Genomic DNA, 57,671 nt, shown 5'->3' with positions numbered 1-57,671 from the left:
CTGCTGGCTGTTCCATCTTGTGATTCATGAAGAAGAATCGGGGGGTATCCGTTCATTTCCGGCACATCCTTGTGTTGTTGGGTTGAAGGTTGATGCTGCCAGCACACGGTGACCCAATGGTCAGGCGTGGTCAATTAAGCCGATTCCTCTTGTTTCGTAAGAAAAGATACCGCTCTGTAGGACGCCGGCTTTTATCAACGGAATTAATTAGCAATCGCGTGGCTTTTTTACGTCGCGCAGCGGTCAAGATGTTTCAACCGATTCAATTCTTGGAGTGACGTTATGAGTGAACGCCGGGCACTGTTGATTTTGCATGGCAAACAGGCACTCAACGAGGATGTCCGGGCTGCCGTCGAAGCCAGGCGTGAGCTGGGGTGGGAACTCGCCGTTCGACTGACCTGGGAAGCGGGGGACGCCCAGCGCTTGGTAGAGGAGGCGTTGGCCGCCGGCTACACGAAGATCATTGCCGGCGGCGGCGACGGCACCTTGCGCGATATTGCCGAAGCGCTGGCTCAACAACCGCATAAGGCCAGTCTGGCCCTGCTGCCGCTGGGGACAGCCAACGATTTCTCCCGCGCCGCTGGCATTTCGCTGGAACCTGCCGAAGCCCTTGAGCTGCTGGATGTTGAACCTTCAGAAATCGATCTTGGAGAGGTGGGCGGGCAGATTTTTCTGAATATGGCCACTGGAGGATTCGGCAGTCAGGTCACTGCCAATACGTCGGAAGACTTGAAAAAAGTCTTGGGTGGCGCCGCTTACCTGTTTACCGGCCTGACCCGTTTCAGCGAATTGCATGCGGCATATGGCGAGCTGCAGGGCCCCGATTTCCATTGGCAAGGCGACCTGCTGGCGCTGGGGATCGGTAATGGTCGGCAGGCCGGAGGTGGCCATGTGTTGTGCCCCGAGGCACGGGTCGACGACGGTTTGCTGGACATCAGCATCTTGCCGGCACCTCAGGAACTGGTCGGGACGCTGAAGAATCTGTTGAGCGAGGGATTTGGTCTCGACAACATGTTCGTGCGGGCGAGGTTGCCGTGGGTCGAGATCAAGGTTGCCGAAGGGCTGAGCATCAATCTCGACGGCGAGCCGCTGGAAGGCGACAGTCTGCGGTTTGTGGCCAAACCTGCCGCGTTGCAGGTGCACCTGCCGAAAGACTCGCCCTTATTGACGCAGCAAACGCCGATCAGTCATCAAGGCTGATGATCTGCTCACGAACGGCGAACAGCACCAGACCCGCGACGTCGTAGATTTGCAGGCGTTTCATGATCTGCGCGCGGTGGGTTTCAACGGTCTTGACGCTCAAGCCCAGGCCGTTGGCGATTTCCCGGGTGGATTTGCCTCGCACGATCAACCTGAGGATTTCCAGCTGGCGTGCGGTCAGATTGTGCGAGTCTGCGATGTCCGGCTGATGTTTCTGGTTGCGCGTCAACGCCTGGTTGATCACGGTGTGGGCGATGGCCGGGCTCAGGTAGCGTTCGTTGTGGCGCAGGGCATCCAGCGCGTGCTCAAGCTCAGTCGCCGTGGTGTCCTTCAGCAGGTAGCCATGGGCGCCGGACTCCAGCGCCTGCATGATCAGCGCGGGGTCGGTGTGCATCGACAGAATCAAGACCTTGCTCTGCGGACGCACGCGCTTGAGGCGCTGCAGAGCCTCCAGTCCACCGGTCTCTCTCATCGAGATATCCAGTAATACGATATCAGGACTGAGTTGCTCGACCATTTCGAGCAGCTGCGAACCATCGTTGGCTTCGCCGATTACCGCGTAACCGGGAATATCCAGTACCAGAGCGCGAACGCCGGCCCTGATCAGCGAGTGGTCATCCACCAGAAGTAAGTTACAAGTCAACGCATAACCTTATTCGTACTGGCCCGTTCGAGCGCTCGAGGCGCCCAAGGGAAAAGTGCTTCGATTCGAGTGCCTTTGCCCGGCTCGCTAGTGATACTCAATGTGCCACCCAGTTGTTCGATGCGCTCGGCCATTCCGGCCATGCCGCGTTGACCTTCTCTGGCCGGGTCGGCCGCCGGAGCGAAACCGAGGCCGTCATCGCTGATCAGCAGAGTCAGACCTTGCGGCAGACGCTGTACCCGAATCAACAGGTTTTTCGCCTCTGCATGCCGCAAGATGTTGGTCACGGCCTCCTGAGCGATGCGAAACGCCGCGACGGCCATTTCCTCGGGGATGCCGTTGAGCCGTTGCTGGCAATCGAGACTCCAGTTGACCGGCGTGTTGGCCAGTGTCTTGAGCAAGTGCGCACGCAGGCTCGCTTCGAGGCCCAGGCTGGTCAATTGACGTGGATTGAGAATCGCCGAGACGTCACGCACCTTGGTCAGGGTTTCATCCAGTGTGTCGCAAAGCACTGCGCATTGCTCCTGCAAATCTTCCGGCAGGCGACGCTTGAGCCAGTCGCTCTGCAGTTTGGCGGCGGTCAGCAATTGGCCGATATCATCATGCAATTCGCGGCTAAGCCGGTGACGTTCGTTTTCCTGGACTTGCAACAGTCGATCGGCCAGTTCTTGCGGCTGGAATTTGATCGATTTGCGCGACAACCTGTATTGCACCCAGACGCAAGCGGTGGCGGCGAAGTCGAGTACCAGCAAACCCAGCGGGATCCGGACCGACAAGACATAGGCCAGCAGACTGCCAAGGGTCGCCAGGACACACAGCACAAGTGTGAAGCGCCGAGCGTTTTCCCGCGAGGGTGGCCATGTAGTAAGTGACTTGAGACTGGCGTGCATAACGGATGGAGCCAATGGATGTTCGCTGCGGGCAGACCGGCCGATGACTGGCGGATCTCTGTGTGGAAATACTGTCAATTATGTTATTGATTCAAACCGCATTCGTTAAGCAATCATTGACTGGCAATAACATCGGTACTGAAGCATTGCAGTCACTTTGCCATTAACTGGCGGGCAACTAACCGGCGGCATAATACCACTTAACATACCGTTGGTCGCGGTTGCTATATGTGTCTGTACGATCAGGAAATAGCGGATCGTGGACGCAAGTTCCATATTGGAAAAGGTTGGGGTTGTTGTATTTTGGACGACGTCGATGTGCCTGGAAGTGTCGCTGGGGGCAAACAGGGAAACCCTGAGGTTGGCACATGGAATTTAACCGTTGGTCGCGCTGATTATTTCACCCGGATTGTCGCTGGCAGGTATGAACTATTCAATTACGACAATATCGCGACCCATTTCCTCAAGCCTGGCGCGCCGTAAGAGACGATGAGAGCAAACGTTTGCTGATCATCTTTGGCTCAAACGTGTCTTGACCCATTTGTGCCGCGAAGGCTTCGAGCAAGGCTGCCTGCTCGCTTTCGTCCAGGCTCAGTTGCCCGGTTTTATGATCGACCAGCTCAAGCTGCCATGCCATCAGGGTGAAACAGTCGCGCAAGGCATCGAGGGCCTGTTCGTGCAGATCGACGCAATGCTGCGGCAAGTTCAGCAGGCTGTAGATATGCAGGGAAAACTCGGAAATCGCTTCCAGTGCCAGCGCGTCGGCTCTGCCTGCCAGCTTGAGCAGGGTGCCAAGCATGCAGTCGATGGCATCCTTGTCATTGCTGATCAGTTGCAGATGGTTCAGGCACTCTTCGGACTTGGCGAGCAGCGTTTCAGCCTCGACCAGAAATTCGGGGAAGCGTTGCGCCCAGTCTTTACGGTCGATTGGCATGTTTATCTCCACCACGTCGTGTTGGTTGACGGATGGCCGTGTGTGGCGCCGATCGTGAATCGTCGGCAGATCGCGCCCGGTCGTGCAGGTGCACAGACTGAGGGGTTCCAAGGGGTGGGTTGCCACCGGGTTGCGATCGCACACAATAGCCTGACTCCGTTCATGCAATGAGAATGGCGTCACAGTAATGGCTATTGGAAATGGCGAATATCAGGTTGGGCCTGATTGATCCTAGGGGAATCCCTTAGGCGCGGGAACCTAACGTGCAAACCGAGGTCGCGCCGCAATGAATCTAGCAGATGAAATCACGAATGCCAGTAAACCATGATGTCAGTGTGACATCAATGACCATTTATGGCATTTTTACTGGGTGGTTTACAGCAATCAAGATTAGCTGAATGCAGCCGATAAACCTTAATAGTGAATTCATCAGAACAAGCCCAGGAGTCATTGATGGCCGGCATTCTCGACACGGTAGACCAACGCACGCAACTGGTGGGTGAGAATCGCCTGGAAATCCTCATGTTTCGCCTGGCTGGACGCCAGCTGTTCGCGATCAACGTGTTCAAGGTTCAGGAAGTGCTGCAGCTGCCGAAGCTGACCCTCATGCCGCAGCGCCACCCCTTTGTTTGCGGCGTGGTCAATCTGCGCGGGCAGACATTGCCGGTGATCGACCTGTCCCAGGCAATCGGGATGCGCCCACTGGTGCCGGGCCCGAACAGCACCATCATCGTCACCGAATACAACCGTTCGGTGCAGGCTTTCCTCGTCGGCGGTGTCGACCGCATCGTCAACATGAACTGGGAAGCCATTCTGCCGCCGCCGACCAGTGCTGGCCGTCAGCATTATCTGACCGCGATCAGCAAGGTCGACGATCAACTGGTAGAGATCATCGACGTTGAGAAAGTTCTCGCCGAAATCGTCCCGTACAACGCCAAGGTCTCGCGCGAGAAGCTCGACGATCCGGTACTGGAGCGCGCCCGTGGCCGCGAAGTGTTGCTGGTGGACGATTCCAACGTGGCGCTTTCGCAATTGCGCGACACCCTCGGCCAGCTCGGGGTGAAAATGCACATCGCCAGCGATGGCTTGAAAGCCTTGAACATGCTCAAGGCCTGGGCCGATACCGGCGTGCACATGACTGACAAACTGCTGATGATCTTCACCGATGCGGAAATGCCGGAAATGGACGGCTATCGTCTGACCACGGAAATCCGTAATGACCCGCGTTTGCGTGGGTTGTACGTCGTGCTGCACACCTCGCTGTCCGGCAGTTTCAACGACTCGATGGTGAAGAAGGTCGGCTGCGACAACTTCCTGTCCAAGTTCCAGCCGGACAAACTGGTCGACGTGGTGCGCCAGCGTCTGATGCTCGACGCCGTGCCGGCCTGAAATACGCAAATTTTGCTTCCTGTGGGAGCGAGCCTGCTCGCGAAGACGCCGGCACATTCACCATCAATGCTGTCTGAGCCTGCGCGTTCGCGAGCAGGCTCGCTCCCACAACAGATATGTTCAAACCCACTACGGCTTTGATTCAGCATTGAAGCTCGTATAGGGTGGCGTTTTTCCATCAGGGAGCTGGCCATGCTGCGTCTGAGCGCGCTTTATCGTTACCCGTTGAAATCCGGCAAGGGCGAAATGCTGCAAAGCATCGAGCTGGACAAGCTGGGGCTGGCGGGCGACCGACGCTGGATGCTGGTGGACGAGGCCAGCGGCCGCTTTCTGACCCAGCGTGCCGAAGCGAAAATGAGTCAGTTGTCGGCATTGTGGAATGCCAGCGGCGGTCTGACCCTGAGCGCTCCAGATCAGGGCTCCATCGAAGTCCCATTGCCTGCGGTCGACGCCGAGCTGCGCGGGGTGACGATCTGGCGTGACACCCTGCGTGTACCGGACGCCGGTGATCAAGCCGCGCGTTTTGTCAGCGACTTCCTCGGCAAACCGACACGTCTGGTGCAAATGCCACTGGAGCGAGCGCGCACCACGCAAGCGGGATTCGGCAGGGACGATGATCAAGTGGCGTTCGCCGACGGTTATCCGTTGCTGCTGATCGGCGAAGCCTCGCGGCTGGCGCTCTCGGAAACGGTAGGACGAGAGCTGGAGATGCTGCGCTTCCGCCCGAATCTGGTCATCGAGGGCAGCGCGCCTTACGCCGAGGACAACTGGAAACGTATTCGCATCGGCGACATCGAATTGCGCGTGGTCAAGCCGTGCGCGCGCTGCATCATGACCACCGTCGACCCGCAAACCGGTGAGCGCAGCGCCGATCGCGAGCCGTTCGCGACGCTGCAGAAACACCGCAGCACTGCCGACGGCGCGATGTTCGGACAGAACCTGGTCAACGACAGCAACGGCCGCCTGGAAGTCGGCATGCCGGTTGAAATTCTCGAATAGGCTGTCGCTGAAATGAAAAATGCCCGTGTCTTCTCAACACGGGCATTTTTTTGCGCTGTGAAACCGGCGGGATCAGCCGCGGTATTCGCACAGGTAAGCGGTATCGACGGCGACTTTCAGCTGGAACTTGCTGTTGGCCGGGACGTTGAACTGGCTGCCGGCGGCGAAGGTTTCCCAGTCGCTGCTGTCTGGCAGTTTTACGCTCAGCGCGCCTGATACCACGTGCATGATCTCGCGCTGGCTGGTGCCGAATTCGTATTCGCCCGGGGCCATGACGCCGATGGTCGCCGGACCCTCAGCGGTGCCAAAGGCGATCGACTTGACGGTGCCGTCGAAGTACTCGTTGACTTTAAACATGGGCGGATTCCTCGAAAAGGGCTTAAAAGGGGGGCGGCCAGTATGCACAAGGCTTTTCGCGCCGTCACGCGCCTATAGCGGCAGAACCAGTGGCAACAACCGAGCGGTGTTGCGGGCATCTTCCAGGGCTCGATGTTGCTGTCCGGAAAACTGCATGCCGGCCAGTTGCAGCGCGCCGTTGAGCCCCAGCGGTCGCTCCAGGCGTCGGGCCTTGGCGAAGCGTTGTTTGAGGTTCATGTGCGGGACTTTGCTCAGGCCACTGTCGATGTTCAGGCGCTGCCATTCCTGCAGCAGCTGCTGGCGATCGTAACCGCCCCAACTGGCCCAGCCTTCAAGACGGGCCTGATGCTGCGCCAGCCAGCGCTCGAAGGCCGGCCAGACTTCGCTCAGCGGTTGTGCCGAATCGATGTTGGCCTGGGTGATGTGCGTCAGCTCCCGACAGAACGGCGTCAGCAATGGACGGCGGGTCGGTTTGACGAAGCGCTGGAAGTGATCCTGCTCGCGCCCGGCACGGTCGACCAGGGTCGCACCGATCTCGATAATTTCCATTTCCGTGACCGGCCAGCCACCCTCGTCTGTGGTGGCTTCCAGATCTATGACCAGCCAATGGGGCATCGCAGGGTTCCTGATTTCCGCGTTCTGATTTATCAGAGCGTAGTCAAACCCCGCGCTTGTGCCCGGGCGACTACTCGACCTGCAACAGAACCTGACGATTTTTTACCTGATCGCCGACCTTCACTTGCACCCGTTTGAGCACGCCATCGATGCCGGCTTTCAGCGGGTGCTCCATTTTCATCGCCTCTAGCACCACCAGCAATTGTCCCTTGCTGACCGTACTGCCCTCGCTGACCAGCACGTCGACAATGGCACCGTCCATCGGTGCTTTCAGGGTGCCGGAGGCGACGCTGGTCTGACTGTCGATCAGCGCATGAGTTCGATCCTCCAGGCGCAGGCTGCCCGGATGGGTGAACAGCCACAGCTGCCCGTCGTGCAGTCGATAGGCATGGCGCTGGCGCAGGCCGTCGATTTCCAGGCTCACCGACTGCGCGGTGTGCTCGATGATTTTCAACTCCAGCGTGCGCTCGCCCAGCTGCACGACACATTCGCCGGATTTGCGCGCGAGCACCGATAGCGCCCAGTCCTGCTCGTCACTGCCCAGTCGATAGTGCAACGGCACGCTGGCGTTGTTGCGCCAGCCGTTCAGCGGCGGGCGATGGGGCAGGGCGCTGGCCTGATAGAACAACACCACGGCAATCGCCAGTTGCTCCGCCGTCGGCACATGGGCGTTGAGACTGGCGTGGCTGGAAAAGTGCTGCTGGATGAAAGCGGTGCTGAAATCGCCACTGATGAACTGCGGATGTTGCAGCAGGCTTTCGAGCAAACGTTGATTGCTCTGCACCCCGAGCAGCACGGTGTCCTGCACCGCACGCAACAGCTTGCGCCGCGCCTCTTCACGCGTGGCGCCGTGGGCGATCAGTTTGCCCAGCATTGGATCGTAGAACGGGCTGACTGACTGACCTTCAAGCAGACCGTGATCGATGCGCGCGCCGTGGTCCGATGCTGGATGCCACGCCGCAATTCGGCCGGTTTGCGGGAGAAAGTCTGCGGCAGGATCTTCAGCGTAGAGGCGCACTTCCATGGCGTGACCGTCGAGGCGGATCTGCTCCTGCGTCAGCGGTAGCGGCTGGCCTTCGGCGACCAGCAATTGCCACGCGACCAGATCAAGTCCAGTGATCATTTCTGTCACCGGGTGTTCGACCTGCAGGCGCGTGTTCATCTCCAGAAAGTAGAACTGCCCGCGCGCGTCGAGCAGAAACTCTACGGTGCCAGCGCCGACGTAATCCACCGCGCGCCCGGCCTTGAGCGCCGCCTCGCCCATGGCCTGGCGTAGCTCGGCGGTCATCACCGGGCAGGGTGCTTCTTCGATGACTTTCTGATGGCGGCGCTGGATCGAGCAATCGCGTTCGCCGAGGTACACCAGATGGCCGTGCTGGTCGCCGAACAGCTGCACTTCCACATGGCGGGGTTCGATCAATGCCTGTTCGAGGATCAGTTCGTCACTGCCGAAACCGTTCAGCGCTTCGGAACGGGCCGTGCGCAGTTGCGCCGCCAGTTCGCTGGCCTCGTGCACCAGGCGCATGCCGCGTCCGCCACCACCGGCGCTGGCCTTGATCATCAGCGGATAACCGATGCGCTCTGCTTCGGCCACCAGGGTCGCGTCGTCCTGCGCTGCGCCCTGGTAGCCGGCGATGCATGGAACGCCGGCATCAAGCATGGCGATCTTCGACAGGCGTTTGCTGCCCATCAACTCGATCGCTTCGGCGCTGGGGCCGATGAAGATCAGCCCGGCTTCGGCGCAGGCGCGGGCGAAATCGGCGTTTTCCGAGAGGAAGCCGTAGCCGGGGTGAATGGCATCGGCACCGCTGCGTCGAGCGGCGTCGATGATCGCTGCAATGTTGAGGTAGGACTGCTGCACTGGTGCCGCGCCGATGTGCACGGCCTGATCAGCCATTTGCACGTGCAGCGCATCGGCGTCGGCGTCGCTGAACACGGCGACGGTGCGATAGCCCAAGGCCTGGGCCGTGCGCTGGATGCGGCAGGCGATTTCACCGCGGTTGGCGATCAGGATTTTGTGGAGGGTGGGCATGGTGGGGTTCCTGAAATGATGGCGGTGAATGTGGTGGCCTCATCGCGAGCAGGCTCACTCCCACATTTGGAATGCATTTCGACCCGGGATTTGTGGATGGCGGGCATGGTGGGTTTCCTGAGGTTTTTGCGGTGGGTTGGATGGACTCTTCGCGAGCAGGCTCGCTCCCACATTTGCAATGCAATTCCGACCTGTGGGAGCGAGCCTGCTCGCGAAGCTTTTAGTTGACCCACCGCGGTTTGCGCTTTTGCACAAAAGCCATAGTCCCCTCGATGCCTTCGTCTCCGGTCACTGCCGCGCTGAACCACTGCGCCGCGTCATCGAGCAATTCAATCGACGGCTGCCCGGCACTCGCCAACAGCAATTTCTTGGTCATCGCATTCGCTTGCGGCGCGCAGCGCAGCACCTGTTGCAACACCTCATCCAGCCGCTCGGCCAGCGCCTGGGCATCCTGTTCGACAAAATGCACCAGCCCCAGACGTTGCGCCTCAGCGCCATCGAAACGCGCCGCCGTCAGCGCGAGTCGGCGGGTTTCGGTCAAGCCGATCCGTTGCACCACGAACGGCGCGATTTGCGCCGGGATCAGGCCGAGGCTGGTTTCCGGCAAACCGAACTGCGCCTGGTGATCGGCCAGGGCGATATCGCTGACACAGGCCAGACCGAATCCGCCGCCGAGCACGGCGCCTTGCAGCACAGTGATCAGCACTTGCGGCGCCTGCTGGGCTTGTTCCAGCAACGCGCCAAACGCCCGGTTCAAATCGCGATAAGCCTCCGCGCCTTGGGCCCGGGCATTGGCCATGTCCTTGATGTCGCCACCGGCGCAGAAATGCCCACCGGCGCCGCTGAGCACCAGCGCGCGCACCGCGCGGTCATCGCGTATCGCCGCCAGCACCGCGCGCAGTTCGGCGACCATTTGCAGGCTCATCGCGTTGCGGCTGTCCGGGCGGTTGAGAGTGATGTGCAGCACGTCGCCATGCAGTTCCAGCACCAGCGTCTGGCAATCCGGCAGGCCGCTCATTTCTTTTTCCCCGGCAGGATGCCCATCAGTTTGCAGATGATGCCCAGCATGATTTCGTCGGCGCCGCCGCCAATCGACACCAGACGCACATCGCGATAGGCGCGCGCCACCGGGTTGTCCCACATGAAACCCATGCCGCCCCAATATTGCAGGCAGCTGTCACTGACTTCGCGGCCGAGGCGCCCGGCCTTGAGTTTGGCCATGGAGGCCAGGCGGGTGACGTCCTGGCCTTTGATGTACTGCTCGGTGGCCTGATAGACCAAGGCGCGCAGGCATTCGATTTCGGTCTGCAGTTCGGCGAGGCGGAAGTGGATGACCTGGTTGTCGATCAGCGCGTTGCCGAAGGTCTTGCGCTCCTTGCAGTACTCGATGGTGCTGTCGATGCAATATTCCAGGCCCTTGATCATGTTCGCCGCGCCGAACAGGCGTTCTTCCTGGAACTGCAGCATCTGCATCATGAACCCCGCGCCTTCATGGCCGATGCGGTTGCGCTGCGGCACGCGCACGTTATCGAAGAACACCTGGGCGGTTTCCGAGCTGCGCATGCCGAGTTTGTCCAGGTGCGAGCTGAGGCTGATTCCCGGGGTGTTCATCGGCACCATGATCAGCGACTTGTTGATGTGCGGCTTGTCGTCCGAGGTGTTGGCCAGCAGGCAGATGAAATCGGCGCTCGGCGAGTTGGTGATCCACATTTTGCTGCCGTTGATCACGTAGTCATCGCCGTCCTTGCGCGCCGTGGTTTTCAGCCCGGCGACATCGGAGCCGGCGCCGACTTCGGAAACGCCGATGCAACCGACCTGTTCGCCCGTGATGGCCGGGCGCAGGAACTCTTCGCGCAGTTCATCGGAGCCGAAGCGGGCGAGGGCGGGTGTGCACATATCGGTCTGCACGCCGATCGACATCGGAATCCCGCCGCAATGAATGGTGCCGAACTCTTCGGCGGCGACAATCGAATAGCTGTAATCGAGGCCCATGCCGCCGAATTTTTCCGGCTTGGAAATCCCCAACAGGCCCAGCTCGCCAGCCTTGCGGAAAATATCGTGGATGGGAAAGCGCCCGGCCTTTTCCCATTCTTCGACGTGCGGATTGATTTCATGCGCGACGAATTGGCGGACGGTGCGGCGCAGGGCTTCGTGTTCCGGGGTGAAGATCATTGTTGTTGTTCTCCGTAGGATCCGTGGCGGTCAGAAGCGGCTGACGCCGAAGCTGTTGGGTTGCAACGTACGCCTGTCGGCTTCGTGGCAGATATCCAGCAAGTAGCCAAGCAGGGTGCGGGTGTCGCGTGGGTCGATCAGGCCGTCGTCCCACAGGTTGGCACTGCCATAGAGCGCGGTGGATTGGCTGTCGAGTTTCTGCGCGGTCATCTGCTCAAGCATGTCGAGCATTTTCGGATCGGGCTCGATGCCGTCCTTGAGCTGTTTCGCTTCGGTAACGATGCGCAAGACCTTGCCGGCCTGCGCGCCGCCCATCACCGCTGTGCGACTGTTGGGCCAGGCGAAAATGAAGCGCGGATCGAGCCCGCGTCCGCACATGGCGTAGTTGCCGGCGCCGTAGGAACCGCCGACGACGATGGTCAGTTTCGCCACCCGTGCGTTGGCCACCGCTTGGATCAGTTTCGAGCCGTGCTTGATCACGCCTTGCTGTTCCGATTCGGTGCCGACCATGAAACCCGTGGTGTTGTGGAAAAACAGCAGCGGCGTCTGGCTCTGATCGCACAGCTGGATGAACTGCGCAGCCTTGCTCGCACCTTTCGGGGTGATCGGGCCGTTGTTGCCGATGAAACCGCAGGCGCGGCCCTGGATTTTCAATTGGCCGCAAATGGTTTGCTGATCGAACTCGCCCTTGAACTCGAGAAAGTCCGACTCATCGGCGATCCGCGCGATGATTTCGCGTACGTCGTAGGGCTTTTTTGCATCGTCCGGGATCAACCCCAGCAGTTCGTCGATGGGGTAGAGCGGTTCGTTGTATGGCGGCTCCGGCAGCCAGGGCAGCTGTTCATTCCATGGCAGCATGCGCATTATTTCGCGGACCTGACGGATGCCGTCGGCATCGTTCTCGGCCAGATATTCAGCGGTGCCGGCGACCTGCGCGTGCATTTCGGCGCCACCGAGTTCTTCATCGGTGGCGACTTCGCCGGTGGCGGCTTTGAGCAATGGTGGGCCGGCGAGAAACAGCTTGGCCTTGCCGCGCACCACCACCACGTAATCCGACAACCCCGGTTGATAGGCGCCGCCCGCCGTGGCCGAGCCGTGCACCACGGTGATCTGCGGCAAACCCATTGCCGACATGCGCGCCTGATTGGCGAAGCTGCGCGCGCCTTCGACAAAAATCTCCGCCGCGTAATTGAGATTGGCACCGCCGCTTTCGGCGAGGGTGATCATCGGCAGTTTGTTTTCCCGGGCGATCTGTTGCAGGCGCAGGGATTTTTTCAGGCCGCTCGGCGAGATCGTGCCGCCCTTGATCGCGCTGTTGTTGGCGACCACCATCGCGCGAATGCCGCAGACGTAACCGATGCCGGCAATCAGCCCACCACCGGCCGAACTGCCGTCCTTGTCGTCATGCAACTTGTAGCCGGCGAGGCTGGCCAGTTCGAGGAACGGCGCGCCGGGGTCGAGCAACAGGTTCAGGCGCTCGCGGGGCAACAGTTGCCCGCGTTTGCTGAATTTGTCTTTGGCTTCGGCGGCCTTGTTCAACAGGTTCTGTTCAAGCTGCTGCACCTGCTCGATGGCGGCGTGCATGGCGGCGCGGTTGCGCGCGAACGCTTCGCTGTGCGGATCGAGTTGCGACTGAATCTGCGCCATGGCTTATTCCTTGTCCTTGAGCACGTCAGGTAAATAGGCGCGGTGGAAACCATTGAACGATTCGCTGTGGCTGGCCTTGTGCAGCGGCCATGCACGACTGCCGAGGCTGGCGGCGCCGTCGATTTTCACTGTGGTGCCGCTGATGAACGCCGCCGCCGGGCTGAGCAGAAACACGATCGCCGCACTGACTTCCGATTCGGTGCCGATGCGCTTGAGCGGCACGTGCTCGCGCAGGGTCGGGATCACCGCTTTGAACGCGCCTTCGTAAGTGTCCATGCCGCTGGAGGCGATCCAGCCCGGTGCCACGGCGTTGACCCGCACCCCGGCATAACCCCACTCGAACGCGGCGGTCTTGGTGAAGTTGTCCATGCCCGAGCGCGCCGCGCCGGAGTGGCCCATGCCGGGCATGCCGCCCCACATGTCGGCGAGCATGTTGACGATGCTGCCGCCGTGTTTGCTCATCGACTGGTTGAACACTTCGCGCGCCATCAGAAAACCGCCGACCAGATTGGTCCGCAGCACGGTTTCAAAGCCCTTCTGATTGATCGAGGCCAATGGCGACGGGTATTGGCCGCCGGCGTTGTTGACCAGACCGTGGATCGGCCCGTGTTCGGCGATCAGCTCTTTGACCAGTTGTTTGACCGCTTCTTCATCGCGGATATCGCAGGCCTTCCAGTGCGCGCGGCCGCCGTCCTCGGCGATTTCGGCGGCGACCTTTACGAGCTTTTCCGGCTTGCGCCCGACCAGCAGCACATTGGCGCCGAGCGCCGCCAGTTCATGGGCGGTGCAGCGTCCGATGCCGCTGCCGCCGCCGGTGACAATCAGGTTCTGGCCGCTGAACAGATCGGCGCGAAAAATCGACGCGTAAGCCATGCACACCATCCTCTAGTCGAGCTGTTCGGCGATGCTCTGCGGCACCGGGATCTGGATTTCCAATAATTGCTGGGCCAAGGCTTTGCCCTGCGGGTCGATGCGCAGACTGGCGACACCGCCACCGCCGAGGGCGTTTTCCAAGAGAAAGTTGAGGCTGTGAGTGCCGGGCAGATACCAGCGTTCAACACGCCCGAGCACTGGATCAAGGACGTGGCGCATCCAGTCGACAACCACCGAAGTTGTCAGCGCTTCGGCGATCCACGGCAGGTAATCGGGATGGCGCGGCATCACGCCGATGTTGCTGTGGTTGCCCTTGTCGCCGGAGCGTGCCACCGCCAGTTTCACCAACGGCACACTGGCATCGGCGCGGCCCTGGGGTTTGGGCGGTTGCTGGGCGACCGGCAAATCTGCACTGTCCAGAGCCACCAGGGCGGGCAGGGCACACGGATGGCACTCGCCAGCCATGTCGACTTGCAGGGTGCAGGCGCTTTTATCGATGAGGAACGAGAACAGGCGGATGACCGGATAAACCGTCGGCCGACCGCCGACGATGCCGGTCAAGCCCGGCGCCATACCGGTCGCGGCCTGGGCGATCTCTTTGGAAAACAGCACCAGCGCGCGTTTGTCGGGATGGCGCACGGCGATTTTGATCACCACTTCGCGGCTGTCGCGGCGCTGGCCATGGGGGCCGTAAGTGGCTTCGCTGCCGAGCAGTTCGACATGGGTTTCGCTGTACGGCGCCCAGCCGCGCAGGCTGAACATCTCGGCGGTCTTGTCGATAATCGCCTGGCTGACCCGCCGCGCCTTGTCCACCGCGTCGATGCCGGCCATCAGGCAACTGGCGGTGCAGCGAAAACCGTCCGGATATGTCGCGCTGACCTTGTATTTGTCGGTGGGTGGCAGGCCTTTGGCCCCGTGCACCTGCACGACGTTTTTGCCTTGTTGCTGGAGTTTGACCTGGGTGAAATCGCAGATCACGTCGGGTAGCAAGTAAGCCTGCGGATCGCCGATTTCATAGAGCATCTGCTCGCCAACGGTCAGCGGCGTGACCAGCCCTCCTGAGCCTTCCGGTTTGCTGACAAGGAACTGGCCATCGGCATTGACCTCGACGATCGGAAAACCGATGTGCTCGTAATCCGGCACGTCGCACCAGTCGGTGAAATTGCCGCCGGTGCACTGTGCGCCGCACTCAATGATGTGCCCGGCCAGTGCGGCTTGGGCGAGTTTGTCGTAGTCATGCCACGACCAGCCGAATTCGTGGACCAGCGCCGCGCTGACCACGGCACTGTCGACCACCCGACCGGTGATGACGATGTCGGCGCCCAGGCGCAAGGCTTCGACAATCCCAGGCGCGCCGAGGTAGGCGTTGGTCGACACGCACATTCGCGGTAGCGGGGCGCTGCTGAACATTTCGCGGATATCGGCTGGGTGTTTGAGTTGTCCTTGCAGGTCATCGCCGAGTAACACGGCAATCTTCAGCCTGACCCCGGCCTGGTCGCACGCCGCTTGCAGGGCCGCCGCGCAAGCCTGCGGATTGACCCCGCCGGCATTGCTGATCACGCGGATGTTCTGCTCGGCCAGTTGCGTCAGCAGCGGCGCCAGCACTTCAACGAAGTCGCCAGCGAACCCGGCCTGCGGGTCTTTCAGGCGCGCGCCGGCCATCAGCGACATGGTGATCTCGGCCAGATAATCGAATACCAGATAATCCAGGTTTCCGCCCGAGACAAGCTGGGCGGCAGCGGTGGACGTGTCGCCCCAGAAGGCACTGGCGCAGCCGATTCGCACGGTGGTTGGCATTTTTATCTCCGACTCAGGAACCTGCGACAGAAGTGTCTGGAGGCTACCAAGCAAGCGCTTGGTTTGTAAACAGGCGAAACATTCTTCTGCCCAAGCGCTTGCTTGGTGCCCGCGCGCGGCTTAAATTGCGCGCAACCCTGCGGTTACAGGGGGCAACACACTGATCGACTGTAGGAGAGAAAGGGTGGACGAGCAAAAAGCCCTGCGGGTCATGCGCGAACTGGTCGACCAAGGCCAGCTGACCGACCCCGACAGCGCCCGCGGCAAATTGCTGCAAGTGGCGGCTCACCTGTTTCGCAACAAAGGCTACGAGCGCACCACGGTGCGCGATCTGGCCAGCGCTGTGGGCATTCAGTCGGGAAGCATTTTTCATCATTTCAAAAGCAAGGACGAAATCCTGCGCGCGGTGATGGAGGAAACCATCCGCTACAACACTGCGCTGATGCGCGCGGCCCTGGCCGAGGCAAGCGACGTGCGCGACAAGGTGCTGGCGCTGATTCGCTGCGAGTTGCAGTCGATCATGGGCGGCAGCGGCGAGGCGATGGCGGTGCTGGTGTACGAATGGCGCTCATTGTCCGAAGATGGCCAGGCTAAAGTCCTCGCCCTGCGTGACGTTTATGAGGACATCTGGCTGCAGGTTCTGGGTGAAGCCAAGGACGCCGGATATATTCGCGGCGACGTTTTTATTACCCGACGTTTCCTCACCGGTGCACTGTCCTGGACCACCACCTGGTTCCGTGCTGGCGGCAGTTTGAGCCTCGATCAACTCGCCGATGAGGCGCTGATTCTGGTCCTCGAAGCGCGTTGAACGGTTGTCGGACCGGCCGGGAAACTGGCTAAGTCGGCGAAACCGCCTAGCTTGAATGCATTGATCGCTATTTTTTTCGGGGAGTGGGGTGTTTTGAAGTCTTCGCCAATTCGGACAGCCGCCGGGCTGATGCTCGCTGCGCTGGCTGCGTTATGGGTATTGCCCGCTCAGTCAGCGCAATTGGTCCGGGTCGGCGCCGCGCATTTCCCGCCCTATACGATTCGCCCGGAAAACGGCGCCGACACCGGCCTGTTGCCGCAATTGATCGAAGCGCTGAACCGCTCGCAGAGCGACTATCAGTTCGTCCTGGTGCCGACGTCGATCCCGCGCCGCTTCGGTGATTTCAAGCAGGGCCGGATCGACATGGCAATCTTCGAAAACCCCGAGTGGGGCTGGAAAGACATTCCCCACGATGACGTCGACATGGGCCTGGAAGACGCCGAGATTTTCGTCGCGCAACGCGAAGACGGCCGCCAGCAGAGCTATTTCTCCAGCCTTTCGGGCAAGCGTCTGGCGTTGTTCAGCGGTTATCACTACGAATTTGCCAACTTCAACGCCGATCCGAAATACCTCGCGAAAAACTACAACGCCACGCTGACCTATTCCCACGACAGCAACCTGCTGATGGTCCTGCGCGGACGCGCCGACATTGCTCTGGTGACGCGTTCCTATCTGTTCGATTACCTGCTGCGCAACGAAAAGGTCCGCGATGCCTTGCTGCCCTCGCAGCGTACCGATCAGATCTATCACCACTACGCGATTCTGCGACCGAGCGCTCCGATCACTGGCGAAGCCTTCGGTAAGCTGCTGCATGCCCTGCGCGACAATGGCGAACTGCTGAAGATTTTCGAACCGTACAGGATTGCCGTAGTGCCGGTGCCTCATCCCTGAACACTGTTTTTGTCTCGCGCTTAAATTTCCCCTCCCGGCTCACGTCACTTCGTTGAACTGTCGACGATTACGTGAGCCCGCCCCATGTCCAATCTGAATGACCTGACTGCCCTGGCGTTGCCCTCGGGCAGTCGATTGATCGCTGATGCCACCGAGAGCCGCTTGAGCCTGAGCCTGGACGGACAGCCGTTGATTCGGCTGCGCCTCGACCGTGACGGCAAAGGCCCGATCCAGCTCGACGAACGTTTTGCTCTGCCGCCCGGGCAAGCCCTGTGGGCGGCCTGCTATTGGTTGTTCGCCCGTGACCCGGCGTGTCAGCAGTTGACATGGCAACTCGACCAACCGCCCACCGAAGCGTTGCTCAGCGGTTTACTGATCAACACCGAAGTTGCCGGCGAATATCGCTGCGAGCGCACGCTGTTCTGGCAACTGCCGCAACCGTGGCTCGGCGCTTCAATGACCGGCAGCTATCCGCAGCAAATGGTCATCAGCCAGGGCAAGCGTCATCCGCTGCGCCCGGTGAAGCCGCGCGGGGAAGTCTATCGGCGTTTCGATGCGCGGCTCGGCGCGTGGATTTCCTTGCGCACGCTGGAAATCGAGGAAGATCTGTCGCGCTTCAATCGCTGGCAGAACACCCCGCGCGTGGCGAGCTTCTGGCAGGAGGAGGGCAGCCTTGAGCAGCATCGCGAGTATCTGAGCAAGCTCGATGCCGATCCGCACACGTTGACGCTGATCGGCTGTTTTGACGATGAGCCATTTGCCTATTTCGAAGCCTATTGGGCCAAGGAAGACCGCATCGCGCCGTTCTACGATGCCGGCGATTACGACCGTGGCATTCACATGCTGGTCGGTGAGGAAAGCCATCGCGGCCCGCACAAGGTGGCGAGCTGGTTATCGGCGCTGGTGCATTACCTGTTTCTCGATGACCCACGCACCCAGCGCGTGGTCGCCGAGCCGCGTGCCGATAACGCGAGGATGATCGGGCATATGCACAACCAGTGTTTCCACTGCGAAAAGGAATTTGATTTCCCGCACAAGCGCGCGGCGCTGATGATTCTGGGGCGGGAGCGGTTTTTTGATCGGTGCAAGCTGGCCTGATACCGCATCAAACAAAAAGATCGTCCGATCGCGGCCCGAGCCTTCGGCAGCTCCTACAGAGGAATGCATTCTCATGTAGGAGCTGCCGAAGGCTGCGATCTTTTTCTCCTTCAGGCGACGCGGGTTCAGCGACGACCCGCGTTCACCACATCCCGCCGACTGCCCGAGACCTTGCGGCAGTGCACCAGCGCATCACGAATCATGAAGTTGACCAGGGTCGGCGATACGCCGAGTTCCTTGGCGATGTCTTTCTGCGGTACGCCGTGCAAGCGGTACATCTCGAAGGCGTAGCGGGTGCGGCTGGGCAGCTCGGTCAGCGCATCGGCGATGTGTTCCAGGGTCGAGAAGTTGATATGCGAGGTTTCCGGCGAAGCGCCCTGAATCACCACGTTCAAGCCTTCCTCTTCCGGGCCTGAGTATTTCTGTTCGAGCGCCTGCTTGCGGTAGTGATCGATGGCGAGGTTGCGCACGATCTGGAACAGGTAGCTCAACTGAGCCTTGATCGACGACGTGATCGGCGGCGCCGATTGCAGTCTGAAAAACGCATCCTGAACCACATCTTCGGCACGAGACCGGCAACCGGTAATGCGGGCTGCAATCTTGACCAGAATCAGTCGATTGTCGACGAATGCCTGAAGTAGCGGTGAATCGCACCTGCTTGTGGATACTTGTTCCGTCATGGAAATCACCTTGCTGCCAATAGGTTAGTGGGAGGGCCTCGGGGGACGGCGCCGTCCTACACATCGAGCGACAAATTATGTTGAATGATAATGATTGTCAAATGAGAAAGAGAAGTAGTGCTGTAAGTCGATGTGTTTTGCGAACTGCGACACGCCGCCGCACCCTGGCCCCGCTGGACGCCGCGCCTGCCGACTAATTATTTGCAGACGTCATCCGTTCTCATTGGTGAATGGTTCGGGGTGTAGATCCCCGGCCACAGCGCATTCCGATGCCTTGCGCGGTCGGCACAGACCGCGCCCCGCACGCCTCTCGACAAGCGTGACGCAGCACCCCGATTCCACTTGCAAGCCGAATTCAGGCAGGAAACCTCATGACCGACGCGTTCGAACTCCCCAGCACCCTGGTCCATGCCCTCAAGCGTCGCGCAGCCCTGACGCCGGACCGACTGGCCTTGCGGTTTCTCGCCGAAAACGCCGAGCAGGCTGTGGTGCTCAGCTATCGCGAACTGGATCAACGCGCGCGCACCATCGCCGCTGCGTTGCAGGCCGAGGCCGGTTTCGGTGAGCGCGCGGTGCTGCTGTTTCCCAGTGGTGCGGATTACGTCGCGGCGTTTTTCGGCTGCCTGTATGCCGGTGTGATTGCGGTGCCGGCCTATCCGCCGGAGTCCGCCCGTCGCCACCATCAGGAGCGCTTGCTGTCGATCATCGCCGACGCCGAGCCCAAGCTGTTGCTGACCAGCGCCGACCTGCGCGATGCCTTGCAGCAAATCGACGGCGCGCCGCCGCTGTTGTGTGTCGACACCCTCGACAGCGCACTGGCCGAACGCTGGGTTGAACCGGACCTGCCTGCCGAGCACATCGCATTCCTGCAATACACCTCCGGCTCCACCGCGCTGCCGAAGGGCGTGCAAGTCAGCCACGGCAATCTGGTCGCCAACGAACTGCTCATCCGTCACGGATTCGGCATCGACGTCAACCCGGACGACGTCATCGTCAGCTGGTTGCCGCTGTATCACGACATGGGTTTGATCGGTGGTCTGTTGCAGCCGATCTTCAGCGGCGTGCCGTGCATTCTGATGTCGCCGGCGTACTTCCTCGGGCGGCCATTGCGCTGGCTGGAAGCGATCGCCGAATACGGCGGCACCATCAGCGGCGGGCCGGATTTCGCCTATCGCCTGTGCAGCGAGCGGGTCAGCGAATCGGCGCTGGAGCGCCTCGATCTGAGCCGTTGGCGCGTGGCCTATTCCGGCTCCGAGCCGATCCGCCTCGACACTCTTGAACGTTTCGCCGAGAAATTCGCCCCCTGCGGTTTCAGTGAGCACAGTTTCATGGCTTCGTACGGTTTGGCCGAGGCGACCCTGTTTGTCGCCGGCACACCGCGCGGCGCCGGCATCCCGGCGCTGCGCGTGGACGATCAGGCGCTGGCGCACAACCGCGCCGAGCCGGGCGACGGCAGCGCGATCATGAGCTGTGGCATCAGCCAGCCTGAGCACGCGGTGCTGATTGTCGAACCGAATACGCTCGAGCAACTGGCGGACAACGCGGTCGGTGAAGTCTGGGCCGCAGGCCCGAGCATCGCCCACGGTTACTGGCGCAATCCCGAAGCCAGCGCCAAGGCCTTCGTTCAGCACGCCGGCCGCACCTGGTTGCGCACCGGTGATCTCGGCTTTGTCCGTGACGGCGAATTGTTCGTCACCGGGCGCCTGAAAGACATTCTCATCGTCCGTGGTCACAACCTCTATCCGCAGGACATTGAGCAGACCGTCGAACGCGAAGTCGAAGTCGTGCGCAAGGGCCGCGTGGCGGCATTCGCGGTTGATCACGACGGCGAAGAGGGCATCGGCATCGCTGCGGAAATCAGCCGCAGCGTACAGAAAATCCTTCCGCCAGAAGCGCTGATCAAAGCCATTCGTCAAGCCGTGGCCGAGGCGTATCAAGAGGCGCCAAGTGTGGTGGTGCTGCTCAATCCGGGCGCGTTGCCGAAAACCTCCAGCGGCAAACTGCAGCGCTCGGCGTGCCGTAATCGTCTGGCCGAGGGCAGCCTCGACAGTTACGCGGCGTTCCCCTCGACCACAGCCGAAACCCAAACCGCGACCAGCAGCACCTCGGATCTTGAAGCGTTGATCGGGCAGATCTGGGCCGAGCAACTCAACATCAAACAGATCAACGCCGACGATCACTTCTTCCTGCTCGGCGGCAACTCGATCGCCGCGACGCAAGTGGTCGCGCGGGTTCGCGAAGCACTCGGTGTGGAGCTGAACCTGCGCCTGCTGTTCGAAGCCCCCACCTTGTCCGCCTTCGCCGCCGCTGTGGCGCAGCAGCAACAGGACGGCGGCAGCGCCAAGGATGCGATCACCACGCTGTCGCGCAGCGAGCCGATGCCACAGTCGCTGGCGCAAAACCGTCTGTGGATCACCTGGCAACTCGACCCGCACAGCAGCGCCTACAACATTCCCGGCGGCTTGCGCCTGCGTGGCGAACTGGACGAAGACGCTGTGCGCAGCAGCTTCCAGCAGTTGATCGAACGCCACGAATCTTTGCGCACACGTTTCTTCGAACGCGACGGTGTGGCATTGCAGCAAGTGCTCGCCGCTGCTGAATTCAATCTGCAACTGATCGACATCTGCGGCCTGCCAGCGGCCGAGCGTGAAGCCCGCGCCGAGCAGATTCGCGAAGACCAGGCGCGCACTCGGTTCGATCTGGAAAAAGGCCCGCTGCTGCGAGTGACGCTGGTGCGCCTCGATGATGAAGAGCATCAATTGCTGGTGACGCTGCACCACATCATCGCCGACGGTTGGTCGCTGAATATTCTCCTCGACGAATTCTCGCGCCTCTACGCCGCCGCAACCCAAGGCACGACGGCGACACTGGCAGCACTGCCCACGCAATACGCCGACTACGGCAACTGGCAACGGCAATGGTTGGCGCAAGGCGAGGGCGAGCGGCAACTGGCGTACTGGAAAGCGCAGTTGGGCGATGAGCAGCCGACACTGGAACTGGCTACCGATCATCCACGCTCGGCCAGACAAAACCACAGCGCTGCGCGGCACAGCGTGCGCCTGAGTGCTCAGCTCAGCGAGGCGATCCGGCACACGGCGCAGACACACGAAGCCACGCCGTTCATGCTCCTGCTCGCAGCGTTTCAAAGTCTGCTGCACCGCTACAGCGGCCAGCGCGATATTCGCATCGGCGTGCCCAACGCCAACCGCCCGCGCCTGGAAACCCAAGGCCTGATCGGCTTCTTCATCAACACCCAGGTACTGCGTGCACAGATCGATTCGCGCCTGCCGTTTGCAGAGCTGTTAGGCCAGACCCGCCAGGCTGCTCTGGGTGCTCAAGCCAATCAGGATCTGCCCTTCGAGCAACTGCTCGAAGCCTTCCCGCAGGCCCGCGAACAGGGACTGTTCCAGGTCATGTTCAACCATCAGCAGCGCGACCTCAGTGCGCTCAAGCGCCTGCCGGGTCTGCTCGCCGAAGAGCTGCCGTGGCACAGCCGCGAAGCCAAGTTCGATCTGCAGTTGCACAGCGAAGAGGATCGCAACGGGCGCCTGACCTTGTCGTTCGACTACGCCAGCGAACTGTTCGACGCCGCGACTATCGAGCGACTGGCCGCGCATTTCCACAATCTGCTGAACGAAGTTTGCGAACAGCCACAGCAGGCCATCGGCGATCTGCGCTTGTTGACCGTTAACGAGCAGAATCAGCAGAAGGACTGGAGCGTCGCACCGTGCAGCCCGGCGCAACAGTGGCTGCCGGAACTGCTCGAGCAACAAGTGCACAAAACCCCGCAACGCGCCGCGTTGGTGTGGGACGACGGTAGCCTGGATTTCGCCGAGCTACACGCGCAAGCCAACCGGCTCGCGCATTACCTGCGCGACAAAGGCGTCGGCCCGGACGTGTGCGTGGCCATCGCTGCCGAGCGCTCGGCGCAATTGCTGATTGGTCTGCTGGCGATCATCAAGGCCGGCGGCGCCTATGTGCCACTGGACCCGGATTACCCGGCGGAACGCCTCGCGTACATGCTCAGCGACAGTGGCGTCGAATTGCTCCTGACCCAGACCGAACTGCTTGAGCGCCTGCCAGCAAGCGACGGTGTCAGTGTGATCGCCATGGACGCCTTGCACCTGGACAAATGGCCGAGCCACGCACCGGGCCTGCACCTGCATGGCGACAACCTCGCCTACGTGATTTACACCTCGGGTTCCACCGGGCAACCGAAAGGCGTCGGCAACACCCACGCCGCGCTGGCCGAGCGCCTGCAATGGATGCAGGACACTTACCTTCTCGACGAAACCGACGTGCTGATGCAAAAAGCGCCGATCAGTTTCGACGTCTCGGTGTGGGAATGCTTCTGGCCACTGATCACCGGCGCGCGTCTGCTGCTTGCCGCCCCGGGCGAGCACCGTGACCCGCATCGCATCGCGCAACTGGTCCAGGAGCACGGCGTGACTACGCTGCACTTCGTCCCGCCGTTGCTGGCGCTGTTTATCGACGAGCCGCTGAGTGCCGAATGCACCAGCCTGCGTCGGGTATTCTCCGGCGGTGAAGCACTGCCGGCCGAACTGCGCAATCGCGTCCTCGCGCAACTGCCGGCGGTGCAACTGCACAACCGTTACGGCCCGACTGAAACCGCGATCAACGTCACCCATTGGCACTGCACAACTGCCGATGGCGAGCGCTCGCCGATTGGCCGGCCGCTGGGCAATGTGATCTGCCGCATCCTCGATGCCGATCTCAACCCGGTTCCGGCGGGCGTGCCGGGTGAGCTGTGCATCAGCGGCAGCGGTCTGGCCCGTGGCTATCTCCGCCGTCCGGCGTTGACCGCTGAGCGCTTCGTCGTCGATCCACTGGGCGAGCAGGGCGCACGTTTGTACCGCACTGGTGACCGTGCGCGCTGGACATCCGACGGTGTGATCGAATACCTCGGCCGTCTTGATCAGCAGGTCAAACTCCGCGGCTTTCGCGTCGAACCGGAAGAAATCGAAGCGCGGCTGCTCGGTCAGGAGGGCGTCGCCCAAACCGTGGTGCTGGTGCGCGAAACCGCTGCCGGTGCGCAACTGATCGGCTACTTCACGACAACCGATTTGCGTGAAGATGCCGATGAGCAAATCGCTCGCCTGAAAGCCGCTTTGGCCGCCGAGCTGCCGGAGTACATGGTCCCGGCGCAACTGCTGCGCCTCGACGCGATGCCGCTGAGCCCCAGCGGCAAACTCGACCGCCGCGCCTTGCCTGAACCGCAATGGCAGGTGCGTGAACACGTCGAACCGGTCAGCGAACTGGAACAACAAATCGCCGCGATCTGGCGCGAAGTGCTCGGCCTCAATCAGATTGGCCTGCGTGACGATTTCTTCGCCCTCGGCGGTCACTCGCTGCTGGCCACACAAATCATCTCCCGCACACGTCAGGCCTGTGACGTCGAGCTGCCGCTGCGCACGCTGTTCGAGCACAGCGAACTGGGCGATTACGCCGAACAGATCCGTTTGATCCAGGCCAGCGGCCGCACCAACCAACAGCTGCCGATCGGCAAAGTAGATCGCAGCCAAGCGGTGCCGTTGTCCTATTCGCAGCAGCGCATGTGGTTCCTCTGGCAGATGGAACCGGACAGCCCGGCGTACAACGTCGGCGGCATGGCGCGCCTGCGTGGCGTGCTGCATGTCGAGCATTTCGAGGCGGCGTTGCAGGCGCTGATCGTGCGCCACGAAACCCTGCGTACCACGTTCCCCAGCATCGACGGCGTTGCCCGCCAGCAAGTGCATGCCGAGACCGGTGTGCGCATGGGCTGGAAGGATTTCTCCAGCCTTCCGGCGGCTGTGCGTGAACAACAAGTCCAGCAACTGGCCGATGCAGAAGCGCACCGGCCGTTTGACCTCGAGACCGGCCCGCTGCTGCGCGCCTGTCTGGTCAAGACTGCCGAGCACGAGCATTACTTCGTTCTGACCCTGCACCACATCGTCACCGAAGGCTGGGCGATGGACATCTTTGCTCGTGAACTCAGCGCGTTGTACGAAGCGTTCGTCGACGAGCGCGAATCACCGCTTGAACCGCTGCCGGTGCAATACCTCGACTACAGCGTCTGGCAGCGCCAGTGGCTGGAATCCGGCGAGCGTCAGCGCCAACTCGACTATTGGACTGCACAACTGGGTCGCGAACATCCGCTGCTGGAATTGCCCGGCGACCGTCCGCGTCCACCGGTGCAAAGCCATCAGGGCGAGCTGTTCCGCTTCGATCTGAGCGACGATCTCGCCGCCCGGGTGCGGGCGTTCAACGGCCAAAACGGTCTGACCCTGTTCATGACCATGACTGCCGCGCTCGCCACGTTGCTCTACCGCTACAGCGGCCAGACCGACCTGCGCATCGGCGCGCCGGTGGCCAACCGCATCCGTCCGGAAAGCGAAGGGCTGATCGGTGCGTTCCTCAACACCCAGGTGCTGCGTTGCCAGCTCGACGGGCAGATGTCGGTCGGCGAATTGTTCGAGCAAGTGCGCCACACGGTGATCGAAGGCCAGTCGCATCAGGATCTGCCGTTCGATCATCTGGTCGAAGCCTTGCAACCGCCGCGCAGCGCCGCTTACAACCCGCTGTTCCAGGTGATGTGCAACGTCCAGCGCTGGGAATTCCAGCAAAGCCGCACGCTGGCCGGCATGACCGTCGAGTATCTGGCCAACGATGCGCGGGCGACCAAGTTCGACCTCAATCTGGAAGTCACCGACCTCGACCATCGCCTCGGGTGCTGCCTGACTTACAGCACCGATCTGTTCGACGAACCGACCATCGCGCGCATGGCCAGGCATTGGCGCAACCTGCTTGAAGCGTTGATCGCTGATCCGCAGCAACGCCTCAGTGAACTGCAGCTGCTCGATAAGCCTGAGCAACAGCAGCTGCTCGACAGCCTCGGCATCGAGCCGGGCGAGCATCGTCTCGATCAGTGCATCCATCATCTGTTCGCCGAGCAGGCACTGGCGCGCAAAGACGCACCAGCACTGACTTTCGCTGGGCAGACCCTGAGCTACGCCGAACTCGATGCCCGTGCCAATCGTCTGGCCTGGGCGCTGCGTGAACGCGGGGTCGGCCCGCAAGTGCGGGTGGGTCTGGCGCTGGAGCGTTCGCTGGAAATGGTCATCGGCCTGCTGGCGATTCTCAAGGCGGGCGGCGCCTATGTGCCGCTGGATCCGGAGTACCCGCTCGACCCTCTGCACTACATGATCGAAGACAGTCGCATCGGCCTGCTGCTCAGCGATCGGGCGATGTTCGAAGCACTCGGCGAGTTGCCCCTAGGTGTGGCGCGTTGGTGCCTGGAAGATGACAGCGCCGGGTTGGCTGCCTACCCGGCCAGCGAGTTGCCGTTTATCAGCCTGCCGCAACATCAGGCGTATCTGATCTACACCTCGGGCTCGACCGGCAAACCGAAAGGCGTGGTGGTGTCCCACGGCGAAATCGCCATGCACTGCCAGGCCGTGATCGAACGCTTCGGCATGCGCCCGGACGACTGTGAACTGCATTTCTATTCGATCAACTTCGACGCCGCCACCGAACGTCTGCTGGTGCCGTTGCTCAGCGGAGCGCAAGTGGTGTTGCGGGCGCAAGGCCAGTGGGATGCGGAAGAAATCTGCGGCTTGATTCGTACGCATCGAATCACCGTCCTCGGTTTCACGCCGAGCTACGGCAGCCAGTTGGCGCAGTTCCTCGCTACACAGAACGAATTCCTGCCGGTGCGGATGATCATCACCGGCGGTGAAGCGCTGACCGGCGAGCATTTGCAGCGCATCCGCGCGGCGTTCCAACCGGCGCAGTTCTTCAACGCCTACGGCCCGACCGAAACCGTGGTCATGCCGCTGGCCAGTCTGGCGCCGCAGGTGCTGGAAGAGGGCGCCGGCAGTGTGCCGATCGGCAGCGTGATCGGCGCGCGGGTCGCGTACATTCTCGACGCCGATCTGGCGTTGGTGCCGCAAGGTGCGACCGGTGAGTTGTTCGTTGGCGGCGCCGGTCTGGCCCAGGCCTATCACGACCGTCCGGGCATCACCGCCGAGCGTTTCGTCGCTGACCCGTTTGCCGCTGATGGCGGGCGCATGTATCGCACCGGCGACCTGGTGCGCCAGCGTGCCGATGGTCTGGTCGAGTATCTGGGGCGCATCGACCATCAGGTGAAGATCCGTGGTTTCCGTATCGAGCTGGGCGAAATCGAAACGCGCCTGCTCGATCACCCTTCGATCCGCGAAGCCGTAGTGCTGGCGCTGGACGCACCGAGTGGCAAGCAACTGGTGGGCTACCTGGTGACCGAAGTAGCCGAGCAAAGTGAGGCGCAACAAGCTGAATTGCGCGAGGCCCTGAAAGCTCACCTCAAGGCGCAACTGCCGGATTACATGGTGCCGACCCAGTTGATGCTGCTGGCGAGCATGCCGCTCACCGCCAACGGCAAACTCGACCGCCGCGCCTTGCCGGCACCGGATCCGCAGCTCAATCGGCAGGACTACGTCGCGCCGAGCAACGAACTGGAGCAGACCCTGGCGCAGATCTGGTGCGATGTGCTCAACGTCAGGCAGGTCGGCCTCAACGATAACTTCTTCGAACTCGGTGGCGACTCGATTCTGTCGATTCAGGTGGTCAGCCGCGCACGTCAGCAGGGTATTCACTTCAGCCCGCGTGATCTGTTCCAGCATCAGACCGTGCAGACCCTCGCTGCAGTTGCCAGTCGCACGCAGCAGGTGACTGCCGAGCAAGGTCTGGTCGACGGCGAATCGCGGCTGACACCGATTCAGCATTGGTTCTTTGACACTGAAATTCCTGAGCGCCAGCACTGGAATCAGGCGCTGTTGCTGGAACCGACTGTGCCGCTCGAGCCGCAACGTTTACGCCAGGCTTTGCTGGCGGTGATCGAGCAGCACGATGCACTGCGTCTGTGTTTCACCCAAACCGATGGCGTATGGCAAGCGACGCACCAAGCGCTGACGGATGAGGATGTGCTGTGGCAATTCAGCGTCGATTCGCTGGAACAGTGCGAGGCCCTGTTCGCCGACGCGCAACGCAGTCTGCATCTGCATAACGGCCCGTTGCTGCGCGCAGCGCTGGTCGATGGCGCCGATGCGCAGCAACGCCTGTTTATCGCCATCCACCACTTGGTGGTCGACGGTGTTTCCTGGCGCGTGTTGCTCGACGATCTGCAAACGGCGTATCGCCAACTCGACGCTGCGCAGCCGCTGAGACTGCCGGCGAAAACCAGCGCCTTCAAGGACTGGGCCGCGCGATTGCAGGCCTACGCCGGCAGCGAATCGCTACGTGAAGAGTTGAGCTGGTGGCAAGCGCAACTGGCCGGCCCGAGCGCTGACCTGCCTTGCGAGAATCCGCAGGGCGGCGGGCAGAATCGTCATGCGCAAACCGTCAGCGTACGCCTCGATGCCGAGCGCACCCGGCAGTTGCTGCAACAGGCACCGAGCGCATATCGCACTCAGGTCAACGACTTGCTGCTGACCGCGCTGGCCCGTGTGCTGTGCCGCTGGAGCGGCCAGCCGTCGGCACTGATTCAACTGGAAGGCCACGGTCGCGAAACCCTGTTCGACGAGATCGACCTGACCCGCACGGTCGGCTGGTTCACCAGCGCCTACCCGCTGCGCCTGACTCCGCACACCATCGAAGAGGCCGCCGGGCAGGGCGCTTCGATCAAGGCAATCAAGGAACAACTGCGCGCCGTGCCGCACAAAGGTCTCGGTTATGGCGTGCTGCGTTATCTCGCCGATGACGGTTGCCGGCAGAGCATGGCTGCGCTGCCGAGCGCGCCGATCACCTTCAATTACCTCGGCCAGTTCGACCAGAGTTTTGCCAGCGATGCGCTGTTCCGTCCGCTCGATGAGCCGGTCGGTGCCGCCCACGATCCGCAGGCGCCGTTGCCGAACGAGCTGAGCGTCGACAGTCAGGTGTATGGCGGCGAATTGCTCCTGCGCTGGACCTTCAGCGCCGAGCGTTATGACGCGCAGACCATCCACGATCTGGCCGATGCTTACGTCGGTGAGCTGCAAAGCCTGATCGAACATTGCCTGCAGGACGGGGCCGGCGGTCTGACGCCGTCGGACTTCCCGCTGGCGAAACTGACCCAGACGCAACTCGACGCCTTGCCGGTGCCGGCCGCGCACATCGAAGACGTCTATCCGCTGACGCCGATGCAGGAAGGCATGCTCCTGCACACTCTGCTCGAACCGGGCACCGGTCTGTACTACATGCAGGATCGTTACCGCATCAACAGCGAACTCGATCCCGAGCGTTTCGCTCAGGCCTGGCAAGCGGTGGTCGCCCGTCACGAAGCGTTGCGTGCCTCGTTCTGCTGGAACGTCGGCGAAGACATGCTGCAAGTGATTCATACGCCGGGACGTACACCGATCGAGTATCTGGACTGGAGCGCGGTCGCCGAAACCGAGCAGGAACCACAGCTGCAAGCGCTGCTGAAAAGCGAGCGCGAGGCCGGTTTCGATCTGCTCAATCAGGCGCCGTTTCACCTGCGCCTGATCAAGGTCGGCGCGGCGCGCTACTGGTTCATGATGAGCAATCACCACATCCTCATCGACGCCTGGTGCCGCTCGCTGCTGATGAACGACTTCTTCGAGATCTACACCGCCCTTGGCGAAGGTCGTGAAGCGCAGTTGAGCGTGCCGCCGCGTTATCGCGACTACATCGGCTGGCTGCAACGCCAAAGCCTGGCCGAAGCGCGGCAGTGGTGGCGGCAGAATCTGCAAGGCTTCGAGCGCACCACGCCGATCCCGAGCGACCGGCCGTTCCTGCGCGAACACGCCGGTGACAGCGGCGGCATGATCGTCGGCGACCGTTACACTCGTCTGAATGTCGAGGACGGCGCACGTCTGCGGGAGCTGGCGCAGGCACATCAACTGACCGTCAACACCTTCGCCCAAGCGGCGTGGGCTCTGGTCCTGCGACGCCTGAGCGGTGATCGCGACGTGCTCTTCGGCGTGACCGTGGCCGGGCGCCCGGTGGAGATGCCGGAAATGCAGCGCACTGTCGGTCTGTTCATCAACAGCATTGCGCTGCGGGTGAAGATGCCTGCGGACGATCAGCGCAGCAGCGTGCGCCAGTGGCTCAGCGCGTTGCTCGAAAGCAACATGCAACTGCGCGAGTACGAGTACCTGCCGCTGGTGAATATCCAGGAACAGAGCGAATTACCCAAAGGCCAGCCGCTGTTCGACAGTCTCTTCGTGTTCGAAAACGCACCGGTGGAAGTCTCGGTACTGGACCGCGCGCAGAGCCTGAATGCGACCTCGGATTCCGGCCGTACCCACACCAACTTCCCGCTGACGGCGGTGTGCTACCCGGGCGATGACCTTGGCCTGCACCTGTCGTATGACCAGCGTTACTTCGACGAGTCGACGGTCGAGCGCATGCTCGCTGAGTTCAAGCGCCTGCTGCTGGCGCTGGTCGACGGCTTCCATGGCGAAATGGCCGAGCTGCCGCTGCTGGGCGACCAAGAGCGCGATTTCCTCCTGCACGGTTGCAACCAGAGCGGCCACGACTATCCGCTGGAGCAAAGCTACGTGGCGCTGTTCGAAGCCCAGGTCGCGGCGCATCCGCAGCGCATTGCCGCCAGTTGCCTCGATCAGCAATTGACCTATGCCGAGCTGAACCACAATGCCAATCGCGTCGGCCATGCACTGGTCGCTGCCGGTGTGCGGATGGATCAACCGGTGGCGTTGCTCGCCGAGCGTAATCTCGACCTCCTCGGCATGATCATCGGCAGCTTCAAGGCTGGTGCCGGTTACCTGCCGCTGGACCCGGGCCTGCCGAGCCAGCGCCTGAGCCGCATCATTGAGCTCAGCCGCACGCCGTTGCTGCTGTGCAGCGCTGCCTGCCGTGATCAGGCGCAGACCTTGCTCGAGGAGTTCGGCTGTTCGAATCGTCCGCGCTTGCTGGTGTGGGAAGAGGTGCAGGCGTCGGCGGCAGCTGCGAGTAATCTGGGAATTCACAGCGGCCCGAACAATCTCGCCTATGTCATTTACACCTCGGGCTCGACCGGCCTGCCAAAAGGCGTGATGGTCGAGCAGCGCGGCATGCTCAACAACCAGTTGAGCAAACGCCCGTACCTCGACTTGAGCGAGGCCGATGTGATCGCGCAGACCGCTTCGCAAAGCTTCGACATTTCCGTCTGGCAATTCCTCGCCGCGCCGTTGTTCAGCGCGCGGGTCGACATCGTGCCGAACGCAATTGCCCACGATCCGCAAGGGTTGCTGGCGCATGTGCAGGCGCAAGGCATCACCGTGCTGGAGAGTGTGCCGTCGCTGATTCAGGGCATGCTCGGCGCTGACCACATGAGCCTCGACGGCCTGCGCTGGATGTTGCCGACCGGTGAAGCGATGCCGCCGGAACTGGCGCATCAATGGCTGCTGCGTTACCCGGATATTGGTCTGGTCAATGCGTACGGCCCGGCGGAATGCTCGGATGACGTGGCGTTCTTCCGCGTTGACCTGGCCTCGACACGCGGCAGTTATTTGCCGATCGGCACGCCGACCGACAACAACTTGCTCTATCTGCTCGATGGTGCGCTGGATCTGGTGCCGCTGGGTGCCGTGGGTGAATTGTGTGTGGCTGGCACCGGTGTCGGTCGCGGCTACGTCAGTGATCCGCTGCGTACGGCTCCGGTATTCGTGCCGAACCCGTTCGGCGCGCCGGGCGAGCGTCTGTACCGTACCGGGGATCTGGCGCGGCGACGCGCTGACGGCGTGCTGGAATACGTCGGCCGCGTCGATCATCAGGTGAAGATTCGCGGTTACCGCATCGAGCTCGGTGAAATCGAAGCGCGCCTGCACGAACAACCGGAAGTGCGCGACGCTGCGGTTGGCGTACAGGAGGGCGTCAACGGCAAGCATCTGGTGGGTTATCTGGTTGCGGCCGATGCAGCGCTCAATCCGGGCGAACGCCTGGAACGGATCAAGCAGCGCCTGCGCGCCGAACTGCCGGAATACATGGTGCCACTGCACTGGCTGTGGCTGGAGCAGATGCCGCGCAATGCCAACGGCAAACTCGACCGTAAAGCCCTTCCGGCGCTGGAGATCGGCCAGTTGCAGAGCCAGGATTATCTGGCCCCGCGCAACGAGCTGGAGCAGACCCTGGCTGATATCTGGGCCGAGGTGTTGAAGGTGGAAAAGGTCGGCGTGCGCGATAACTTCTTCGAACTCGGCGGGCATTCCTTGCTGGCGACGCAAATTGCATCGCGGGTGCAGAAAGCCCTGCAACGCAACGTGCCACTCCGCGCGATGTTCGAGTGCAGCACGGTGGAGGAACTGGCCGAATACATCGATGGGCTGGCGGCCAGTGCCATTACCGAGGAGAAGGTTGATCGGTTGAATGATCTGATGGCGGAGCTGGAGGGGCTTTAGTTCTCCGGCGGCTGGACCGGCCTCTTCGCGAGCAGGCTCGCTCCCACACTGGATCTGTGGCGTTCATAAATCCCCTGTGGGAGCGAGCCTGCTCGCGAATGGCTTCTGTACATTTCCACCCTTGACGATCAACAACCGGCAGCTCAGTCTGCCGGTTCTGTTTTTTCTCCCGGAGGTGGTCGATGCCCTTTTTCACGGTTGACGGACAAGCGCTGCACTACATGGATCAAGGCACCGGCCCGGCCGTGTTGCTCGCTGGCAGTTATCTCTGGGATCAAGCGATGTGGGCGCCGCAGATCGCCGCGCTGACCCCGCACTATCGCGTCATTGCCCTGGATCTGTGGGGGCATGGCGAGTCCGGCAAGTTACCTGAAGGCACCACATCGCTGGATGACATCGCCCGTCAGGCGCAGGCCCTGCTCGATCATCTGGACATCGACCGCGTCACCCTCGTCGGGCTATCGGTCGGCGGCATGTGGGGCACGCGCCTGGCACTGTCCGCGCCGCAACGTCTCAACGGTCTGGTGCTGATGGATACCTACGTCGGCGTCGAGCCGGAACCGACCCGGCAATATTACTTCTCGCTGTTCAAGCAGATCGAAGACAGCGGCACCATCTCCGAGCAACTGCTGGACATTGTCGTGCCGATCTTCTTCCGCCCGGGCATCGACCCGCAGTCGCCGCTGTATCAGGACTTCCGCGCAAAACTGCAGAGTTATTCGCCCGAGCGCTTGCGCGAAAGCATCGTACCGATGGGGCGCATCACCTTTGCCCGCGACGACCTGTTGCCACGCCTGGGCGAGCTGAACGCGGCGACGTCACTGGTGCTATGCGGCGATCAGGACAAACCACGACCACCCTCGGAAGCCCGGGAAATGGCTGAATTGATTGGTTGCCCATGTGTGCTGGTGCCGGAGGCGGGGCATATCTCCAATCTGGAGAATCCCGAATTCGTCACTGAGGCGCTGTTAGCGTTTCTGGCCGAGCGCAACCGCTAGACCGAGTGAGCTTCATTCGCGAGCAGGCTCGCTCCCACAGTTAATCGCATTCTGGCTGAGGGAATGCAGTCAACTGTGGGAGCGAGCCTGCTCGCGAAAGGGCCGGTCCAAGCAGTGAAAACACTACTTAGGCCCGAGAATCTTCACCAACTTGTCCGGCGAGGGCGCGCCTTGCTGTTGTTGCAGTTCGCCTTTGTCATCCAGGTAGAAAATCGCCGGGGTGGCCTGCAGTTCCAGGTCTTCCATCAATTGCATGTTCGCCGCCAGTTTGCCCTGCACGGCGACCGGGATGTCTTTCAAGGCCTTGAGCGCGCTGCCCTTGCCGGCCTTTTCGTGATCTTCGAGGGCTTTGGCCGGGTCTTTCGCCGCCAGCAGCGCGGCTGATTTGCCCGGGCTGTCTTCACGAATGATGCCGACCATGATGTGGCGCAGCTGCACTTTGCCGGCCTTGACCCATGGCCGCGCCTGTTCCCAGAACATGTTGCAGTAAGGGCAGTTCGGGTCGCTGAACAGGTACACCGTGCGCGGTGCATCCTTGTTGCCGTCCTGAATCCAGTTGCTCGCCTCGAACTTGGCCCAGACTTCCTTGGACATCGGCGCGTACACCAGTTTTTGCAGTGGTTCGCTGCTCAGGTCCTTGCCGTCGGCGTCGTACAGATTGCCCACCACGACGTGTTTGCCGTCCGGGGTCAGGTACAGCGCCATGCCGCGATTCTGGTACTGCGCGGCGTACCCGCGCAGGCCATCGGGGGCGTCGAACTGGCCGACGATTTTCGCGCCCTTGGCTTCGATCTTCTTGATCGCCGCGGGCAGTTCTTCAGCGGCCTGCACCGACGGCAAGTGCAGCAGGGCAGTGCCCAGGGTCAGCGTCAGCAGGTGGCGGAGGCGGGGCATGGCAGTTTCCTTGCAGAGTTGGCCGGGGCAACGGCCTGATTCGGGCTTGAAGGTGAAGTGTCGAAGGTTTCCAGGGCGCGGGCGAGGCTGGCGTTCGACAGTTCACCGAGGTGACTGGTCAGCAAGCGACCGTCCGGGCTATAGAACAGCGTAGTCGGTAGCGCCATGGAACCCACGGCCTGACCGAGACGGCCGCTGCGGTCGAACAGCACGTTGTTCAGGCTCAGGCCCTGGGTTTCCAGGAACGTGGCGACGCTTTGCATGCTTTCGGCCTGATTGACGAACAGGAACGTCAGATCGGGGCGCTGTTGCTGGGCGTTTTCCAGCACCGGCATTTCCCGCCGGCACGGTGGGCACCAGGTCGCCCAAAGGTTGATCACCAATGGCCCGCCCTGATAGTCACTGAGCTTGATGGTTTGCCCGGCGGCATTGCGCAGGGAAATGTCCGGCAGGCGCGTGCCTTGTTCGTAGATGTTCAGCGACAGAGTGGCGAGCAGCCAGAACATCACACCACTGACCACGCCGAAGCCCAGCGGGCGACGTAAACCGGGACGACGCCAGCCACGATACAACGCCGCCAGCAGCAGAACGATCACCCCGGGCCAGGCGAGAAAACCACCGTCGCGCAGATCGATGATCTGCCACAGGTCATTGCGATAGTGCGACCAGTACAGCGCGACAAACGCAATGCGCGCCGCGAGCATGCCCAGCAAAAACAGGCTGAACAGCGCCGACTCGGGGTTATCGCCGCCGCGCTTGGCCACTCGCCAGCCGACAAACGTCGCCAGTGCCAAAGCACTGATCAGCAGCAAGTGATTGAGCGCGATGGCGAAGGTGCCGAGGGTGAACGTCAGCATCAGTTGGCGTCTCGGGTAGTGGACCAGCGTTGCAGGAACGCGTCGGCATCCACCTCACCGGTGATGCGCTGGCTGCGGCGTTCTTCACCGTCAGCGCCGATCCAGATGAACGTCGGCGGCCCCGGCACCTTATAGCGACTGAGCAGCTCGCGGCTGGCGGCATTGTCGGCGGTCACATCCAGGCGCAGCAGGCGCACGTCGCTCAGGGCCTGCATGACCTTGGCCTCTCCGAATACCTTCTTCTCCATGACTTTGCACGACACGCACCAGTCAGCGTAGTAATCGAGCAGTACCCACTGGCCTTGAGCCTTGGCCGCGTCGAGTTCACGTTGCAGGGCGGCCGGTTCCTTGATGGTGGTGAAAGCGTCATGACCGCTTGGTGCGGCACTGGCGACCCGGCCGGCGCTGTATACCTGCAATGGCTGATACGGATCATCGCTGCCGCCCGCCGCACCGATCACCAGCAAGCTGCCCCACAAACCGAGCAACAGGGACAGAGCGCCAAACATCTGCGCGACGCGGCCAAAACCTTCCGACTGTTTCCAGGCGCTGTAAGCCGCAATCAGCAGCAGCGCGCCACACAGGCCCAGCCACACCGACGGGTCCAGTACCGGACGCAGCATCAACAATGCGGTTGCGAGAAAGAGGAAGCCGAATATGCCCTTGAGCAGATTCATCCACGCCCCGGGTTTCGGCAGGAATCGGTTGCCCACGGTGACCAGCAGCAACAGCGGCACACCGATGCCGATGCCCAGCGCAAACAGAATCAGACCGCCGTGCAACGCATTACCGCTTTGCGCGATGTACAGCAGCGCACCGGCCAGTGGCGCGGTCATGCACGGCCCGACCAGCAGACCGGACAATGCGCCCAGCACGCCGGCGCCGATCAGACTGCCGCCGCTGCGGCTGCGTGAAGCGTGTTCAAGTCGATCACGCAGCGCCACCGGCAGCTGCAGCTCGAAGAAGCCGAACATCGGCAATGCCAGCACCACGAAAATCGCCGCAAACGCACCGAGCAGCCAGGGATTCTGCAACCACGCCTGCAGGTTCGCACCGAGCAGCGCGGCGATAACGCCCATCGCTGCGTACACCAGCGCCATGCAGATCACATAGCTGCTGGCCAAGGCAAAACCGCGCCGAGGGGTGGCACCACTGCCGACAATCATCCCGGCCAGAATCGGCAGCATTGGCAGTGAGCACGGGGTAAACGCCAACAGCAGGCCGAGGCCGAAGAACACCAACAGGCTCCAGCCCAGCGCCCGTTGTTGCAAGCTGCTGGCCAAGGCCTGATCGGGCGCTTCCCCGCCAGTTGTCGCTGCGGCTTTGCCGCCCAGGTCAATCACCCGGGTTTGCGGTGGATAACACAGGCCGGCATCGGCGCAGCCCTGGTAACTGACCTTGATCTGCCCGCTGGCCGTCGCCGGGATTTTCACTTCCAGGCCTTGGCGATACACCGGCTGCTCGCCGAAGAACTCGTCGCTATGGGATTCGCCTTCAGGCAACACTGGCTGCTGATCGGCGGCCAGTCCGTCGAACTTCAAGCGTTTCTGATACAGGTAATAGCCGTCGCTGATCTGCCAGAACAGCTGGGTTTCGCCCGACTCCAGACGCTCGGAGGTGAGTACGAATGCCTGGTCGACGGGTAAAAAGTCCGGCTTGGACTCGAACGGATTGTTTCCGGCCTGGGCCAGGCCGGAAATCAGTAAAGCAAACAGAAGAAAAAAATGACGCATGGAGGAGCCTTGTCCCTGTGCAATTGAGGTGCACAATGGGCAGCGGCGATTAACCGATGATTAACCGCGATACCCTTGTCGCAGTGACGTTCGGCGCCATAATGTCAGCTTAATCGGCCAACCGCCTAATCCGCTTTTTTCCTGTGGGATTCACCATGCACGTACTGGTTTGCGAAGACGATGAGCTGATCGCCAGCGGCATCGTTGCCGGGCTCACGGCTCAGGGCCTGACCGTCGAGCACGTCAACACGGCGTCGAAAGCGCGGGCGATGCTCAAGGTGGCCGAGTTCGACGTGATGGTGCTCGATCTCGGGCTGCCGGACGAAGATGGCCTCAAGTTGCTCCAGCAATTGCGCCAGAGCGGCCTGGAGATTCCGGTGCTGATCCTCACCGCTCGCGATTCTGTGACGGATCGTGTCGACGGTTTGCAGGCCGGCGCCGACGATTATCTGCTCAAGCCATTCGACCTGCGCGAACTGTTCGCCCGCCTGCAAACCTTGTTGCGCCGAGTGGCCGGGCGCAGTGTCAATCTGATCGAGCACGGCGCGCTCACCTACGACCCGAGCAGCCGGGAAACCCGCCTGGCCGGACAACCGGTGGACTTGTCGCGCCGCGAGCAGTCGCTGCTGCAGGCGCTGCTACACAATCGTGGCCGGGTGCTGTCCACCGAGCAACTGAAAGACAGCGTCTATGGTTTCAACGATGAGCTGGAAAGCAACGCACTGAACGTGCATATCCATCATCTGCGCAGCAAGCTCGGCAAAGGCATTGTCGAGACCGTGCGCGGTCTGGGCTATCGCCTCGGGCCTGCCGATGGCGGGGAGCAGGGCAAGTGATGAGTCTGCGCCTGCGCCTGAGCCTGACGCTCGGCGCCGCCTTCGCGCTGATCTGGGCGCTGGCGGCGGCGTGGATGCTCAGCGATCTGCGCAATCAGATGATGTTTTCCCTCGACCAGCGCCTGGTCGCTTCGGCGCGCATGGTCGCCGGTTTGCTCGAGCAATTGCCGACCCTGCCGAGCAAAGGCGAAGGCACCCACTTCAGCGCCGAACAACTGAATATCCCCGGCGGCATGGCCTGTCAGGTCAGCTCTTTGCGCGGGGAAATTCTTGCCCGTAGCCACAACAATCCCGAACAAGCGCTGGAAGCGGAGAAAATGGGCTTTCACGATCAGATGATCGACGGCGCACCGTGGCGCAGTTTCACTCTGGCCCGCGGCGATGTGCGCATCACTACGGCAGACCGGCAGATCGAGCGCGAAGCCTTGAACATGTCGATTCTGCTCGCCGCTTCGGTGCCGGTGGGTGTGGCGTTGCTTGGCTGCCTGTGCCTCTTGTGGCTGGGTATCGGCCAGGGTCTGGCGCCGCTCAATCGTCTGCGCGAAGCGCTGATGCGGCGTAATGCCGACTCTCTTGAGCCTTTGCAATTGCAGGCGTTTCCCAGCGAACTGAAGCCGTTGCTGGAAACCCAGAATCAGTTGTTCCAGCGCATCGGCAAGACCATCGAACGTGAGCGCCGCCTGACCGGCGATGCCGCGCATGAACTGCGCAGTCCGCTGACGGCGATCAAGACCCACTTGCAAGTCGCGCGCATGACCGACGGCACTGCTCGCGATCAATCGCTGGCCCGGGCCGAGGAGGGTGCCGATCGCCTGCACCGCACCCTTGAACAGTTGCTGTTGCTGGCGCGGGTCGAAGGCAGTCTGTCGTTCGATGACGGCTCGCAATGCAGCGCCGAGCAAGTGGCCAGACTGGCGATCCAGGACGCCACCGGCGGTGAACGGCTGCGGATCAAACTGCATGTGCCGGCCGATTTGTCCGCCGCACCATTGCAAATGCCCGCGGCGCTGGCAATTGCTGCGCTGCGCAACCTGCTCGACAACGCCCTGCGCCATACGCCTGAAGATTGCGCGGTCGAGGTCAACCTGGAAAACATCGGCAATCGCGTGCGTTTTGTCGTGCGCGACCATGGTCCGGGCATTGCGCCGGAAGACTTGCAGTATCTGACTCAACGCTTCTGGCGCAACGGTCAGAGCACCGGTTGCGGGCTGGGTCTGGCGATTGTTCAGGCAATCGTTCAGCGCTGTGATTGTGCCCTGCATTTCGACAGCCGCCCGGATGGCTTGCGGGTCGAACTGACCATGCCGTTGCAAGCCGCACAATAACCCTGTGTAGGAGCTGCCGAAGGCTGCGATCTTTTGATCTTGACCTTTATCTTGAAACAAAATCAAAGATCGCAGCCTTCGGCGGCTCCTACGGGGCTCTGAGTTCGGGCACATGAAATGTAACTTCTCGACATTCGCTATCCGGCAGCGCCGGGGCTAAGGTCAACGCAGCTTTGACTCAATGGATTGAGGGAACTGCGCCATGGAAGCACCCATCTGCATTCGTCCGGCCCGATTGGCCGACGCTGGCATCATCAGCCGCATTATCGAGCGTTCGGTCCGCGTCGGATGTGCACTAGATCACCGCAACAATTCGTCGATTGTCAGCGACTGGGTCAGCCAGTCCTGCGTCGATTTCATCAGTAGGCGGCTCGCCGACCCGCACTTTTACCTCTGTGTCGCTTTGTTTGAAGAGAAACCGGTCGGTGTCGGCATGGCCCAGGCCTGCGGCGACATTCCCCTGTGCTACGTGCAGCCGGAATCCTTTCGTCGCGGCGTTGGCCGGGCGCTGATGCAGGATCTCGAGGGCTGGTTGCGGGTTCGCGGTGTACAGAGTGTTCATCTCAATAGCACCCACACCGCCGAGGCGTTCTATCGGCATCTGGGTTATCAACAAGCCGCGCCAACTGCCATCTCCAATGGCTTGCAGACCGTGCCGCTGCACAAACCTTTGGCCTCACCAGCCTTACAACTCGATCAAGGGTGTAAATCCGCACCGCGCTGAAGCGTTTCCAGAACAGGAAAACCTGCAAGTGCGCCCCGCGACCGGAACGCGCATCTGTCGGTGTGCTGTTTTGGTCACTATCCATAGCGAATTGAGGGGTCGAGAGATGTCAGTCGCCACCAGCCTTATCGAAGAGTCGTCGGCCCGGGTCGCCTCGGCGCCAGCGGAGACGTTGTACGATTTCCACGAATCACCGTTACTGGCGCGCCAAAGTCGGCAGGAGTCCAATGCGCGCAGCTATCCGCGGCGCATTCCGCTGGCGCTCAAGCGTGCCAAGGGCCTGTATGTCGAGGATGTCGAGGGGCGCACATTCATCGACTGCCTGGCCGGGGCCGGCACGCTCGCGCTGGGGCATAACCACCCGGTAGTGATCGAGGCAATCCACAAAGTGCTGGCCGATGAGTTGCCGCTGCACACCCTAGACCTGACCACGCCGGTCAAAGATCAATTCGTCCAGGATCTGTTCGGCTTGCTGCCGACGGAACTGGCGGCGCAGGCGAAAATCCAGTTCTGCGGCCCGACCGGCACCGACGCCGTGGAGGCAGCACTGAAACTGGTGCGCACCGCCACTGGCCGCAGCACGGTCCTGTCCTTTTCCGGCGGCTATCACGGCATGAGTCAGGGCGCGTTGAGCCTGATGGGCAGCCTGGGACCAAAAAAACCACTGGGTGCCTTGCTCAGCAATAGCGTGCAATTCATGCCGTTCCCCTACGACTACCGTTGCCCGTTCGGCCTCGGCGGCACGGCGGGCGTCAACGCCAATCTGAGTTATCTGGAAAACCTGCTCAACGATCCCGAGGCGGGCGTGCAGCTGCCGGCAGCGGTGATTGTCGAGGCGGTGCAAGGCGAAGGCGGGGTGATTCCGGCTGATATCGAATGGTTGCGTGGTTTGCGCCGGATCACCGAGAAGGCCGGTGTCGCGCTGATCGTCGATGAGATCCAGAGCGGTTTCGCCCGTACCGGCAAGATGTTTGCCTTTGAGCATGCGGGCATCGTTCCGGATGTGGTGGTGTTGTCCAAAGCCATCGGCGGCAGCCTGCCCTTGGCAGTGGTGGTTTACCGCGACTGGCTCGACACCTGGCAACCGGGCGCCCATGCCGGCACGTTCCGTGGCAATCAGATGGCCATGGCCGCAGGTTCAGCGGTGATGCGTTATCTGCTTGAGCACAAGGTCTGCGAACACGCCGCCGCCATGGGGGATCGACTCAGCGAGCATCTGCGCATTCTGCAGCGCGACTTCCCGCAGCTGGGCGACATCCGTGGGCGTGGCCTGATGCTCGGCGTCGAACTGGTCGATCCGAACGGCGCACCTGATGCGCTCGGTCATCCGCCGGCATTTGCCCGTCTGGCGCCGCTGGTTCAGCGTGAATGCCTCAAGCGTGGCCTGATTCTGGAGTTGGGCGGCCGCCATGGCGCAGTGGTGCGCTTCCTGCCGCCGCTGGTGATCACCGCAGCGGAAATCGATCGGGTGGCCGAGATCTTCGGTCGCGCATTGGCCGCTGCCACCGCCGCGCTGTAAATTTTTCCGCGCGGCGAACGTTCTTTCTACATACCCCGGCTGCATTCATTGTGCAGCCGACCTTACAACGATGGAGAACCAGCATGACGTCAGTATTCGACCGCGAGGACATCCTCTTTCAGGTCGTGGTCAACCACGAAGAGCAATACTCGATCTGGCCCGATTACAAAGCCATACCGGAAGGCTGGCGCACCGTAGGCAAGAGCGGCCTGAAAAAGGAATGCCTGGCCTACATCGAAGAAGTCTGGACCGACATGCGCCCGTTGAGCCTGCGCCAGAAGATGGATGCACAAGTCGCGGCGCAATAAGCGACCGGGCAGAAAAAACCCGCTGGACCAGTGATGGTCAGCGGGTTTTTTCATGTCTGGAGAGTGGCGCTGTCAGTGCTGGCCTCTTCGCGAGCAGGCTCGCTCCCACAGCGAACGCATTGCCAATGTGGGAGCGAGCCTGCTCGCGAAGAACGATAACGCGGTCTTGTTTGAAGCTACGCTCCGCTCAGCCCCTTGAGCAACAGATCCACATTGCCCTCCAGCTCCGCCAGCGGATCCGCCGCATCAGTACTCAACACCACGAGTCGGCTGCCGGATTCGGCAATCGCCGCTTTCACCGGCTCCGCTGGCTGGCGATGGTGCAGCACCACCGCTACGTCGTTGTCCTTGAGTGTTGCGGTCAGCTTCTTCAGTGCTTCAGGCGTCCACTCGGCATCAGGACGCGCATCCTGTCCAGCCAGTTCAAGGTTGAGGCTGCCAATCAGATAGCCGAAGTGATCGCTCAGGCTCATCACACTCAGATTATCCGTCTCGGCGAGACGCGCTTCGGTGTCCGCGCTGAGTTTCAGCAGACGCTGTTTCAACGCCGCCAGATTGGCTTCGATCGCAGGCTTGGCGCTCGGTGCCAGGCGCACCAGGTCCGCTGCCATCACATCCGCCATGCGCCCCATGTTGTTGCTCGCCAGCCATGGCTGACTGTTCAGGCCATCAACCTGCACGCCCGGCTGCACAGCGATGCCGGGCAGGGCGCCGTCGACCGGGCGGGCAGCGTCGACTTCGACGATACGAATGTTGCTGCGCCGAGCGATCGGGTACAGCGGATCATCGGCCCACAGCGAACGCAAACCGATCACCGCGTCCGCGTCAGTGGCCAGTTTGCTCAGGGCCGGAGCGCCTCGGCCGGTGAAATACGCAGTCTGGCGGCTACCGGGCAGGTTGGCCGGGGCCGCGCGTTCGAGCTTGACGTCCGTGCCTTTGAGCAATGCTTCGCCCAGTCCATAGGTGATCGGCAACGAGGCCAGAACGCGCAAGGGTTTTGCACTTTCAGCAGCCATCAACGGCGTGCAGACCACGCCACACAGGGCCATGGCCAGAGTCAGGTTTCGCAATGAAAAAGCCATTTATCCAAGGTTCCCTTTCAGGCTGGGGACAACACCGCGCGCGATGGCGGCGAGGGCGAAAGCGATGCCGGCGACCAGAATGATCGCGGCGCCGGATGGAATCGGCAGGTCGAACACGATCGGCGCAAGAATCCCGCACAGCGTGCTGACGGTAGCGATCAGCACAGAACACCAGAAAAATCCTTTGAGCGACTGGCTGAGCAAGCGCGCCGCCGCCGCCGGAATCACCAGCAAGGCGCCGACCAGAATTGCACCGATGACTTTTACCGCCGCGACGGTGATCAAGGTCACCAGGATCACGAACAGGTAATCCAGGGTCTTTACCGCTACGCCACGCACCGCCGCCAGTTGCGGATTGAAACTGGCGAGCATGATGCGGTTGTACAGCGGCAGGGCGAGGGCCATGACCAACGACCCGACGATCGCCAGCACCGCCAGATCATTGCCGTTGACCGTCAGTACCGAACCGAACAGCACGTTTTCCAGAATGTGCACGTTGATCTTGCCGGCGAGGATCAGCAGCAGGCTCGCGCCCAGCGCCAGCGACACCGAGAGGAACACGCCGATCAGCGTGTCCGGTGCCAGCCCGGTGCGGTTGCGCAGGTAATTGAGCAGGATGCCGAACAGCAGGCAGTAGCCGAACAGGCTGCCGTACGGGCCGGTGTAGGGTTCGCCGAGCAGAATGCCGATGGCCACGCCGGTCAGTGCGGCATGGCCGACCGCTTCGGAGAAGAACGCGAAGCGCTTGACCACCACCAGCGTGCCGAGCCCACCGAGCACCGGGCCGATCAGCAGACCGGCGAGCAGGGCGTTGACCACAAATCCGTAGGCCAGCGCTTCCGGTAGATAACCCGAAGATGCCCAACCCTGGACCATCAAACGAAAGGCTTCGTAACTCATCAGACCGCGCTCCGTGGATGGGTGGAAAACAGCGTCAGCAGACGTTCCGGCGTCAGTGCCTGTTGCGGCGTGGCGTCGAACAGCACGCGACGGTTGAGGCCGGTCACCCGATCGGCCAGTCGCCCGACTGCTTCCAGATCATGTTCGATCCACAACACGGTGATGCCCGCCGCGCGCCAGTCATTTAGCAGACGTTCGAACACCTGAATCCCGGCCTCATCGAGCGCTGACATCGGCTCGTCGAGCACCAGCAATTGCGGCGCCGGGATCAAGCCCTGCGCGAGCAATACCCGCTGACGCTCACCACCGGACAGCGCGCCCATGCGCCGCTTGCGCTTGTCCTGCATGCCGACCCGTGCCAGCGCCTCGCCGATGGCGCCGGCGTAATGCTTGCTCAAGCCGAGAAAGGCCGGACGGCGCTGACACATGGCGGCCATGAAATCGTCGACGGTCATCGGCAACCCGCGATCGAACTCCAGCGCTTGCGGCACGTAACCAATGGTGCCGGGCTCGCCGGGCCAGTGCAGGCTGAGCTGGCCCTGATGCGGCATCTGCCCCAGCAGCGTCTTGATCAGCGAACTCTTGCCACCGCCGTTGGGGCCGACCAGCGCGTGCACGCTGCCGGGCTGCACCTGAAAGCTGACCTTGTCGAGAATCGTCGTACGCCCCAGCGTCAGGCTGACTTCCGCAAACTCCAGCGCCGGCCCATTTCTCCCCTGTGGGAGCGAGCTTGCTCGCGAATGCGGTGCGTCATTCAGCGAAGATGTCGCCTGATCCGGCGCCTTCGCGAGCAGGCTCGCTCCCACAGGGGGTTCAGCGTGATCGGCGATCAGGGTTTCTTTCGACGTCATGCCCCCGACTCCTGAATCGCCCGAACTACGGTGTTGAGGTTGCCGGTCATTTCCTTTTCGTACTTGTCGGCGGTGTATTCGCCGTAGGAAATGTGCGACAGCGGGTACAGCTTCACCCCGGATTCGCGCTGGATGGTATCAACGTAGCTGGAGGGGAAATCCATCTCCGAGAAGATTACTTTCACGTCGAGCTCGCGCAATTGATCGATAGTCTTTTTCAGCTGACTTGGACTTGGCTCGATGCCGTGGGCGGGCTCGACCACGGCCGTCACTTCCAGACCGAATTCACGCAACAGATAGTCGTAAGCCGCATGCACCGTGGCCACGCGCAGTTCTGCGTTCGGTGCCTGGGTCAGTTTGGCCAAAGCGTCGGCGCGCATCTGCCGCAGGCGTTTGCCGTAGGCGCGGGCATTCTGGGTGTAGGTCTTGGCGTTGTCCGGGTCGATCTTGCCCAGTTCGCGGGCGATGTTGTTGACCTGGGCAATGGAGGCACTGATCGACAGGAACGTGTGCGGGTTGACCACCTTGCCGGCACCGCGCGCCGCGACACCGGTGGCCGCCAGCAGCGGCACGTTCTCGTTGGCTTCGATGGTTTTGACGTTGGGCGTTTCGCTGGCGGCGATCATCCGGTCGGCGAAGTCGTCATGGCCGACCCCGTTGAGCACGATCACGTCCAGACCGCTGATGCGCTTGATGTCTTCAGCTCGTGGCTCGTAGGCGTGCGGATTGAAGCCGGCGGGAATCAGCGGCACCACTTCGGCCTTGTCGCCGACGATGTTGGCGACATAGCTGTAATACGGATGCAGGGTGATGCCGATGCGCAGGCGTTTGCCCTGTTCGGCGTTGGCCAGCGGGCTCAGCAGGCAGGCGCACAGGCCGAGGAGAAACAGGCGTAACAATGGACGGCGAGGAGATGAAATGGACATGGGCAAGCAGTCTTCTCTCGGATAAAGGCGAGGAATCAATGGCGATGTTCGCGGGTAACCCCGGCATCGAATTGCGCGACGATCTGTTTCCAGCCAGCGGCGGACAGCGCGGCATCGGACAGATCCTCCGCAGGCACGAGGTCGGCGCTGCGGTTCAGCCAGATGTCCGGCGCAGCGTTGGCATCGGCACCGACACGCATGAGAAATGACCCGGCGACATCAGGCGTGGCGCTGCGACCGAAGTAGGCGCGGTCGGCGAGCATTTGCCATGCATGACCGCCACGGCTGACCGAACTGGCATCCTGTGCGAACGGCGCGAAACCCTCTTCGGCCAGCACCTGTGGGGTCGGCAGGGCTTTTTGCTCTTCGCGCAGCAAGCGGATTTCGTCGAGGGTCACCCGCAGGTCGGCATAGATGCCTTGCTCGGCGGCGCTGAGGTCGCGGCGGGCGTCGTACTGGTTGCTCGCGACGGGCTCCGGCTCATGGGAAACCCCGCGCCACGCCACCACCGAACCGGCGACCGCGAGGATCAGCAGGCACAACAGCAGCACATTGAGGGTTTCATGGCCGGCGCCGGCCGGGCGTACCACTTGAGTTGTCGGGCTACTCATGGGGCTTCGATATCCGCCTGGTCGATTTCCACAACATGGCCGGGGCCGGCGTCGAACAGCACATAGAACTCGCTGCCGGGTTTCTTGAACGTCAGGGTCGAGTCATCACCCAGTTTGCCCGGCACCAGAATGGTTTCGTCGTAGCCGATCACGTCGAGCGTCACCCCCGGCGCGCCGCTGCCATCGGAGAAACCGCCGGTGCATTTGATCTGTTCGGCATCGATGGCTTTGCATTCGCACATCGGGTTGTGCGCCAGGGCGCCGGCACTGAAACCGGCGCTCAGCACCAGCAGCGCGGCACTTGCCAGCAAGCGGGGGTGGAGGGGCGAGCGAGTCATGGTTTGGCTCCTTGTTTGTTCAGCCACGCAACCGTGGCAGGGGAGGCTTGGCTCAGGGGTATCGCGGCCTGGTGCATGCTGCCGTCCCAGCCTTCCATGGTGACCCACAGCTCGGCGTCAGGTTTGGTCTTTGCCGGGATCGGCATCTGCGTGCCCATGCGATACGGGGTGCCGAAGAAGATGGTGCCGGCGGCGCGCAGACTGCGCGGTTTGCCGATGCGCAGGTAAGTGGCCTTCACCTGTTCGACGCAGGTATCGCAGACGGCAGCAGTGAAATCCTTCATATAGCCGGCCGGGCCGCTCAGGTGCGGCGCCTCTTCGCGCAGCTCAGCCAGACGCAGACTCCACGGGCCGACCTGAACGGTGCCGATTTCCCGTTGGCCCAGGCCACTGTCGCCGCGAAACAGCGAGGCGTCGGCGAAGTATTTCGGCATGAAGCCCAGCGGGATCAGCAACAGCAAAACATTGATGTGGAAGCGCCACTTGTGCCAGAAACGCGACAGGCGAGACGGCGGTGTGACCGAGATGGCTTTGTTCACAGGCTGGCCTCCGAAGGTTCACGGCTCAACGCTGGTTGTGCCTTGACGCGGTTTTTCTTGTCCTCGCGTTTCAGCGCATTGGCGGTCGCCAGCGCGGTACGCTTGGTCCAGATCAGCAGGCCGCTGAGGATCATCATGCTCAGCAACAGACCGAAGAAGAACCAGATCAATTTGATCCAGATACCGCCGAAGTCGCCGGTGTGCAGCGGGCGCATGGATTCGGTGACAAATTCCAGCGAGGAGCGGTCGGACAGCAAGCGTGAGGAAGCCATTTCGCCGTTGTACGGATTGAGCGTCGCAGTCTGGTACATCAGCGGATACCAGCCACGGCCGCTGACGCTCATGTGCGAGTAGGCATTGCCCGGCAGGTTGACGTAACTGGCTTCCAGCCCCGGAATTTTCTGCTGGGCGATTTCGATGGCGCGGTCCAGGCTGATCCGCGGTGGCGGAGTGCCGGCGGTGGAGATCGGCACACTTTCGCGGGACATCGCCGGAATGATCGGCTCGCTGGAAATGGAAATCTGGTTATCGAACAGGAATGCCTTGATCAGGAACCAGATGCCGGTGATGGAAATCACCGCAATGAACCAGATCGACCAGATGCCGCACAGGCGGTGGAAGTCGCCCCAGAAGATCCGCGCGCCATGGCGTACGCGCAGGGTTGGGCGCAGAAAACCTTTCCAGAAGCGCTTGTAGACCACCAGCCCGGTAATCAGCGAAACCAGCATCGGCACGCCGAGCAATGACACCAGATACCAGCCCCAGCTGTAGCCGTTGGTGAACGGCACCAGCCACCAGCCGTGCAGGGCGCGGGTAAACGCCTTGAAGTCGAAGGCCGGTGCGGTGCCCTGGATGACGCCAGTGTACGGATTGACATAGACCGTCAACGAACGCCCGTCGGGGTAGCTGACTTCGACGTCGAGGGCAAAGTGCGACTCGTCCGGGCGGTTGATGCTCTGCACCAGGGTTTGCGGCTCGGCTTGTTTGATCGCGGCAAGAATCTGGTCGTAGCTCAGTCGCGGCGCGTCGTCCGACGGCTGACTGGCGCGCATTTGCGGATTGGCCAGCCAGACGATTTCCTGGCTGACCACCGCCAGCGTACCGGTGACACAGACGATCAGTACAAAGAACCAGATCGGCAACGCCAGCCAGCTATGCACCAGGAACCACAGTTTGGAACGGGATTTCTTCGACATGATTGCGCGTCTTGATAGCGGTGGAAGGGGCCGGGCTACGGGCTTCGCAGCACGGAACTCCCCGGGAGGCCGTTCGTGGCTTTTGCCTACGCGAACGGCCTGCATTCCTATAAGACGTATGAGCGAAGAAAATCCCGAAAGCGGATATGAAAGCAAATGTTTCGCAATTACATCGGCAGTGCGTTTTGGCGGTCGGTCCGGGCAACAAGTCCTCAGTTTTGGTTGAACATTTCCATCGCTCGCTGGCGAATCTGCTCTTCGCTCAGGTCTTCCTTGTGGGTGGCGAGAAACCATAAATGGCCGAACGGATCTCTCAACGTGCCGCTACGATCACCGTAAAACTGGTCTTTGACCTCGGAGACACTTTTCGCACCGGCATCCAGCGCTTGTCGAAAGGATTGATCGACATCGGTGACATACAGGTGCAGACCGATCGAGACCGCCTGCTGCGGATTGCTCAACGGCCCTTGATCGCAAGGCGTGCCGAGCATGATCGCGCTGTCGCCGATACGTAGTTCGGCATGGCCGATGTTGCCGTCGGGCATGGTCAGACGCATGACTTCGCTGGCATTGAAGGCTTTCTTGTAGAAATCGATGGCCTCGGCGGCCTGTTGGATGCCGAGATACGGGGTAATGCTGTGATACCCCTCAGGAATGGGTTTGACGCTCATGACGTTCTCCCTGTTTTTGTTTTCAACAGATGGGGTTGCTCCGGATTTGTCCGGAGCAATCACTATAGAACCGTCCTCGCAGCGCAGGTTTTCTGCCGACGAGCAGCGCGCATCACGCATCGCGAAAGTGCGGGCCTGGGCCTCGGTCACCTAGCACGTCACCCTTATTGCGCAATGGACACGCCTCCATGGACAGACAGCCGCAGCCGATGCACCCGGTGAGCTGATCGCGCATCAGCGTCAGTTGTCTGATCCGTTCGTCGAGCTCGCGCTGCCACTGTTCAGACAGCATTTTCCAGTCCGCCGCCGACGGCGCGCGATCCTGCGGCAGGATCTTCAGCGCTTCGCCGATCTCCGCCAGCGGTATCCCCAGCCGTTGCGCGACTTTGATCAATGCCACCCGGCGCAACACGGAGCGCGGATAGCGGCGCTGATTGCCGGCATTGCGTTCGCTCTTGATCAAACCTTTGGCTTCGTAAAAATGCAGCGCCGTGACCGCGACGCCACTGCGCGCGGCAACTTCGCCGACGGTAAGAGGTTTATGCACCTGGTCTTTGCTGATCATGGAGAAAATGCTCTTGACCTTGACTTAACTAGAGGTTTTACCCTGCAGCTCTTCGGGTCGCAAGGCTCGCTTCAAGATGAGTGGGGGCTTTCCATGAGCAATCGCAGCTTTACCCAATTGATCGAATTCGAAATCGAACCCCGTCAGCAAGCGGCGCTGGTCTCGGCACTGGCGACGCAGACCGAGCGTCTGGCTCAGCGGCACGACGGCTTTCTTAGCGCCAGCGTGCAGGCCAGCGACGACGGCCGCCGTGTGTTGAGCTTTCTGCAATGGCAAAGCCGCGAGGCGGGGGAGGCGGCGTTTCACAGTTTCGAAAACGGTGAGCAGGATTTCTGGCAACTGATCCGCACTCATCGGGCGAAAACCGTGACGTTCAATTCGTTCCAGGTCCACAGCAGCATTGCCCGCAGCCACGACGATGCGCTGCATTGCCGTCTGCCGGGTTAGCCCGTATTAGTGCAAACCTGATAGCCACTATTGAGAGCGTTGATTTCTGCGCGAGCGTGCCCGGGCGTAGCCTTTCTCCATCGACCCCACATTGCTCGCCAGGACGCTCCCATGAATCGTTTACTGACTGTTTCGCTGATGCTCGCTGTTTCCGTACTCGCCGGCTGTGCCAGCCATGTTTCGCCGGAGCTGCGCCCTTACACCGCTGAAGAATCCCGCGAATTGGCACTGGAAGCGCTGAACCGCAGCGGCCTGTCGTTCGACGAATACCACGCGAAAAAAGCCCAATTGCTCGGCCAGCCGCAGAAGACTTTCGGTTTCGACCAGCAGGGTGAAATGAGCGCCGAACGTGCCATACAGCTGCACGGACGTCCTAGCTGAAAGCAAACTGTACTGCTTGAAGTTTTCCCTAACTGTCCGTGGGTTTGCCGGGCGGCGTGGGATAGGGTCAACACCTGAATGACCCTGGATGGACTGCCTCGATGAACCTCTCGCTTGATCTGCTGTTGGGCTTTGCCCTGTTTGCTCTTGTCACCTCGATCACACCGGGGCCGAACAACACCATGTTGTTGGCTTCCGGAGTGAATTTCGGCTTCAACCGCACCATTCCGCACATGCTCGGCATCAGTTGCGGGTTTTTTCTGTTGGTGGTGGCGGTGGGCTTCGGCCTTGGTGCGGTGTTTCAGGCCTACCCGATTCTTTATACGGTGCTGCGTTATGTCGGCGCCGCCTATTTGCTGTACCTGGCGTGGAAGATTGCCCACTCCGGCCCGGTCGGCGACGGTGCCGACGGCGAAGCGAAACCGATCAGCTATCTGGGCGCCGCGGCGTTTCAGTGGGTCAATCCCAAGGCGTGGATCATGGCCATCGGCGCCATCAGCACGTATACGCCGATGCAGGGCTATTTCTACAACGTCGTGGTCATCGCGGCGGTATTCGCCATCATCAACCTCCCAAGTGTTGGCCTGTGGGCAGCGTGCGGCACGCTGTTGCGCAATGTGCTCAAGGATCCGCGCTGGTTGCGCGTGTTCAATTGGGGCATGGCGGCGTTGCTCGTGATCTCGCTGTATCCGTTACTTCTCGAAAGCTTTCACTGACGCATTGCTTCAACCGCCGGCCCGATGCCTGTTAAGCTCGGTTTCAGGAGCGTTCCTACGCACTTTTAAATGAAGCCCTACTTCTTTAACGGCATCCGATCAGGTATTGATGACGCTCTCGAACCCATGCACAGCTCACGAGGCTGTGCATCGTCGTTTGCAGACACGAGCCTCCTGATCCCGGAACACGCTCTGCGAGTCCTTTATGAACACACGTCCGTTGTATTTCGATTACGCCGCCACCACCCCGGTGGACGAGCGGGTCATCAGGGTGATGACCGAATGTCTGGGTTTTCACGGTAACTTCGGTAACCCGGCTTCCAGCTCCCATGCCTTCGGCCAGCAGGCCCGGCAGACGGTCGAGCAGGCGCGCCGGCGGGTCGCCGATCTGGTCGGCGCGCAGCCTGAGCAGATCGTCTGGACCTCCGGTGCCACCGAGTCGAACAACCTCGCCCTCAAAGGCGTCGCCCAGGCCCGTGGCGTTTCTGGCGGCCACATGATTACCAGCCAGATCGAACACAAGGCCATTCTCGACACCGCCCGGCAATTGCAGGATTCGGGCATTGCTGTGACTTATCTGGTGCCAGACGCCGAAGGCTTGATCACGCCGCAAGCAGTCAGCGAAGCCATGCGCGACGACACGTTTCTGGTGTCGCTGATGCTGGTGAATAACGAGCTGGGCACGGTCAACGATGTCGAGGCGATTGGCGAAGTGGTGCGTAGTCGGCAGGCGCTGTTTCATGTCGATGCTGCGCAGGGCGCCGGCAAAGTCGCGATCGATCTGAGCCGCTGGCCGGTCGATCTGATGTCGTTTTCCGCACACAAACTCTATGGCCCCAAGGGCATTGGCGCCTTGTATGTCGGCCCGCACGCGCAGCAACGCTTGCAGGCGCAGATCCATGGCGGCGGTCACGAAGGTGGGTTGCGCTCAGGAACCCTGGCGACTCATCAGATTGCCGGCATGGGTGCGGCATTCGCTCTGGCCGCCGACGCATTCGATGAAGAGAAAAAATCCATCGTCGCTTTGCGCGAGCGTTTGCTCGAACAGCTTTTGAGTCTGCCGGGTGTGCGCCTCAATGGCAGTGCCTCGCAACGTATTCCGCACACCCTGAGCCTGACCTTCAGCGAGGGCGAGTTCAACAGTGCTGCGTTGAGCCATTCGATCGCGTTTTCCGCGACGTCGGCGTGTAATTCCGCGAGCAATGCGCCGTCCCACGTGCTGCTCGCGCTCGGGCATGATGAGCGGCTGGCGGGGCGCACCATTCGCCTGAGCCTCGGGCGGTTTACCACCGTCGCGGATGTCGACAAGGCCGTCGAACTGATCAGAACCGCCTGCGCCAGTGCCCCGGCATTCTGGGCGACAGGGCTTTAAACAGCCGACGCTTTCCATGGCCGAGAAGGCTACTAACAATAACGATGACGCGATTAGCAGGAGACATGATGAGTTCCCACACCTTGACCGAAGGATCGGTGCCTCAGCGCCTGGCGCATACCCGTGAACTGATGCGCCGCGAAGGCATCCATGCGCTGCTGGTGCCGTCCGCCGACCCGCATCTGTCGGAATATTTGCCGGGTTACTGGCAGGGCCGGCAATGGCTGTCGGGTTTCCACGGTTCGGTCGGTACGCTGATTGTCACTGCCGATTTCGCGGGTGTATGGGCCGACAGTCGTTACTGGGAACAGGCGACCAAAGAGCTCGACGGCAGCGGCATCGAACTGGTCAAGCTGCAACCGGGGCAGCCGAGCCCGCTGGAATGGCTCGCCGAGCAAACCCCCGAGGGCGGCGTGGTTGCAGTGGATGGTGCAGTAATGGCGGTGGCTTCGGCGCGCACACTGGGTAGCAAGCTCGAAGCACGCGGCGCGCGTTTGCGCACCGATATCGACTTGTTGCAGGAAGTCTGGCGTGATCGCCCAAGCCTGCCGAACGCGCCGATCTATCAGCATCTGCCGCCGCAAGCGACTATCAGCCGTGGCGAGAAACTGGCGAAACTGCGCGAGACCTTGCAAGAACGTGGTGCCGATTGGCATTTCATCGCCACCCTGGATGACATCGCCTGGCTGTTCAACCTGCGCGGCGGTGATGTTTCGTTCAATCCAGTGTTTGTTTCGTTTGCTTTGATCAATCAACAGCAGGCCACGCTATTTGTGGCGCTGAGCAAGGTCGATGCCGATCTGCGCGCCGTGCTCGAGCAGGACGGCGTGACGCTGCGTGACTACAGCGAAGTGGCCGATGCGTTGCGTACTGTGCCGAGCGGTGCGAGCCTGCTGGTCGATCCGGCGCGAGTGACCACAGGTTTGCTGGATCACCTGGACAGTGGCGTGAAACTGGTCGAAGGCTTGAACCCGACCACGCTGTTCAAATCGCAGAAAAGCGAAGCCGATGCTCAGCACATCCGTAAAGCGATGGAGCAGGATGGCGCGGCATTGTGCGAATTCTTCGCCTGGCTGGAATCGGCGTGGGGTCGCGAGCGCATCACCGAGCTGACCATTGACGAGAAACTCACTGCCGCTCGCGAACGTCGCCCCGATTATGTGTCGTTGAGTTTCAACACCATTGCCGCGTTCAACGCCAACGGCGCGATGCCGCACTATCACGCTACCGAAGAAGAGCATGCTGTGATCGAGGGTGATGGTCTGTTGCTCATCGACTCCGGTGGCCAATACCTCGGCGGTACTACAGACATCACCCGCATGGTCCCGGTGGGTACGCCGACCCAAGAGCAGAAGCAGGATTGCACGCGTGTGTTGAAAGGCGTGATTGCCCTGTCGCGGGCACGGTTCCCGAAAGGCATTCTGTCGCCGCTGCTCGACGCCATCGCCCGTGCGCCGATCTGGGCTGACAACGTGGATTACGGTCACGGTACCGGTCACGGGGTGGGCTATTTTCTCAACGTTCACGAAGGTCCGCAGGTGATTGCCTATCAGGCAGCGCCGGCGCCGCAGACGGCCATGCAACCGGGGATGATCACTTCGATCGAACCCGGCACTTATCGCCCGGGCCGTTGGGGTGTGCGCATCGAAAACCTGGCGATGAACCGTGAGGCCGGCAGCAGCGAATTTGGCGAGTTTCTCAAGTTCGAAACCCTGACGTTGTGCCCGATCGACACCCGTTGCCTGATTGCCGACCTGCTGACCCAGGAGGAGAAGCAATGGCTCAATGCTTATCACAGTGAAGTGCGTGAGCGTCTGAGCCCATTGCTGGATGGTCCGGCGCTGAGCTGGCTGAACGAGCGTACTGTGGCCATTTGATCGATTTAACCAAGGCACTGCTCGCGGTGCCTTGGGCTTGGCTTCAATCCTGGCGCAATGCCTCTTCTACGAAGTCGAGTCGATCCTGACCGAAGAAGAGCTGATCGCCGATGAACATGCTCGGAGCACCGAAAACGCCGCGCCTGATGGCGGCTTCGGTGTTTTGCTTAAGTGCGGCCTTGACTGTTTCATCGTTGGTCAACGCCATTATTTCCTGAGTATCGAAGCCGTTTTCTGCCAGCACGGCTGCAATGGTCTCGGGGTCGTTCAGGTTATGACCCTCCACCCAAAGCGCCTTGAACAGGCAATCGACGAAATCCTGGAAACGCTGCGGCTGATGCAACTGCACGCCAGTAACGGCACGCATCAACATCAGTGTATTGATCGGAAAGTGTGGGTTGAACCTGAGCTGGACGCCATAGCGTTTGGCGAAGCGATCAAGGTCCTGGAACATGTAGCGACCCTTGGCCGGAATCACTGCCGGCGAAGCGTTGCCAGTGGCTTTGAACACGCCTCCCAACAGCATCGGGATGTAGATCAGGTCGCTTCGGGTTTGCGCGCAAATCTTCGGCAACTGCGTGTATGCCAGATAGGTGGTGGGGCTGCCGAGGTCGAAGTAAAACTCCACTGTTTTCTTCATGATCAAGTTGCACTCTTATTGTTGTAATGAGTAAGGGCTTACCAGCGTTCGTTCCATGGTCGCAGATCCAGCTCGAACGTCCATGCATCCCGTGGCTGGCTGTGCAAATACCAGTAGTTTTCAGCGATGTGCTCTGGATCGAGAATGCCGTCCTGATCCTTGGTCGCGTATTTTTCGGGAAAGCTGTTGCGGATGAAGTCCGTGTCGATCGCACCGTCCACTACGACATGGGCAACATGGATGTTCATCGGGCCCAGTTCCCTGGCCATGCTTTGGGCCAGTGCGCGGATACCGTGTTTGGCTCCAGCGAAAGCGGCGAATCCGGAAGCGCCGCGCAGCCCGGCGGTGGCACCGGTGAACAGAATCGTGCCGCGCTGCCGAGTCACCATGCGCTTGGCCACTTCACGGGCATTGAGAAAGCCGGAGAAGCAGGCCATCTCCCAGATCTTGAAATACTTGCGCGCGGTTTCTTCGAGAATGCTGCACGGCACGTTGGCGCCGATGTTAAAGACAAAGGCCTCGATCGGCCCGACGCGGGTTTCGATGTCTTCGATCAGAGCGATGACGTCTTCTTCCTTGCGCGCATCGCAGGCAAACCCATGAGCCTCACCGCCCTCAGCGATAATCGCGTCAACCAGGGGCTGCAATTTGTCGGCGCTGCGCCGGGTCACGCAGGCAATCAACCCTTCACGGGCAAAGCGCTTGGCAATCGCCCCGCCAGTGGCATCGCCGGCCCCGACAACCAGCACGACCTTCTTGTTATTCATGGGTGAATCCCTTTAGGTTAACGATCGTTTAGTTAACGAACGTTATGCTAGGATTCGGCCAGCGTCAAGGCGATCTATTTCAGGAGAGGACATGCGTTATTCAGCCGGACACAAATCGGAAACCCGCGAACGATTGCTGCAAAGCAGCGCGCTGTCGGCAAAGAAATCGGGGTTTTCCACGGTGGGCGTGGATGGTCTGATGAAGGCTATTGGTTTGAGTGGCGCAGCGTTCTACAGCCACTTTTCCTCAAAGGATGGGTTGTTTGCTGCCATCGTCGAGCGAGAGTTGAGTGAAAGTCTTGAGCGTCTTGGTGGGCAGGGCGGTGCAGATCGGCAGCGGCTGGAGCGTTGTCTGAAGCAGTACCTGAGCATGGCCCACGTCGAGCAACCCGAGTCCGGCTGCGCGCTGCCGACATTGGGTGCAGAGATCGCGCGTGCCGATGTGCAGGTGCGTGAGCAGGCTGAAGAATGGATCTGTCGTCTCCAACAAGGCTGGGCGCAGATACTGGAAAGTGAAAGCCTGGCCTGGTCGGTGCTTTCGCAATGCGTTGGCGCGTTGGTGGTCGCGCGGATGCTGGCAACACCGGACGTGCAGCGTACGGTATTGCGCTCGAGCCATGAGCAAATCACCCGTCAGCTCGCTTCCCCGCGAGCCGAGTAGTTATTTGCAGATGACGATCATGCTGCGGCTGGTATAACCGGCCGGGTTCAAGCCGAATGGGTAATCGCCAGGCTCTTCCACGGCATCCCCGGATTTGGCGATCACCTTGTATCCCTTGGGAGCGCAGGAGTTGGCGGCGCTGGTGTAGCACTTGTCCCATGAGGATGAAAGCCCGGAACAGTTGATATGCAGCCCCTTCTTGCCGCGCTTGACCTGGGTTTCCGAGGTCGCTGCGCAACTTGCGATCGCCAGCAGGGCGATCAATAGCAAAATTCGTTTCATTACCATCCTTAATAGCGGCCGCGAGTCTTGTGCTCGGGTCTGCCTGTATTCGCTCGCGTTTGCAGCGTTGTGCCGTCCCTTTGCGAAAAAATCCATGCCTGGCGATGGGTTACGAAGCTAAACATGGCCTAAATAAGCGCCAATTACCAGAGCCACTTTTCATTACGCTTCAGTCGGCTGCGACAACAGGCTTTGCTCCACTGCCCATGGTCATCGTCGCGCCCACGGAGGCCAGAATAATGCACAGGATGGCCAGCCATTGTGACAATGAAAGGTATTCCTGCAGAAAAAGCAGGCCCGATAGCGCGCCGAACGCGGGTTCGATACTCATGAGTGTGCCGAAGGTGCGCGCGGGCATTCGCGTCAGAGCGACCATTTCCAGGGTGTAGGGCAGGGCGGTGGACAGAATGGCGACTCCGATAGCGACGGGAATCAGTGAGGGTGTAAGCAGCGCAGCGCCGGCATGGACGATACCGATCGGCGCTACGAACAACGCGGCGATCATCACGCCCAACGCAGCCGTAGTCACTCCGTTGTCGGCGCCGGCTTTCTGTCCGAACAAGATATACAGCGCCCAGCAGACGCCAGCGCCCAATGCGTATCCTGCACCGACCAGGTCAATGCCGACGGTAGTTGCGCCGGTGGGTATCAGCAGCAGCAAGCCCGCAGCCGCGAGAGCGATCCACAGAAAGTCGATGGCGCGGCGAGAAGCATATATAGCTACGGCCAAAGGGCCGGTGAATTCCAGCGCAACGGCGATGCCCAGCGGCACCGTGCGCAGAGACATATAAAAGAGGAAGTTCATCCCGCCCAATGCCATGCCATAGACAATCACGGTACGAAGAGACTTGGCGGTCAGCTTTGCGCGCCATGGCCGGAGCAATAGCAGCATGATCAGGCTGGCAAAGATCAGGCGCAGCGTGGTGGTGCCTTGTGCGCCGATAATCGGGAACATGCTTTTGGCCAGGGAGGCGCCAGACTGGATGGATGCCATGGCTATCATAAGCAGGCCTACCGGAAACAACATGGAGGCTAGGGAGCGAGGTTGTTCATTCATTACAGGGCGGCATCCAGGCAAAAGCAGACTGTTGTTATGGGAGTGGGCAATATACTGCGCATAAGGTGGGGGCGCGTCTATATATAGAAGAGGTTTTTGCTGATTTGGAAGAAAAGCGAAATTAACGGTTGACGGCAGATTCCAGAGGTCTATAATTCGCCCCACTTCCGGCGCAGTCGAAACGGAAAACTCCTTGAGGTTCA

Annotated in this window: 48 protein-coding genes; 19 read left to right on the top strand and 29 right to left on the bottom strand. The window is 61.3% G+C overall.

Annotation, left to right across the window (positions count from 1 at the left end; translation table 11 throughout):
- Positions 1-282: 282 nt before the first annotated feature.
- Positions 283-1,200, top strand: a complete 918-nt coding sequence (gene yegS, locus AC0Z4S_RS22825; protein ID WP_485624697.1) for a lipid kinase YegS — start codon at positions 283-285, stop codon at positions 1,198-1,200.
- On the opposite strand, the gene AC0Z4S_RS22820 is transcribed toward yegS, so the two are convergent.
- The 3 genes from AC0Z4S_RS22820 to AC0Z4S_RS22810 all read right to left on the bottom strand — a co-directional run bounded on the left by AC0Z4S_RS22820 (position 1,184) and on the right by AC0Z4S_RS22810 (position 3,667).
- Positions 1,184-1,843 carry a response regulator gene (locus AC0Z4S_RS22820; RefSeq protein ID WP_485624696.1) on the bottom strand — a complete coding sequence of 220 codons (660 nt, stop codon included), beginning with the start codon at positions 1,841-1,843 and terminating at the stop codon, positions 1,184-1,186. The genes yegS and AC0Z4S_RS22820 overlap by 17 nt on opposite strands.
- Positions 1,840-2,733: a sensor histidine kinase gene (locus AC0Z4S_RS22815; RefSeq protein WP_485624771.1), complete on the bottom strand. Its 894-nt coding sequence runs from the start codon at positions 2,731-2,733 to the stop codon at positions 1,840-1,842. Before AC0Z4S_RS22815 ends, AC0Z4S_RS22820 begins: the two co-directional genes overlap by 4 nt.
- A 463-nt stretch (positions 2,734-3,196) precedes the next feature.
- A complete protein-coding gene (locus AC0Z4S_RS22810; RefSeq protein ID WP_485624695.1) occupies positions 3,197-3,667 on the bottom strand; it encodes a hypothetical protein in 471 nt (156 codons plus the stop codon).
- A gap of 453 nt (positions 3,668-4,120) precedes the next feature.
- Between AC0Z4S_RS22810 and AC0Z4S_RS22805 the strand changes: the two genes are divergently transcribed.
- Together AC0Z4S_RS22805 and AC0Z4S_RS22800 are read left to right on the top strand one after the other, a co-directional pair.
- A complete protein-coding gene (locus tag AC0Z4S_RS22805) occupies positions 4,121-5,056 on the top strand; it encodes a chemotaxis protein CheV (protein ID WP_016770829.1) in 936 nt (311 codons plus the stop codon).
- A gap of 192 nt (positions 5,057-5,248) precedes the next feature.
- Positions 5,249-6,055 (top strand): MOSC domain-containing protein, encoded by an 807-nt coding sequence (locus AC0Z4S_RS22800; protein ID WP_485624694.1) that lies wholly within the window; start codon positions 5,249-5,251, stop codon positions 6,053-6,055.
- 72 nt (positions 6,056-6,127) lie between these two features.
- Here the strand turns inward: AC0Z4S_RS22800 and ppnP are convergent, their stop codons facing one another.
- The 8 genes from ppnP to AC0Z4S_RS22760 form a co-directional block, all read right to left on the bottom strand.
- Positions 6,128-6,412, bottom strand: coding sequence for a pyrimidine/purine nucleoside phosphorylase (gene ppnP, locus AC0Z4S_RS22795; RefSeq protein ID WP_039759849.1), 285 nt, complete (start codon positions 6,410-6,412; stop codon positions 6,128-6,130).
- Between the two features lie 72 nt (positions 6,413-6,484).
- The gene (locus tag AC0Z4S_RS22790) at positions 6,485-7,027 is read right to left on the bottom strand and encodes a 3'-5' exonuclease (protein WP_064361558.1); all 543 of its coding nucleotides are present in this window, start codon (positions 7,025-7,027) and stop codon (positions 6,485-6,487) included.
- Positions 7,028-7,097: 70 nt separating this feature from the next.
- The gene (locus AC0Z4S_RS22785) at positions 7,098-9,059 is read right to left on the bottom strand and encodes an acetyl/propionyl/methylcrotonyl-CoA carboxylase subunit alpha (protein ID WP_485624693.1); all 1,962 of its coding nucleotides are present in this window, start codon (positions 9,057-9,059) and stop codon (positions 7,098-7,100) included.
- A 220-nt stretch (positions 9,060-9,279) separates the two neighbouring features.
- Positions 9,280-10,077 carry an enoyl-CoA hydratase/isomerase family protein gene (locus tag AC0Z4S_RS22780; RefSeq protein WP_485624692.1) on the bottom strand — a complete coding sequence of 266 codons (798 nt, stop codon included), beginning with the start codon at positions 10,075-10,077 and terminating at the stop codon, positions 9,280-9,282.
- Positions 10,074-11,231, bottom strand: a complete 1,158-nt coding sequence (atuD, locus tag AC0Z4S_RS22775) for a citronellyl-CoA dehydrogenase (RefSeq protein WP_485624691.1) — start codon at positions 11,229-11,231, stop codon at positions 10,074-10,076. Before atuD ends, AC0Z4S_RS22780 begins: the two co-directional genes overlap by 4 nt.
- Positions 11,232-11,261: 30 nt before the next feature.
- Positions 11,262-12,878 carry an acyl-CoA carboxylase subunit beta gene (locus AC0Z4S_RS22770; protein WP_485624690.1) on the bottom strand — a complete coding sequence of 539 codons (1,617 nt, stop codon included), beginning with the start codon at positions 12,876-12,878 and terminating at the stop codon, positions 11,262-11,264.
- Between the two features lie 3 nt (positions 12,879-12,881).
- Positions 12,882-13,751 (bottom strand): SDR family oxidoreductase, encoded by an 870-nt coding sequence (locus AC0Z4S_RS22765; protein ID WP_485624689.1) that lies wholly within the window; start codon positions 13,749-13,751, stop codon positions 12,882-12,884.
- A 12-nt stretch (positions 13,752-13,763) separates the two neighbouring features.
- Positions 13,764-15,548 (bottom strand): acyclic terpene utilization AtuA family protein, encoded by a 1,785-nt coding sequence (locus AC0Z4S_RS22760; protein ID WP_485624688.1) that lies wholly within the window; start codon positions 15,546-15,548, stop codon positions 13,764-13,766.
- A gap of 184 nt (positions 15,549-15,732) precedes the next feature.
- Here AC0Z4S_RS22760 and AC0Z4S_RS22755 point away from each other — a divergent pair, with 184 nt between their 5' ends.
- The 3 genes from AC0Z4S_RS22755 (at position 15,733) to AC0Z4S_RS22745 (ending at position 18,345) form a co-directional block, all read left to right on the top strand.
- On the top strand, positions 15,733-16,356 hold the full coding sequence (locus tag AC0Z4S_RS22755; RefSeq protein WP_485624687.1) for a TetR/AcrR family transcriptional regulator: 624 nt from the start codon (positions 15,733-15,735) through the stop codon (positions 16,354-16,356).
- Positions 16,357-16,449: 93 nt separating this feature from the next.
- On the top strand, positions 16,450-17,247 hold the full coding sequence (locus AC0Z4S_RS22750) for a substrate-binding periplasmic protein (RefSeq protein ID WP_485624686.1): 798 nt from the start codon (positions 16,450-16,452) through the stop codon (positions 17,245-17,247).
- Between the two features lie 84 nt (positions 17,248-17,331).
- Complete coding sequence (locus tag AC0Z4S_RS22745; RefSeq protein WP_485624685.1) at positions 17,332-18,345, top strand: GNAT family N-acetyltransferase; 1,014 nt, start codon at positions 17,332-17,334, stop codon at positions 18,343-18,345.
- 125 nt (positions 18,346-18,470) lie between these two features.
- On the opposite strand, the gene AC0Z4S_RS22740 is transcribed toward AC0Z4S_RS22745, so the two are convergent.
- Complete coding sequence (locus tag AC0Z4S_RS22740; protein ID WP_253503942.1) at positions 18,471-19,025, bottom strand: RNA polymerase factor sigma-70; 555 nt, start codon at positions 19,023-19,025, stop codon at positions 18,471-18,473.
- Positions 19,026-19,396: 371 nt separating this feature from the next.
- Here AC0Z4S_RS22740 and AC0Z4S_RS22735 point away from each other — a divergent pair, with 371 nt between their 5' ends.
- Positions 19,397-32,395, top strand: coding sequence for a non-ribosomal peptide synthetase (locus AC0Z4S_RS22735; RefSeq protein WP_485624684.1), 12,999 nt, complete (start codon positions 19,397-19,399; stop codon positions 32,393-32,395).
- Positions 32,396-32,577: 182 nt separating this feature from the next.
- Positions 32,578-33,393: an alpha/beta fold hydrolase gene (locus AC0Z4S_RS22730; RefSeq protein ID WP_485624683.1), complete on the top strand. Its 816-nt coding sequence runs from the start codon at positions 32,578-32,580 to the stop codon at positions 33,391-33,393.
- Positions 33,394-33,516: 123 nt separating this feature from the next.
- Here the strand turns inward: AC0Z4S_RS22730 and dsbG are convergent, their stop codons facing one another.
- From dsbG to dsbD, 3 genes are read right to left on the bottom strand one after another with little or no spacing between them, the layout of a single operon-like run.
- The gene (gene dsbG / locus AC0Z4S_RS22725) at positions 33,517-34,287 is read right to left on the bottom strand and encodes a thiol:disulfide interchange protein DsbG (protein ID WP_485624682.1); all 771 of its coding nucleotides are present in this window, start codon (positions 34,285-34,287) and stop codon (positions 33,517-33,519) included.
- Positions 34,263-35,144 carry a TlpA family protein disulfide reductase gene (locus tag AC0Z4S_RS22720; protein WP_485624681.1) on the bottom strand — a complete coding sequence of 294 codons (882 nt, stop codon included), beginning with the start codon at positions 35,142-35,144 and terminating at the stop codon, positions 34,263-34,265. The genes dsbG and AC0Z4S_RS22720 overlap by 25 nt, the downstream gene beginning before the upstream one ends.
- Positions 35,144-36,877, bottom strand: coding sequence for a protein-disulfide reductase DsbD (gene dsbD / locus AC0Z4S_RS22715; protein WP_485624680.1), 1,734 nt, complete (start codon positions 36,875-36,877; stop codon positions 35,144-35,146). The genes AC0Z4S_RS22720 and dsbD overlap by 1 nt, the downstream gene beginning before the upstream one ends.
- 155 nt (positions 36,878-37,032) lie before the next feature.
- On the opposite strand from dsbD, the gene AC0Z4S_RS22710 reads away from it, so the two are divergent.
- The 5 genes from AC0Z4S_RS22710 to AC0Z4S_RS22690 all read left to right on the top strand — a co-directional run bounded on the left by AC0Z4S_RS22710 (position 37,033) and on the right by AC0Z4S_RS22690 (position 41,589).
- Positions 37,033-37,713, top strand: coding sequence for a response regulator (locus AC0Z4S_RS22710; RefSeq protein ID WP_042607836.1), 681 nt, complete (start codon positions 37,033-37,035; stop codon positions 37,711-37,713).
- The gene (locus AC0Z4S_RS22705) at positions 37,713-39,038 is read left to right on the top strand and encodes an ATP-binding protein (protein ID WP_485624679.1); all 1,326 of its coding nucleotides are present in this window, start codon (positions 37,713-37,715) and stop codon (positions 39,036-39,038) included. Before AC0Z4S_RS22710 ends, AC0Z4S_RS22705 begins: the two co-directional genes overlap by 1 nt.
- A 202-nt stretch (positions 39,039-39,240) precedes the next feature.
- Positions 39,241-39,762 carry a GNAT family N-acetyltransferase gene (locus tag AC0Z4S_RS22700; RefSeq protein WP_253503923.1) on the top strand — a complete coding sequence of 174 codons (522 nt, stop codon included), beginning with the start codon at positions 39,241-39,243 and terminating at the stop codon, positions 39,760-39,762.
- A gap of 106 nt (positions 39,763-39,868) precedes the next feature.
- Positions 39,869-41,281, top strand: coding sequence for a diaminobutyrate--2-oxoglutarate transaminase (locus AC0Z4S_RS22695; RefSeq protein WP_485624678.1), 1,413 nt, complete (start codon positions 39,869-39,871; stop codon positions 41,279-41,281).
- 83 nt (positions 41,282-41,364) lie between these two features.
- Complete coding sequence (locus tag AC0Z4S_RS22690; RefSeq protein WP_485624677.1) at positions 41,365-41,589, top strand: MbtH family protein; 225 nt, start codon at positions 41,365-41,367, stop codon at positions 41,587-41,589.
- Between the two features lie 176 nt (positions 41,590-41,765).
- Here AC0Z4S_RS22690 and AC0Z4S_RS22685 read toward each other — a convergent pair whose 3' ends face one another.
- The 10 genes from AC0Z4S_RS22685 to soxR all read right to left on the bottom strand — a co-directional run bounded on the left by AC0Z4S_RS22685 (position 41,766) and on the right by soxR (position 49,268).
- Positions 41,766-42,671 carry a metal ABC transporter substrate-binding protein gene (locus tag AC0Z4S_RS22685; protein WP_485624676.1) on the bottom strand — a complete coding sequence of 302 codons (906 nt, stop codon included), beginning with the start codon at positions 42,669-42,671 and terminating at the stop codon, positions 41,766-41,768.
- Positions 42,672-43,571, bottom strand: a complete 900-nt coding sequence (locus tag AC0Z4S_RS22680) for a metal ABC transporter permease (RefSeq protein ID WP_007917717.1) — start codon at positions 43,569-43,571, stop codon at positions 42,672-42,674. It abuts the gene before it with no gap.
- A complete protein-coding gene (locus tag AC0Z4S_RS22675; RefSeq protein ID WP_485624675.1) occupies positions 43,571-44,422 on the bottom strand; it encodes a metal ABC transporter ATP-binding protein in 852 nt (283 codons plus the stop codon). Before AC0Z4S_RS22675 ends, AC0Z4S_RS22680 begins: the two co-directional genes overlap by 1 nt.
- On the bottom strand, positions 44,419-45,348 hold the full coding sequence (locus AC0Z4S_RS22670) for a metal ABC transporter substrate-binding protein (RefSeq protein ID WP_042607829.1): 930 nt from the start codon (positions 45,346-45,348) through the stop codon (positions 44,419-44,421). Before AC0Z4S_RS22670 ends, AC0Z4S_RS22675 begins: the two co-directional genes overlap by 4 nt.
- Positions 45,349-45,383: 35 nt before the next feature.
- Positions 45,384-45,959 carry a DUF6162 family protein gene (locus tag AC0Z4S_RS22665; RefSeq protein WP_485624674.1) on the bottom strand — a complete coding sequence of 192 codons (576 nt, stop codon included), beginning with the start codon at positions 45,957-45,959 and terminating at the stop codon, positions 45,384-45,386.
- The gene (locus AC0Z4S_RS22660; RefSeq protein WP_485624673.1) at positions 45,956-46,297 is read right to left on the bottom strand and encodes a hypothetical protein; all 342 of its coding nucleotides are present in this window, start codon (positions 46,295-46,297) and stop codon (positions 45,956-45,958) included. The genes AC0Z4S_RS22665 and AC0Z4S_RS22660 overlap by 4 nt, the downstream gene beginning before the upstream one ends.
- On the bottom strand, positions 46,294-46,836 hold the full coding sequence (locus tag AC0Z4S_RS22655; protein WP_485624672.1) for a thiamine pyrophosphate-binding protein: 543 nt from the start codon (positions 46,834-46,836) through the stop codon (positions 46,294-46,296). Before AC0Z4S_RS22655 ends, AC0Z4S_RS22660 begins: the two co-directional genes overlap by 4 nt.
- The gene (locus tag AC0Z4S_RS22650; RefSeq protein ID WP_485624671.1) at positions 46,833-48,032 is read right to left on the bottom strand and encodes a PepSY-associated TM helix domain-containing protein; all 1,200 of its coding nucleotides are present in this window, start codon (positions 48,030-48,032) and stop codon (positions 46,833-46,835) included. The genes AC0Z4S_RS22655 and AC0Z4S_RS22650 overlap by 4 nt, the downstream gene beginning before the upstream one ends.
- A gap of 212 nt (positions 48,033-48,244) precedes the next feature.
- Positions 48,245-48,703 (bottom strand): VOC family protein, encoded by a 459-nt coding sequence (locus tag AC0Z4S_RS22645; protein ID WP_485624670.1) that lies wholly within the window; start codon positions 48,701-48,703, stop codon positions 48,245-48,247.
- A gap of 112 nt (positions 48,704-48,815) precedes the next feature.
- Positions 48,816-49,268, bottom strand: a complete 453-nt coding sequence (soxR, locus tag AC0Z4S_RS22640) for a redox-sensitive transcriptional activator SoxR (RefSeq protein WP_281923462.1) — start codon at positions 49,266-49,268, stop codon at positions 48,816-48,818.
- A gap of 93 nt (positions 49,269-49,361) precedes the next feature.
- On the opposite strand from soxR, the gene AC0Z4S_RS22635 reads away from it, so the two are divergent.
- From AC0Z4S_RS22635 to AC0Z4S_RS22615, 5 genes are all read left to right on the top strand, one after another.
- Positions 49,362-49,715 (top strand): antibiotic biosynthesis monooxygenase, encoded by a 354-nt coding sequence (locus tag AC0Z4S_RS22635; RefSeq protein ID WP_485624669.1) that lies wholly within the window; start codon positions 49,362-49,364, stop codon positions 49,713-49,715.
- Positions 49,716-49,826: 111 nt separating this feature from the next.
- Positions 49,827-50,096, top strand: a complete 270-nt coding sequence (locus AC0Z4S_RS22630) for a hypothetical protein (protein ID WP_056788593.1) — start codon at positions 49,827-49,829, stop codon at positions 50,094-50,096.
- A gap of 101 nt (positions 50,097-50,197) precedes the next feature.
- Positions 50,198-50,812, top strand: a complete 615-nt coding sequence (locus tag AC0Z4S_RS22625; protein ID WP_123419086.1) for a LysE family translocator — start codon at positions 50,198-50,200, stop codon at positions 50,810-50,812.
- Positions 50,813-51,017: 205 nt separating this feature from the next.
- The gene (locus AC0Z4S_RS22620) at positions 51,018-52,184 is read left to right on the top strand and encodes an aminotransferase class V-fold PLP-dependent enzyme (protein ID WP_485624668.1); all 1,167 of its coding nucleotides are present in this window, start codon (positions 51,018-51,020) and stop codon (positions 52,182-52,184) included.
- 68 nt (positions 52,185-52,252) lie between these two features.
- Complete coding sequence (locus AC0Z4S_RS22615; RefSeq protein WP_485624667.1) at positions 52,253-54,061, top strand: aminopeptidase P family protein; 1,809 nt, start codon at positions 52,253-52,255, stop codon at positions 54,059-54,061.
- Positions 54,062-54,104: 43 nt separating this feature from the next.
- On the opposite strand, the gene AC0Z4S_RS22610 is transcribed toward AC0Z4S_RS22615, so the two are convergent.
- Together AC0Z4S_RS22610 and AC0Z4S_RS22605 are read right to left on the bottom strand one after the other, a co-directional pair.
- A complete protein-coding gene (locus AC0Z4S_RS22610) occupies positions 54,105-54,701 on the bottom strand; it encodes a 2-hydroxychromene-2-carboxylate isomerase (protein ID WP_485624666.1) in 597 nt (198 codons plus the stop codon).
- A gap of 38 nt (positions 54,702-54,739) precedes the next feature.
- Positions 54,740-55,468: an SDR family oxidoreductase gene (locus AC0Z4S_RS22605; RefSeq protein ID WP_485624665.1), complete on the bottom strand. Its 729-nt coding sequence runs from the start codon at positions 55,466-55,468 to the stop codon at positions 54,740-54,742.
- Positions 55,469-55,559: 91 nt separating this feature from the next.
- Here AC0Z4S_RS22605 and AC0Z4S_RS22600 point away from each other — a divergent pair, with 91 nt between their 5' ends.
- Entirely contained in the window at positions 55,560-56,129 is a 570-nt protein-coding gene (locus AC0Z4S_RS22600) for a TetR/AcrR family transcriptional regulator (protein WP_253503881.1), read from the top strand.
- On the opposite strand, the gene AC0Z4S_RS22595 is transcribed toward AC0Z4S_RS22600, so the two are convergent.
- Together AC0Z4S_RS22595 and rhtA are read right to left on the bottom strand one after the other, a co-directional pair.
- Positions 56,130-56,411 carry a hypothetical protein gene (locus tag AC0Z4S_RS22595; protein WP_039759777.1) on the bottom strand — a complete coding sequence of 94 codons (282 nt, stop codon included), beginning with the start codon at positions 56,409-56,411 and terminating at the stop codon, positions 56,130-56,132. It lies immediately after the preceding gene.
- Between the two features lie 169 nt (positions 56,412-56,580).
- Complete coding sequence (rhtA, locus tag AC0Z4S_RS22590; protein ID WP_485624770.1) at positions 56,581-57,468, bottom strand: threonine/homoserine exporter RhtA; 888 nt, start codon at positions 57,466-57,468, stop codon at positions 56,581-56,583.
- Between the last annotated feature and the right edge of the window lie 203 nt (positions 57,469-57,671).

Source organism: Pseudomonas sp. 1L-B-1-E-C1 (assembly GCF_057291835.1).
This window is presented reverse-complemented; position numbering and strand designations above follow the sequence as displayed.

Coding starts and splice junctions, on each gene's coding strand:
- yegS (WP_485624697.1), top strand. CDS start 283: ATGAGTGAACGCCGGGCACTGTTGATTTTGCATGGCAAACAGGCACTC.
- AC0Z4S_RS22815 (WP_485624771.1), bottom strand. CDS start 2,733: ATGCACGCCAGTCTCAAGTCACTTACTACATGGCCACCCTCGCGGGAA.
- AC0Z4S_RS22810 (WP_485624695.1), bottom strand. CDS start 3,667: ATGCCAATCGACCGTAAAGACTGGGCGCAACGCTTCCCCGAATTTCTG.
- AC0Z4S_RS22805 (WP_016770829.1), top strand. CDS start 4,121: ATGGCCGGCATTCTCGACACGGTAGACCAACGCACGCAACTGGTGGGT.
- AC0Z4S_RS22800 (WP_485624694.1), top strand. CDS start 5,249: ATGCTGCGTCTGAGCGCGCTTTATCGTTACCCGTTGAAATCCGGCAAG.
- ppnP (WP_039759849.1), bottom strand. CDS start 6,412: ATGTTTAAAGTCAACGAGTACTTCGACGGCACCGTCAAGTCGATCGCC.
- AC0Z4S_RS22790 (WP_064361558.1), bottom strand. CDS start 7,027: ATGCCCCATTGGCTGGTCATAGATCTGGAAGCCACCACAGACGAGGGT.
- AC0Z4S_RS22785 (WP_485624693.1), bottom strand. CDS start 9,059: ATGCCCACCCTCCACAAAATCCTGATCGCCAACCGCGGTGAAATCGCC.
- AC0Z4S_RS22780 (WP_485624692.1), bottom strand. CDS start 10,077: ATGAGCGGCCTGCCGGATTGCCAGACGCTGGTGCTGGAACTGCATGGC.
- atuD (WP_485624691.1), bottom strand. CDS start 11,231: ATGATCTTCACCCCGGAACACGAAGCCCTGCGCCGCACCGTCCGCCAA.
- AC0Z4S_RS22770 (WP_485624690.1), bottom strand. CDS start 12,878: ATGGCGCAGATTCAGTCGCAACTCGATCCGCACAGCGAAGCGTTCGCG.
- AC0Z4S_RS22765 (WP_485624689.1), bottom strand. CDS start 13,751: ATGGCTTACGCGTCGATTTTTCGCGCCGATCTGTTCAGCGGCCAGAAC.
- AC0Z4S_RS22760 (WP_485624688.1), bottom strand. CDS start 15,548: ATGCCAACCACCGTGCGAATCGGCTGCGCCAGTGCCTTCTGGGGCGAC.
- AC0Z4S_RS22745 (WP_485624685.1), top strand. CDS start 17,332: ATGTCCAATCTGAATGACCTGACTGCCCTGGCGTTGCCCTCGGGCAGT.
- AC0Z4S_RS22740 (WP_253503942.1), bottom strand. CDS start 19,025: ATGACGGAACAAGTATCCACAAGCAGGTGCGATTCACCGCTACTTCAG.
- AC0Z4S_RS22735 (WP_485624684.1), top strand. CDS start 19,397: ATGACCGACGCGTTCGAACTCCCCAGCACCCTGGTCCATGCCCTCAAG.
- AC0Z4S_RS22730 (WP_485624683.1), top strand. CDS start 32,578: ATGCCCTTTTTCACGGTTGACGGACAAGCGCTGCACTACATGGATCAA.
- dsbG (WP_485624682.1), bottom strand. CDS start 34,287: ATGCCCCGCCTCCGCCACCTGCTGACGCTGACCCTGGGCACTGCCCTG.
- AC0Z4S_RS22720 (WP_485624681.1), bottom strand. CDS start 35,144: ATGCTGACGTTCACCCTCGGCACCTTCGCCATCGCGCTCAATCACTTG.
- dsbD (WP_485624680.1), bottom strand. CDS start 36,877: ATGCGTCATTTTTTTCTTCTGTTTGCTTTACTGATTTCCGGCCTGGCC.
- AC0Z4S_RS22710 (WP_042607836.1), top strand. CDS start 37,033: ATGCACGTACTGGTTTGCGAAGACGATGAGCTGATCGCCAGCGGCATC.
- AC0Z4S_RS22705 (WP_485624679.1), top strand. CDS start 37,713: ATGAGTCTGCGCCTGCGCCTGAGCCTGACGCTCGGCGCCGCCTTCGCG.
- AC0Z4S_RS22700 (WP_253503923.1), top strand. CDS start 39,241: ATGGAAGCACCCATCTGCATTCGTCCGGCCCGATTGGCCGACGCTGGC.
- AC0Z4S_RS22695 (WP_485624678.1), top strand. CDS start 39,869: ATGTCAGTCGCCACCAGCCTTATCGAAGAGTCGTCGGCCCGGGTCGCC.
- AC0Z4S_RS22690 (WP_485624677.1), top strand. CDS start 41,365: ATGACGTCAGTATTCGACCGCGAGGACATCCTCTTTCAGGTCGTGGTC.
- AC0Z4S_RS22685 (WP_485624676.1), bottom strand. CDS start 42,671: ATGGCTTTTTCATTGCGAAACCTGACTCTGGCCATGGCCCTGTGTGGC.
- AC0Z4S_RS22680 (WP_007917717.1), bottom strand. CDS start 43,571: ATGAGTTACGAAGCCTTTCGTTTGATGGTCCAGGGTTGGGCATCTTCG.
- AC0Z4S_RS22675 (WP_485624675.1), bottom strand. CDS start 44,422: ATGACGTCGAAAGAAACCCTGATCGCCGATCACGCTGAACCCCCTGTG.
- AC0Z4S_RS22670 (WP_042607829.1), bottom strand. CDS start 45,348: ATGTCCATTTCATCTCCTCGCCGTCCATTGTTACGCCTGTTTCTCCTC.
- AC0Z4S_RS22665 (WP_485624674.1), bottom strand. CDS start 45,959: ATGAGTAGCCCGACAACTCAAGTGGTACGCCCGGCCGGCGCCGGCCAT.
- AC0Z4S_RS22660 (WP_485624673.1), bottom strand. CDS start 46,297: ATGACTCGCTCGCCCCTCCACCCCCGCTTGCTGGCAAGTGCCGCGCTG.
- AC0Z4S_RS22650 (WP_485624671.1), bottom strand. CDS start 48,032: ATGTCGAAGAAATCCCGTTCCAAACTGTGGTTCCTGGTGCATAGCTGG.
- AC0Z4S_RS22645 (WP_485624670.1), bottom strand. CDS start 48,703: ATGAGCGTCAAACCCATTCCTGAGGGGTATCACAGCATTACCCCGTAT.
- soxR (WP_281923462.1), bottom strand. CDS start 49,268: ATGATCAGCAAAGACCAGGTGCATAAACCTCTTACCGTCGGCGAAGTT.
- AC0Z4S_RS22635 (WP_485624669.1), top strand. CDS start 49,362: ATGAGCAATCGCAGCTTTACCCAATTGATCGAATTCGAAATCGAACCC.
- AC0Z4S_RS22630 (WP_056788593.1), top strand. CDS start 49,827: ATGAATCGTTTACTGACTGTTTCGCTGATGCTCGCTGTTTCCGTACTC.
- AC0Z4S_RS22625 (WP_123419086.1), top strand. CDS start 50,198: ATGAACCTCTCGCTTGATCTGCTGTTGGGCTTTGCCCTGTTTGCTCTT.
- AC0Z4S_RS22620 (WP_485624668.1), top strand. CDS start 51,018: ATGAACACACGTCCGTTGTATTTCGATTACGCCGCCACCACCCCGGTG.
- AC0Z4S_RS22615 (WP_485624667.1), top strand. CDS start 52,253: ATGAGTTCCCACACCTTGACCGAAGGATCGGTGCCTCAGCGCCTGGCG.
- AC0Z4S_RS22610 (WP_485624666.1), bottom strand. CDS start 54,701: ATGAAGAAAACAGTGGAGTTTTACTTCGACCTCGGCAGCCCCACCACC.
- AC0Z4S_RS22605 (WP_485624665.1), bottom strand. CDS start 55,468: ATGAATAACAAGAAGGTCGTGCTGGTTGTCGGGGCCGGCGATGCCACT.
- AC0Z4S_RS22600 (WP_253503881.1), top strand. CDS start 55,560: ATGCGTTATTCAGCCGGACACAAATCGGAAACCCGCGAACGATTGCTG.
- AC0Z4S_RS22595 (WP_039759777.1), bottom strand. CDS start 56,411: ATGAAACGAATTTTGCTATTGATCGCCCTGCTGGCGATCGCAAGTTGC.
- rhtA (WP_485624770.1), bottom strand. CDS start 57,468: ATGAATGAACAACCTCGCTCCCTAGCCTCCATGTTGTTTCCGGTAGGC.